Origin of the sequence: Oceanobacillus iheyensis HTE831, assembly GCF_000011245.1 — a bacterium.
GTDB classification, from domain to species: Bacteria; Bacillota; Bacilli; order Bacillales; family Amphibacillaceae; genus Oceanobacillus; species Oceanobacillus iheyensis.
Map to the genome: position 1 here is coordinate 2,582,372 of NC_004193.1, position 57,671 is coordinate 2,640,042.

55 protein-coding genes (2 of these 55 running past the window's edge) are annotated in these 57,671 nt (G+C 34.9%); 10 read left to right on the forward strand and 45 right to left on the reverse strand.

What is annotated here, in order from left to right; translation table 11 throughout:
- The 3 genes from tapA to OB_RS12970 form a co-directional block, all read right to left on the reverse strand.
- Nucleotides 1-143, reverse strand: the beginning of a protein-coding gene (gene tapA / locus OB_RS12960; RefSeq protein ID WP_231847034.1) for an amyloid fiber anchoring/assembly protein TapA. Its footprint begins 649 nt before the window's first position; 143 of the gene's 792 nt are visible here — the first part of the coding sequence; the start codon lies at nt 141-143; its stop codon lies off the left edge, out of view.
- Between the two features lie 332 nt (nt 144-475).
- Nucleotides 476-1,036, reverse strand: a complete 561-nt coding sequence (locus OB_RS12965; RefSeq protein WP_011066921.1) for a TasA family protein — start codon at nt 1,034-1,036, stop codon at nt 476-478.
- A gap of 59 nt (nt 1,037-1,095) precedes the next feature.
- A complete protein-coding gene (locus tag OB_RS12970; protein ID WP_011066922.1) occupies nt 1,096-1,725 on the reverse strand; it encodes a CalY family protein in 630 nt (209 codons plus the stop codon).
- A 526-nt stretch (nt 1,726-2,251) separates the two neighbouring features.
- Here OB_RS12970 and OB_RS12975 point away from each other — a divergent pair.
- Together OB_RS12975 and OB_RS12980 are read left to right on the forward strand one after the other, a co-directional pair.
- The gene (locus tag OB_RS12975; protein WP_011066923.1) at nt 2,252-3,214 is read left to right on the forward strand and encodes an LCP family protein; all 963 of its coding nucleotides are present in this window, start codon (nt 2,252-2,254) and stop codon (nt 3,212-3,214) included.
- A gap of 130 nt (nt 3,215-3,344) precedes the next feature.
- A complete protein-coding gene (locus tag OB_RS12980; RefSeq protein ID WP_011066924.1) occupies nt 3,345-5,357 on the forward strand; it encodes a penicillin-binding transpeptidase domain-containing protein in 2,013 nt (670 codons plus the stop codon).
- A 397-nt stretch (nt 5,358-5,754) separates the two neighbouring features.
- Here the strand turns inward: OB_RS12980 and OB_RS12990 are convergent, their stop codons facing one another.
- The 8 genes from OB_RS12990 to OB_RS13025 form a co-directional block, all read right to left on the reverse strand.
- The gene (locus tag OB_RS12990) at nt 5,755-6,198 is read right to left on the reverse strand and encodes an IDEAL domain-containing protein (protein WP_011066925.1); all 444 of its coding nucleotides are present in this window, start codon (nt 6,196-6,198) and stop codon (nt 5,755-5,757) included.
- A 149-nt stretch (nt 6,199-6,347) separates the two neighbouring features.
- Nucleotides 6,348-6,707, reverse strand: a complete 360-nt coding sequence (locus OB_RS12995) for a DUF779 domain-containing protein (RefSeq protein ID WP_011066926.1) — start codon at nt 6,705-6,707, stop codon at nt 6,348-6,350.
- 14 nt (nt 6,708-6,721) lie between these two features.
- The gene (adh, locus tag OB_RS13000; RefSeq protein WP_011066927.1) at nt 6,722-8,242 is read right to left on the reverse strand and encodes an aldehyde dehydrogenase; all 1,521 of its coding nucleotides are present in this window, start codon (nt 8,240-8,242) and stop codon (nt 6,722-6,724) included.
- 316 nt (nt 8,243-8,558) lie between these two features.
- Complete coding sequence (locus OB_RS13005; RefSeq protein WP_011066928.1) at nt 8,559-8,744, reverse strand: cold-shock protein; 186 nt, start codon at nt 8,742-8,744, stop codon at nt 8,559-8,561.
- A 374-nt stretch (nt 8,745-9,118) separates the two neighbouring features.
- The gene (locus tag OB_RS13010; RefSeq protein WP_011066929.1) at nt 9,119-9,859 is read right to left on the reverse strand and encodes a Cof-type HAD-IIB family hydrolase; all 741 of its coding nucleotides are present in this window, start codon (nt 9,857-9,859) and stop codon (nt 9,119-9,121) included.
- Between the two features lie 292 nt (nt 9,860-10,151).
- The gene (locus OB_RS13015) at nt 10,152-10,529 is read right to left on the reverse strand and encodes a DUF1648 domain-containing protein (RefSeq protein WP_011066930.1); all 378 of its coding nucleotides are present in this window, start codon (nt 10,527-10,529) and stop codon (nt 10,152-10,154) included.
- A 36-nt stretch (nt 10,530-10,565) separates the two neighbouring features.
- Nucleotides 10,566-11,069: a DUF1648 domain-containing protein gene (locus OB_RS13020; RefSeq protein ID WP_011066931.1), complete on the reverse strand. Its 504-nt coding sequence runs from the start codon at nt 11,067-11,069 to the stop codon at nt 10,566-10,568.
- Nucleotides 11,069-11,668 carry a pyroglutamyl-peptidase I gene (locus tag OB_RS13025; RefSeq protein ID WP_011066932.1) on the reverse strand — a complete coding sequence of 200 codons (600 nt, stop codon included), beginning with the start codon at nt 11,666-11,668 and terminating at the stop codon, nt 11,069-11,071. The genes OB_RS13020 and OB_RS13025 overlap by 1 nt, the downstream gene beginning before the upstream one ends.
- A 182-nt stretch (nt 11,669-11,850) precedes the next feature.
- On the opposite strand from OB_RS13025, the gene OB_RS13030 reads away from it, so the two are divergent.
- Nucleotides 11,851-13,509, forward strand: coding sequence for an SLC13 family permease (locus tag OB_RS13030; RefSeq protein WP_011066933.1), 1,659 nt, complete (start codon nt 11,851-11,853; stop codon nt 13,507-13,509).
- Between the two features lie 40 nt (nt 13,510-13,549).
- Here the strand turns inward: OB_RS13030 and OB_RS13035 are convergent, their stop codons facing one another.
- The 5 genes from OB_RS13035 to motA all read right to left on the reverse strand — a co-directional run bounded on the left by OB_RS13035 (nt 13,550) and on the right by motA (nt 19,444).
- The gene (locus tag OB_RS13035) at nt 13,550-14,767 is read right to left on the reverse strand and encodes an MFS transporter (protein ID WP_011066934.1); all 1,218 of its coding nucleotides are present in this window, start codon (nt 14,765-14,767) and stop codon (nt 13,550-13,552) included.
- Nucleotides 14,768-15,065: 298 nt separating this feature from the next.
- Complete coding sequence (locus tag OB_RS13040) at nt 15,066-15,533, reverse strand: chemotaxis protein CheW (RefSeq protein WP_011066935.1); 468 nt, start codon at nt 15,531-15,533, stop codon at nt 15,066-15,068.
- Between the two features lie 11 nt (nt 15,534-15,544).
- Complete coding sequence (locus tag OB_RS13045) at nt 15,545-17,581, reverse strand: chemotaxis protein CheA (protein ID WP_011066936.1); 2,037 nt, start codon at nt 17,579-17,581, stop codon at nt 15,545-15,547.
- Nucleotides 17,582-17,892: 311 nt separating this feature from the next.
- Complete coding sequence (gene motB / locus OB_RS13050) at nt 17,893-18,666, reverse strand: flagellar motor protein MotB (RefSeq protein WP_011066937.1); 774 nt, start codon at nt 18,664-18,666, stop codon at nt 17,893-17,895.
- Nucleotides 18,659-19,444, reverse strand: a complete 786-nt coding sequence (gene motA / locus OB_RS13055) for a flagellar motor stator protein MotA (RefSeq protein ID WP_011066938.1) — start codon at nt 19,442-19,444, stop codon at nt 18,659-18,661. Before motA ends, motB begins: the two co-directional genes overlap by 8 nt.
- A 493-nt stretch (nt 19,445-19,937) precedes the next feature.
- Between motA and OB_RS13060 the strand changes: the two genes are divergently transcribed.
- The 4 genes from OB_RS13060 to OB_RS13070 all read left to right on the forward strand — a co-directional run bounded on the left by OB_RS13060 (nt 19,938) and on the right by OB_RS13070 (nt 22,533).
- Nucleotides 19,938-20,558: a sigma-70 family RNA polymerase sigma factor gene (locus tag OB_RS13060; RefSeq protein ID WP_011066939.1), complete on the forward strand. Its 621-nt coding sequence runs from the start codon at nt 19,938-19,940 to the stop codon at nt 20,556-20,558.
- Nucleotides 20,558-20,731: a YvrJ family protein gene (locus tag OB_RS18220; protein ID WP_081427520.1), complete on the forward strand. Its 174-nt coding sequence runs from the start codon at nt 20,558-20,560 to the stop codon at nt 20,729-20,731. Before OB_RS13060 ends, OB_RS18220 begins: the two co-directional genes overlap by 1 nt.
- On the forward strand, nt 20,728-20,994 hold the full coding sequence (locus OB_RS13065) for a helix-turn-helix domain-containing protein (RefSeq protein ID WP_011066941.1): 267 nt from the start codon (nt 20,728-20,730) through the stop codon (nt 20,992-20,994). The genes OB_RS18220 and OB_RS13065 overlap by 4 nt, the downstream gene beginning before the upstream one ends.
- 213 nt (nt 20,995-21,207) lie before the next feature.
- The gene (locus tag OB_RS13070) at nt 21,208-22,533 is read left to right on the forward strand and encodes a short-chain fatty acid transporter (protein WP_011066942.1); all 1,326 of its coding nucleotides are present in this window, start codon (nt 21,208-21,210) and stop codon (nt 22,531-22,533) included.
- Between the two features lie 46 nt (nt 22,534-22,579).
- On the opposite strand, the gene OB_RS13075 is transcribed toward OB_RS13070, so the two are convergent.
- The 11 genes from OB_RS13075 to OB_RS13125 all read right to left on the reverse strand — a co-directional run bounded on the left by OB_RS13075 (nt 22,580) and on the right by OB_RS13125 (nt 35,766).
- Nucleotides 22,580-22,819 (reverse strand): hypothetical protein, encoded by a 240-nt coding sequence (locus OB_RS13075; RefSeq protein ID WP_011066943.1) that lies wholly within the window; start codon nt 22,817-22,819, stop codon nt 22,580-22,582.
- A 278-nt stretch (nt 22,820-23,097) separates the two neighbouring features.
- Nucleotides 23,098-24,060, reverse strand: coding sequence for an agmatinase family protein (locus OB_RS13080; protein ID WP_011066944.1), 963 nt, complete (start codon nt 24,058-24,060; stop codon nt 23,098-23,100).
- A 144-nt stretch (nt 24,061-24,204) separates the two neighbouring features.
- Nucleotides 24,205-25,047, reverse strand: a complete 843-nt coding sequence (locus tag OB_RS13085) for a carbohydrate ABC transporter permease (RefSeq protein WP_011066945.1) — start codon at nt 25,045-25,047, stop codon at nt 24,205-24,207.
- A gap of 30 nt (nt 25,048-25,077) precedes the next feature.
- Entirely contained in the window at nt 25,078-25,971 is an 894-nt protein-coding gene (locus OB_RS13090; protein WP_011066946.1) for a carbohydrate ABC transporter permease, read from the reverse strand.
- A 72-nt stretch (nt 25,972-26,043) separates the two neighbouring features.
- On the reverse strand, nt 26,044-27,372 hold the full coding sequence (locus tag OB_RS13095) for an ABC transporter substrate-binding protein (RefSeq protein WP_011066947.1): 1,329 nt from the start codon (nt 27,370-27,372) through the stop codon (nt 26,044-26,046).
- Between the two features lie 169 nt (nt 27,373-27,541).
- Nucleotides 27,542-28,528 carry an N-acetylglucosamine kinase gene (locus OB_RS13100; protein ID WP_011066948.1) on the reverse strand — a complete coding sequence of 329 codons (987 nt, stop codon included), beginning with the start codon at nt 28,526-28,528 and terminating at the stop codon, nt 27,542-27,544.
- A gap of 291 nt (nt 28,529-28,819) precedes the next feature.
- The gene (locus OB_RS13105) at nt 28,820-30,478 is read right to left on the reverse strand and encodes a glycoside hydrolase family 13 protein (protein ID WP_011066949.1); all 1,659 of its coding nucleotides are present in this window, start codon (nt 30,476-30,478) and stop codon (nt 28,820-28,822) included.
- Nucleotides 30,479-30,757: 279 nt separating this feature from the next.
- On the reverse strand, nt 30,758-31,774 hold the full coding sequence (locus OB_RS13110; protein ID WP_011066950.1) for a LacI family DNA-binding transcriptional regulator: 1,017 nt from the start codon (nt 31,772-31,774) through the stop codon (nt 30,758-30,760).
- 53 nt (nt 31,775-31,827) lie between these two features.
- Nucleotides 31,828-32,667, reverse strand: a complete 840-nt coding sequence (locus OB_RS13115; RefSeq protein WP_011066951.1) for a sugar ABC transporter permease — start codon at nt 32,665-32,667, stop codon at nt 31,828-31,830.
- Nucleotides 32,667-33,989: a carbohydrate ABC transporter permease gene (locus OB_RS13120; protein ID WP_011066952.1), complete on the reverse strand. Its 1,323-nt coding sequence runs from the start codon at nt 33,987-33,989 to the stop codon at nt 32,667-32,669. The genes OB_RS13115 and OB_RS13120 overlap by 1 nt, the downstream gene beginning before the upstream one ends.
- Nucleotides 33,990-34,488: 499 nt before the next feature.
- On the reverse strand, nt 34,489-35,766 hold the full coding sequence (locus tag OB_RS13125) for a sugar ABC transporter substrate-binding protein (protein ID WP_011066953.1): 1,278 nt from the start codon (nt 35,764-35,766) through the stop codon (nt 34,489-34,491).
- Between the two features lie 282 nt (nt 35,767-36,048).
- Here OB_RS13125 and OB_RS13130 point away from each other — a divergent pair, with 282 nt between their 5' ends.
- Complete coding sequence (locus tag OB_RS13130; protein ID WP_011066954.1) at nt 36,049-37,800, forward strand: glycoside hydrolase family 13 protein; 1,752 nt, start codon at nt 36,049-36,051, stop codon at nt 37,798-37,800.
- 153 nt (nt 37,801-37,953) lie between these two features.
- On the opposite strand, the gene OB_RS13135 is transcribed toward OB_RS13130, so the two are convergent.
- The 16 genes from OB_RS13135 to OB_RS13210 all read right to left on the reverse strand — a co-directional run bounded on the left by OB_RS13135 (nt 37,954) and on the right by OB_RS13210 (nt 53,943).
- The gene (locus tag OB_RS13135) at nt 37,954-38,640 is read right to left on the reverse strand and encodes a YesL family protein (RefSeq protein ID WP_011066955.1); all 687 of its coding nucleotides are present in this window, start codon (nt 38,638-38,640) and stop codon (nt 37,954-37,956) included.
- Between the two features lie 199 nt (nt 38,641-38,839).
- Entirely contained in the window at nt 38,840-39,808 is a 969-nt protein-coding gene (locus OB_RS13140) for a sugar phosphate isomerase/epimerase family protein (protein ID WP_011066956.1), read from the reverse strand.
- A 144-nt stretch (nt 39,809-39,952) separates the two neighbouring features.
- Nucleotides 39,953-40,987, reverse strand: a complete 1,035-nt coding sequence (locus OB_RS13145; protein WP_011066957.1) for a Gfo/Idh/MocA family protein — start codon at nt 40,985-40,987, stop codon at nt 39,953-39,955.
- A gap of 5 nt (nt 40,988-40,992) precedes the next feature.
- Nucleotides 40,993-42,024, reverse strand: a complete 1,032-nt coding sequence (locus OB_RS13150) for a Gfo/Idh/MocA family protein (protein WP_011066958.1) — start codon at nt 42,022-42,024, stop codon at nt 40,993-40,995.
- Between the two features lie 16 nt (nt 42,025-42,040).
- A complete protein-coding gene (locus OB_RS13155; RefSeq protein WP_011066959.1) occupies nt 42,041-42,757 on the reverse strand; it encodes a ThuA domain-containing protein in 717 nt (238 codons plus the stop codon).
- 56 nt (nt 42,758-42,813) lie between these two features.
- A complete protein-coding gene (locus tag OB_RS13160; protein WP_011066960.1) occupies nt 42,814-43,836 on the reverse strand; it encodes a LacI family DNA-binding transcriptional regulator in 1,023 nt (340 codons plus the stop codon).
- A gap of 16 nt (nt 43,837-43,852) precedes the next feature.
- Nucleotides 43,853-44,689 (reverse strand): carbohydrate ABC transporter permease, encoded by an 837-nt coding sequence (locus OB_RS13165; protein WP_011066961.1) that lies wholly within the window; start codon nt 44,687-44,689, stop codon nt 43,853-43,855.
- Nucleotides 44,689-45,549, reverse strand: a complete 861-nt coding sequence (locus OB_RS13170) for a carbohydrate ABC transporter permease (protein ID WP_011066962.1) — start codon at nt 45,547-45,549, stop codon at nt 44,689-44,691. Before OB_RS13170 ends, OB_RS13165 begins: the two co-directional genes overlap by 1 nt.
- A gap of 297 nt (nt 45,550-45,846) precedes the next feature.
- On the reverse strand, nt 45,847-47,145 hold the full coding sequence (locus OB_RS13175) for an ABC transporter substrate-binding protein (RefSeq protein ID WP_011066963.1): 1,299 nt from the start codon (nt 47,143-47,145) through the stop codon (nt 45,847-45,849).
- Between the two features lie 510 nt (nt 47,146-47,655).
- Complete coding sequence (tnpA, locus tag OB_RS13180) at nt 47,656-48,126, reverse strand: IS200/IS605-like element ISOih2 family transposase (protein WP_011066964.1); 471 nt, start codon at nt 48,124-48,126, stop codon at nt 47,656-47,658.
- Nucleotides 48,127-48,321: 195 nt separating this feature from the next.
- Nucleotides 48,322-49,233 (reverse strand): D-ribose ABC transporter substrate-binding protein, encoded by a 912-nt coding sequence (locus OB_RS13185; RefSeq protein WP_011066965.1) that lies wholly within the window; start codon nt 49,231-49,233, stop codon nt 48,322-48,324.
- Between the two features lie 13 nt (nt 49,234-49,246).
- Nucleotides 49,247-50,170: an ABC transporter permease subunit gene (locus OB_RS13190; RefSeq protein WP_379604690.1), complete on the reverse strand. Its 924-nt coding sequence runs from the start codon at nt 50,168-50,170 to the stop codon at nt 49,247-49,249.
- A gap of 7 nt (nt 50,171-50,177) precedes the next feature.
- On the reverse strand, nt 50,178-51,668 hold the full coding sequence (locus OB_RS13195; protein WP_011066967.1) for a sugar ABC transporter ATP-binding protein: 1,491 nt from the start codon (nt 51,666-51,668) through the stop codon (nt 50,178-50,180).
- Nucleotides 51,669-51,685: 17 nt separating this feature from the next.
- The gene (gene rbsD, locus OB_RS13200; protein ID WP_011066968.1) at nt 51,686-52,081 is read right to left on the reverse strand and encodes a D-ribose pyranase; all 396 of its coding nucleotides are present in this window, start codon (nt 52,079-52,081) and stop codon (nt 51,686-51,688) included.
- A gap of 5 nt (nt 52,082-52,086) precedes the next feature.
- Entirely contained in the window at nt 52,087-52,959 is an 873-nt protein-coding gene (gene rbsK / locus OB_RS13205) for a ribokinase (RefSeq protein ID WP_011066969.1), read from the reverse strand.
- Complete coding sequence (locus tag OB_RS13210) at nt 52,960-53,943, reverse strand: LacI family DNA-binding transcriptional regulator (RefSeq protein WP_011066970.1); 984 nt, start codon at nt 53,941-53,943, stop codon at nt 52,960-52,962. It lies immediately after the preceding gene.
- A gap of 165 nt (nt 53,944-54,108) precedes the next feature.
- Between OB_RS13210 and OB_RS13215 the strand changes: the two genes are divergently transcribed.
- Both OB_RS13215 and OB_RS18445 read left to right on the forward strand, forming a co-directional pair.
- Complete coding sequence (locus OB_RS13215) at nt 54,109-56,184, forward strand: thioredoxin domain-containing protein (RefSeq protein ID WP_011066971.1); 2,076 nt, start codon at nt 54,109-54,111, stop codon at nt 56,182-56,184.
- Complete coding sequence (locus tag OB_RS18445) at nt 56,181-56,318, forward strand: hypothetical protein (protein ID WP_011066972.1); 138 nt, start codon at nt 56,181-56,183, stop codon at nt 56,316-56,318. The genes OB_RS13215 and OB_RS18445 overlap by 4 nt, the downstream gene beginning before the upstream one ends.
- Before the next feature lie 53 nt (nt 56,319-56,371).
- Here OB_RS18445 and OB_RS13220 read toward each other — a convergent pair whose 3' ends face one another.
- Both OB_RS13220 and OB_RS13225 read right to left on the reverse strand, forming a co-directional pair.
- A complete protein-coding gene (locus tag OB_RS13220; RefSeq protein WP_011066973.1) occupies nt 56,372-56,611 on the reverse strand; it encodes an indolepyruvate ferredoxin oxidoreductase subunit alpha in 240 nt (79 codons plus the stop codon).
- A gap of 90 nt (nt 56,612-56,701) precedes the next feature.
- Nucleotides 56,702-57,671: the 3' portion of an AbgT family transporter gene (locus tag OB_RS13225; RefSeq protein ID WP_011066974.1), read on the reverse strand. 521 nt of this gene lie beyond the right edge of the window; 970 of the gene's 1,491 nt are visible here — the last part of the coding sequence; its start codon lies beyond the right edge, outside the window; the stop codon is at nt 56,702-56,704.

Genomic DNA, 57,671 nt, shown 5'->3' on the forward strand with positions numbered 1-57,671 from the left:
TCTTGATCCTTCTCTGAAAAATACGAAGCTGTACCCGTTGTAGTAATCAAAGACACACAGGCAATTGCTACATATAATACGCCAACTAATTTAAGGATAAATATACTTTTCTTCTTTGATTTAAACTTACGAACTCGCTTCATACGCAAATCAATCCCTCCCTGGTTAGCTATACTTTGGTTTAATAATTATTAGCTGGAATGATTAGTAAACCAAAATATACTAAATAACAAATATCTGTTAAAAACTGATATATGCATCAATTTAATAATAAGTATTTTGTGTACTTCCTAAATATTGGCTGTTTTTGATTTCCATTGCAGATTGGGCTATCCACAGGCACGGCCTCAGCTAACTTGAAAAGAAGAACACTCTTCAAGTGAAACTTCAGCTCGTGCTATTCCTGCAGGAGTCGCCGTCTTCCATCACAATTAAAGCCAAGATACTTCTATAAATCTTTCAAATAAGTACTTCTTTACTCTGCTTTTTCTTGACTTGCATGGAAGATTAGATCGAATTTCAGTTCATCACCTTGGAACATATTTTGATCTCCTTCATTGTCTTTAAACCAGAAATCAAATTGTAGCTTTGTTGTCGATTCAGACACTTGACCTTCAGCAAGGGTCACATCTTTTAACTCACTAATTGGGATGTAGTCAGATATAACGTCATCTGAGTCTTTATTCGTTATTTTGACGAAAATATGATCTGCGAAGTCAGCTTTCTTATTATCATTATGTTTATCTTTAATAGAATAAGTAGAAGTTAGTAGCACATCTTTAAACGTGAGCGATCCTGCATTATGCAGATTTATAGAATAAGTTTTCTTATCCCCAGGTTTTATATCTTTTAAAGCTATATCCAATTCGCCAGATTCATTTGGAGATTGTAATTCTAAATCCAATGTTCCAGAGACAAATGAATTTTGGGTAGTTTCCGTATCACTAAAAAACGCAAACGTTCCTCCACCTACAAACCCCATTCCTATCATTCCAGCTGCAACACCAATTAAAATTTTCTGCTTGTATTGCTTCATTGCCAAACCTCCCTTATCTATAAATTAAAAGAGAAGGGAGGTTAGCCCTCCCTTAAATACTATTTTGCTTCGCCTTCAGTTTGATGACCAGTAAATGTCCAAGTTAGGTTCAATGAGTCTTTTTGATACTCATTTTGGTCCGCTCCATTTTCTACAAATTCAAAGGATACTAGCATTTCATCTGATGTCCCAGCTTCCAATCCACTAGCTTCTCCTTTAAATATCGTCCACCACTTGTTTAAATTTTCTACCGCATCAGGCGTCATATTTTTAAGGTCATAAAGTGTGGTATAACTTATTACATCATTATGATCATAGTCCCAAAAAATTGGATCAAATCCTGTTTTATCAACATTTTCTAAAAAGTTAACCCGGATATGCTTTCCGAAATCCTCCGAATTATTTCCTCCAACATCATCTACAACATAACTAGTAGAAATATCCACTTTAGAAATATCGAGCGTTCCATCATTTAATAATTCAAAGCTACGAATCATAGTATCTCCTGGCTTTAAATTATTTACATCAATAACAACCGACGGTTCTGCTGATAAACTTAATTCTCCTGCAGTAAATTCTCCTGTTGCTTGTGCTGTATCACTAAAATATGCAAAAGTTCCTCCACCAATAAGTCCTAAACCTAATACTGCAGTTGCAACACCCATACCTAATTTTTTCTTTAATTTCATGTTTTTCTCCTCCAATTCATTATTTAATTTCGCTGTTTAGTTTTTTCCTTTTACTACGATTACTACAATAAAAATAAGTCCTTTTTATCGGGTCCATGCTAACATGACCACAGCGATTTTCCCCCTCCCTATGTAATTTTACCTAATTCGTTCGCAATAAGAATCTATAAGTTCTTTATAAAGAACGATTAACCTAAGTATAGTTACTTTCCCTCAATAAGAAAAGGGGTAAATTCTTCCTTTCATTCTATATTAAGAACGTTTTTCTTCTAAATTCTCATTTTTACTTCTGTTTATACAGTTTTTCATTATTTTTATTCTTTATAAAGAACATCACTTAAACACTACTTTAATCTACATTAGATGCATAATAAAATAGCTAATATTAAAATAAATTGTCTTTCCCTATAGACGCTTCCTTTTATTTCCGATATAATTTATGCAAGATTTGATATTTTTTTAGGTTTAACATCATACAAAAGTCTCAAATTGTCGAAATATACGATAAAGATAGCGGGGAATAAAAGTGGTTTCTAGAACTGAGCGCAAGCAACATAAAAAACGTAGAAAATGGCCATTCTGGCTTGGGGGAATTTTATTAGTTCTTCTGTTATTAATTAGTGGCGGAATCTTTCTAATATATAATCAAGTCGGTGCAGTGGTCGACACAATGCATAGTCCATTAAGTCGAGACAGTGATCCTGATAGACAAAAAGAAATTAATCAATTATATAAAGAAAAAGACGCAGTGAATATCCTGTTATTAGGTGTAGATGAAAGAGATGGAGATTTAGGCAGATCAGACACAATGATACTACTCTCCATTAATCCGAATACCGATAAAATGATAATGTTAAGTATACCGCGCGATACTTATGTGAACATTCCAGGAAGAGGAATGGATAAAATCAATCATGCATACCCGTTCGGTATTGTAGATGGTGTCGGTGGGCCTGACTTATCTGTTCAAACAGTTGAAGAAACTTTTAATCTATCGATTCATTCCTATATCCGTGTTAATATGGAAGGTTTTCAACAGGGAATTGATGCTGTTGGCGGTGTAACTGTTAATAATGCTCAAGCATTCAGTACCGGCGGTTATAACTTTGATCAAGGGCAAATTACACTTGACGGTAAACAGGCATTAGAATTTATCCGTATGAGAAAGCAGGATAGTCGTGGAGATTTAGGTAGGAATGATCGTCAACGTCAAGTAATACAAGCTGCTATGAATGAAGCTGCCAGCTTCTCCAGTATTACCAAAGCAGGAGAGATCTTAGATATATTGGGAAACAATGTACAAACAGATTTGGATATGGATAAATTACAAACGCTATTAACCAATTATGCAGGAGCACGTAATAATATTACTACAATGGAAATAGAAGGACATGGTGAAACTATAAACGGTATCTGGTATTATATCGTCAGTGATGAAGAGATTAATCGAGTTAATTCTGAAATCACTGGACATATGCAAGAACAATAACATAAAAGGTCACCTGTTTTAGCGAGCAGTGTGACTTTTTCTTTTATGCTCATCAGAGGGAGTTTGATACATCTATTGACGTAGAAAAAATGCTATACTTAAAATGAGTAGATTTTATGGGGGTCTAATTATGTTTAAAAGATTATTAATGTTTGGAGTAATGATTTTTATATTATCGGCTTGCTCCGATGATCAAGTTACACCAAATGAAAGGTTAGAAGATTTTACAAGTAAGATGCAAGAACAAACGTATGAAGGCTTGTATGATTATCTAACTCCAGAAGCTCAGGATACATATTCAGAAGAGGATTCAACGTTACGTACAGAAAATATTTATACAGATTTAAATGTAACCGATTTAACATTCGAAATTGAATCATTAGGTGAGGATGCCTTAAATAAAGCTTTTGAAGAAAAATCAGCATCTGTACCTTTTAAGGTTTCAATGGAAACAATGGCTGGGCCGGTTGAATTTGATTATGAAGCAAATTTAAAACTTCTTGGTGAAGAAGACGAAGAAAATTGGTATATCGATTGGAATCCTGGTTTTATTTTCCCAGAACTAGCAGATGGCGGGGATTTAGGGATTTCTTCAACTCTTCCTAAGCGCGGCGAGATATTAGACCGTAATAATATTCCCTTAGCGATGAATGGAGAACTATATGAAATCGGTTTGGTTCCAGGTGAACTTGGGGAAAGTGCAGAAGAGAACAAGGAAAACGTAGCTGATTTACTTGGTCTTTCAGTTGAACATATTAATGAAACATTAAATGCCTCTTGGGTTACCGATGATGTGTTCGTCCCATTAGCAACCATTATGACAGACAAAGAAGAGCTTTTTCAAGATTTAATGGCAATTGATGGAGTAACTTACCGAGAAATCACTGGAAGAATTTATCCAGGAGAAGAAGCTAGTGCACATTTAGTTGGTTATATACGGGATGTAACTGCAGAAGACCTAGAAGAATTAGATCCGGGTGAATACAGTGCCAATGATAAAATTGGATCACGCGGTTTGGAAAGTCTATACGAAGAAAAATTGCGTGGTAAGAAAGGTACTACTATATATGTAGAACAAGATGGGCAGGACAACACTATAATTGCAGAAAAACCTGTTGAGAATGGAGAAAATGTTCAAGTCACGATTGATATAAATGTACAAGAAAAAATATTTGATCAATTTAATGGCAATCCAGGTAATGCTACAGCAATAAATCCCTCCACTGGAGAGACAATGGCATTAGTTAGCAGTCCATCTTTTGATCCAAATGAAGCACTATATGGAACTTCTGAAAATTTCTGGGGTGATCTAGAAGAAAACGAGCTTAATCCTGTATTAAATCGATTTTCTGCGACTTTCGCTCCTGGGTCTGTGATAAAGCCTGTAACTGCAGCAATAGGGTTAGACAACGGATCGATTTCCTATGGTGATGGAATTGAAATAAACGGATTGAAATGGAGTAATGGCGAAAATTGGGGTGACTATGAAGTTACTCGTGTATCCACTTCTAACGTTCCTGTAGATGTCGACGATGCATTAATAAGGTCTGATAATATTTTCTTTGCGATGAAAGCAGTAGAAATGGGTGCAGATGCTTATGTTGATGGTCTTCATTCTTTTGGAATAGGTGAAGAATTTCCTTATGAGTATCCCGTTCCTGATTCAACAGTATCATCGAGTGGAGATTTAAACGATGAAGTTTTATTAGCCAACTCAAGTTATGGTCAGGGCGAACTTGAAATGAGTGCTATTCATCTTGCATCTACGTATACAACTTTTCTTAACAATGGTAACATGCTAAAACCAACTTTATTAATCGATGAAGAAAATAGTCAAGTATGGAAAGAAAACTTAGTAACAGAAGAACAAGCAAATGACATAAAAGATTCGCTTCGTAAAGTAGTCACAGAAGGCACAGGTAAAGCTGCCCAAGAAGCTAACTTACCTATCTCTGGTAAAACAGGTACAGCGGAATTAAAGCTCACAAGTGAAGATAGCGGTGACGAAAATAGTTGGTTTGTTGGATATCCAACCGAAGAACAAGATGTTTTACTATCTTTAATGATAGAAGGAACTAAAAATCATGACAGACCATCTGCTGTAGAAGTAGCTACCGAAATATTTATAAAGCTATATGAATAAGAACAAAAGCGCAAGCGCTCGTTTATCACCGTATGTCCTGCGCCCCTGTTTTTGAAGGGGTGGTTCGACTGGTCGAGCTTCTTTATTTCTTTGAGATAAAGGAAACACGATAAGCGTATGCGAATCGATGTTGACTTTCACCGCACAGGTATAAGTGCGACTATGCCTCATAAAGAACATTCGGCAGTCTTCTTTTCACCATGGCATAAGTGCGACTATGCCTCATAAAGAACATTCGGCAGTCTTCTTTATCGTAAGGAGGTTTCCGGAAGGACAATAGGTGATGGGAGCTGGAACTGGACGTGGATAAATAACTTAGTTGTTTTTCCACAGCCCCAAAATTTTATAATTTCCTAGATAATCATAAAAGAACTCCACCATTTTGGTGGAGTTCTTTTTACAATAAACTAGATAATTTTATAAACATATAATAATCATGTTGATCTAATGCTTTGTCGATCAATCGTTTAATATTATTTATTTCTAATTCTTTTATAATCCGATGTACTTCTTTTTGTTGATCGGTAATAGAAGTTGATTCTTCCGTTAAGTAATAAGATTCCGCAATTCCGTGTAACTGCTCTAAAAATTCAGGAATAGATATCAATTGAGACATAGATATAGTAATAATATCTTTTCCATTTTGGAAGGCAAAGACAGCATCCGTATTGACGATCCGCTTTGTTTTCCGGTCAATTCTAATCTCATTCGCCTCAACAGGAATGAATTGATACACTTTCTTATTCATCATTACCGAGAAATATTGATACGCCAAGATAATTCGGACAAACTTTTCTTCTGTCTTTACATAGTATGGCTTTAACATTTTAACTGTAACCACCTGTTCCACCTCCCAATAATATCTAACATGAATCTAAATTTTCAGTTAATTTATTTTACACGACTTTTTATAGAATTACAAGGGTATTTCTATCTAGCATTTTTCTGGAAGTCGTCAAATTCTTCATCGATGAATTTGACGACTCTTTATTATATTTGCAGTTCCGCTTTTTCTTCTTCTGTGAAAACCCTGGATCTTGTTAAAAATCGTTTTCCTTCTGGTCCCTCTAAGGAAAACATTCCTCCCCTCCCGTCAACTGCATCTATAATTAACTGTGTATGCTTCCAATATTCATATTGATCTTTGGAAATATAAAAAGGAATATCTCCTGGTAAATTTCCTAATAAAATATCCGATTCACCCGTTCTTAATTCATCTTTTGGGTAACACATTGGAGAACTTCCATCACAGCATCCTCCAGATTGATGAAACATTAATGGTCCATGAATATCGATCAGTTTTTTCATTAACTGCTCCGCTTCTTTTGTCGCAGTTACACGTTCAACCATTATGCACACTCCTTCTAGAATAATCCGGCTGTTCCTTCACCATAGCTAATAAGTAGATTTTTTGTTTGTTGATAATGACCAAGCATCATGAGATGATTTTCACGACCAATTCCTGATTTTTTATATCCGCCAAAAGCAGCGTGTGCAGGATATTGGTGATAACAATTGGTCCAAACACGACCAGCTTCAATACCTCTGCCGAACCTATAAGCAGTATTTATATCTCTTGTCCATATTCCTGCACCTAATCCGTATAAAGTATCGTTAGCAACTTCCATTGCCTCATCTTTATCTTTAAACGTAGTAACAGATAAAACTGGACCAAATATCTCCTCTTGGAAAATACGCATCTTATTATTTCCCTTAAATATGGTTGGCTCTACATAGTAACCCGCAGCTAATTCTCCTTCTAGTGCATTAACATTTCCACCAGTAAGAACTTCTGCCCCTTCTTGTTTTCCGATATCAAGATATGATTTTATTTTTTCCATTTGTTCTTGTGATGCTTGTGCACCCATCATCGTATCCGTATCTAATGGATGACCTATTTTTATTTGATTTACGCGTTGAATTACTTTTTCCATAAATCGATCATAGATAGATTCATGTACTAAAGCACGAGATGGACAAGTACATACTTCTCCTTGATTTAGGGCAAACATAACCATGCCCTCAATTGCTTTATCTACAAATGCATCATCTTTATCCATTACATCTTCAAAGAAAATATTTGGTGATTTACCACCTAATTCTAAAGTTACAGGAATTATATTTTCAGAGGCATATTGCATGATTAATCTTCCTGTGGTTGTTTCACCAGTAAATGCGATTTTTGCAATACGACTATTTGATGCTAATGGTTTACCAGCCTCTACACCAAATCCGTTTACCACATTTAATACACCATCCGGTAGTAAATCCTTAATTAAATCAAGTAAAACATGGATGGAAGCAGGTGTTTGCTCTGCTGGTTTAAGTACTACGCAATTTCCAGCTGCTAGTGCCGGCGCTAATTTCCATGTTGCCATTAAGATTGGAAAATTCCACGGTATAATCTGACCTACAACGCCTAAAGGTTCATGAAAATGATAAGCGACTGTATCTTCATCAATCTGACTTAACGTACCTTCCTGTGCTCTTATAACACCTGCAAAATATCTAAAATGATCAACAGCTAAAGGAATATCTGCAGCAAGTGTTTCACGTACCGCCTTCCCATTATCCCATGTTTCTGCAACTGCAAGTTTCTCTAAATTCTCTTCGATTCTGTCTGCAATCTTATTTAGGATTACCGCTCTTTCTGCAACAGATGTCTTTCCCCAAGCGTCTTTAGCAGCATGAGCTGCATCAATTGCTGCATCCACATCTTCTTTCGTTGAACGTGCTATTTCACAGAATACTTCACCAGTTACAGGACTAACATTTTCGAAGTAATTTCCGTTTATTGGAGGCTGATACTTTCCACCAATAAAGTTATCATACCTTTTTTCAAAATTTACGATTGCATCTTGTTTATTTGGATTTGCGTACCTCAAAATAGTTTCCTCCTTTTAGTGTAAGCGATTACATTTAGCTGTTGGTATCTAAGCTACTTTTATATGTGAATTATATCAGATATCCACACACTTTTCCAATAATTCAATTTATTAGCAATAATGATCTCGACAAATTAATGAATAGCTTTTTTGCATTTTATTTCTCAGGCTTAAAAGTATTGAAGTATATGGTATTGCTACCGATTACATACAAAACCTACCTAAATAAATGCAACGTAAAAAAGACCCTTCTCTTTTTGTGGAGGGGTCTTTTACAAAAAAATCATAAAGATTTGTGTGCTTAATAGAGATACTACTACTTTTTCATTTCAGGAATTACACGAACTTCTTTTTCCATTGATGAGTCACACAGCGGACATGTCGGTTCTTCTTCAAAGCTAAACGACTCTCTCATCCAACCCTGGCAGTCTCCACTCGTACATGACCACACATTCGTTTCAACCTCTTGTACCGGTTCTTTCGGTCCTCTTGAAAAAGACATTAAAGCATCTCCTTTCTTCTACATCTTCTATTATACGCTTTATTTGGCAGAAAGGTAAGGGCATTAATGAGAAGAAAAATTTTATTACTAAGATTCAAAACTATAGCAATGCAGATAGTAGAAGGTCTTTATTAAAGTCTATGTAAAAATGGTAATAATATACATAACTAGATACATTTATGCTTACGTACTTTCTAATCACTATAATATCGAACTCAATCAACTAAAGTAGATAAATTAGTTTCAATAAGTATAGCCTGTTAAGAGATTTAACATGGTTGAAATTGACTTACTTATTAAATTATATAAAAAAAGGAATTCCACTCTAACAATGAGGCGAAAATTCCCTTTCATTTATCGTAATTCATCTTTTGCTATAATGCATATTTTTCAATTGCTATTCCTACACCATCTTCTTCATTCGTATCAGTTGTATAGTTAGCAACTTTTTTTATAGCTACTTGGGCGTTCCCCATAGCTACTCCGACTCCTGCTTCTTGTATCATTTTAATATCATTTAAACTATCGCCTACTGCCATCACATTATCCATTGTAATCCCTATCTTCTCACATAAGAATTGTAATGCTTGTGCTTTACTAACACCTTTTGGATTTATCTCTATATTTGTAGGTAATGAGTTAGTTAATTCCAATTCATCATTATAAGATAATTCCTTTATCATTTGATCCAATTTATTTTTATCTTCAGAGGCACAACCGAATTTTAACCATTGGTGGTCATACAAGTTATCTGGAGCATGCCCTCTAAAAACCTTTTCCGTGGAAATCATCCAACAATGCATATTTTTTTCTTTAGCAAGCAAATACATTTTTTCCACCGTTTCTGTCTTAAGTAAATGCTGTTGTAATAGTTCTTTTTCAACGGTCCAAATCTGTCCCCCATTAGCAGTAATAAGGTAAGAAGTCAAACTTAATTCTTCTGCAAATGGGAAGCAAGTATCCCAGCTTCTTCCTGTGCTTAAGATTACATCAATTCCTTGCTCTAAAGCAGTCTGAATTGCCTTTTTATTTCGCTCAGAAACTTCATGTTCCGGGGTTAATAATGTTCCATCCATATCTAATGCAATTAATTTCACTTGTTGTTTATCCGACATTTATATATACTCCTTTATGCTTCAACTATATTCTATAGTATACGGTAATTGATATATAGAATTCCAATACAACACTCTAATCTAGTTTATGCTTACGAATTCTTAGAACAAAAGTGCAAGCGTCCGTTTAGAAACGTAGCGAGTGGAACGAATCAACTGAGATAAAGGAATCACGGTGAGGTGACGAACCGATGATGACTTATCGTAGGGCGATTTCGTGAAGTCGCCTAGTTTCTGGACGCTAGAGCTGGATGTGGATAAATCAGTTATTTTTTACCACAGCATACATATTTTATAATTTTTCAGAACCCATAAAGAGAACTAAAAATAAACCTAATGAAGCTAGCATTAATCTTCCTTCTTTATAAACAGGTTCTGCATTTTCCTCTGTTACTTTTAGTGGATAATTACTCACGTATGGAACCTTACCCAAAAAAGAAAAAACGAAAGCAAAGATAGTAGTGATTATTGGAAATATCCATATTCCTCCCTTTGACATTGTTCTTGTTATCTCACCAGAAAAATTATAATGTGCTGGAATCTGCTCTGGTAGGGAATTATATTGTAACGCAACAAATAGATATAGTAGACCTAGCAATGTATAAGTTATGATATGTATACTTTTTTCTAATCGTGTTGAAGGTACATTTATCATAGGATTTGCTTTCATTTAACTCTCTCCTATAATCTCAGTATAGTTTAATCCCTATTCTAATTTATGTCTTCTTAACCGGATAATAAAATAGAAAAGATGGATGAATATAGAAATTAGAAGTATGTTAATCCACAAATTAGACATTTGATTATCTGGATTGTTAGCATCATAAATTATATTTAACTCCAATACAGAAAACAAAATTACGATAAGCACATTCATAGAGGCCATCATTAATCTACCATCTTTATATACCTTCACTGCATTCTTTTCTGTAACCTTAAGTGGATAATTAAACATATAAGGCACTTTACATATGAAAGAAATAGGGACAATTATAAGGACAGAAATTACTGGTAAAATCCATACTACTATTTTTGAATCCATTCTTGTAATCTCACCACTAAAATTATAATGAGCAGGTATTTCTGCAGGGAGTTTAGAATATTGTGTACCAATATAAATACACATTACAATTATTCCAAAATAAGTTAGAATGTGCATGATTACTTCTAATCTCGTGGGAGGAACTTTAATAATTGGATTAGTTTGCATTAATCTAGACATCCAATGCAAATTTCTATAGCGCGCTGAAGATCCTTTTGCGCAAAACTCGGGATATTATTTGTTAGTGCTAGCTTGTGGGATGCTGGAATGTGAATAAACCCAGAAAAAATATCTAACTTTTGTTGTTCTATTTCATGCAGTGCACGATACATCACATGATTACATAAATAAGCTCCGGCAGTATTAGATATTTTTGCAGGTATACCGTTATTTTCTAATTCTTTCACCATTTTTTTAATCGGTAACGAACTAAAATAACCATCTGGCCCATCACTTATGATTTTTTCGCCATCAGGTTTATAACCTTGATTATCTACAGGGCCGTCATTACAATTAATTGCTATTCTCTCTGGAGTTATTCGATTACGCCCAGCTGCTAAACCTAATGATATTATTGCGCTAGGTTGTACTTTATGTATCAATTCTACTAAATGATCTCCGGTTACGTGAAAATCTACAGGAAGTACTTCTCCTACAACTTCCCATCCATTCACACTTTTTTTATGTAGTCCTTGAACAATCTCTTCAGTTGGGTTAATTGGGTTATCTAAAAAAGGTACAAACCCAGTTAACAATATTTTTTTCATGACATTGCCCCTCTCTTCATTTACTTTAATTCTATCAAAATAATGAATTAATTTCGACGATTTAAATTTTAATTATGACGGTATTTTGAACGAGTCTGATATGTAAACGCAACCAAATTTTGTTGTGTGATTTTTTATATGCATGTATAATTTGAATAAGTCTGAAAAAAGGGGGAGTTTTTATGTTACATGCAACGTGGTATTGGATGTGGGAGAAACATGATCAAGTCAAGGACCTGTTTCGTTTATTTGTGAACCCAAATGAAATTATCGAAAAGAATAAAAAAGATAGTACTCCATCATCCACAACGAGTAATAGTAATAACGGGGATGATGGTGGAAATAATCGTCAATATAACAAAGCTCAACTAATCGGATTATTTCTTGGACCAATTTCATTTATATTAACGCTGTTATTCTTTTCCCCAGAAGGATTAAGCAGTGAAGGTCAAGCAGTACTCGCGAGTACCATCTGGATAGCTATTTGGTGGATGACAGAAGCCATTCCAATTCCTGCTACTGCATTATTACCAATAATCCTTTTTCCACTCACAAATGGATTAGACATTGGAGCAACAACATCTGCCTATGGCAGCGATACCATTTTCCTATTCATGGGAGGATTTGTCATAGCGCTTGCGATGGAACGATGGAATTTACATAGAAGAATTGCTATTAGCATTATATCCGTAATTGGCACCAATACCGATCGAATTATATTAGGATTTATGGTAGCTACTGGGTTTCTATCCATGTTTATTTCTAATACAGCTACTGCAATGATGATGGTACCTATTGGATTAGCAATCATTTATCAAGTTTCTGATACGCTAAAGGAACAAGGGGGATTTGATACCAGCCCAGAAAACTTTTCATTTGGGAAGTCATTAATGCTGGGGATCGCCTATTCAGCTTCAATCGGTGGAATGGCAACATTAATTGGAACTCCACCAAACGTAATTTTTGCAGGTACAATTAATACTATGTATGGTATTGAAGTTTCTTTTGCATCTTGGATGATGTTCGGTGTACCTTTTGCATGGATATTTATATTCCTGACATGGTTCTATCTATCGAAAATAGCATTCAAACTAGAAGTTAGCCATATTCCTGGTGGCGCAAAGATAATCAAAGAAGAAAAGAAAAAGCTTGGGAATGCTTCTTATGAAGAAAAAGCTGTATTTGTCGTATTTATCTTAGCTGCGATCGCTTGGATTTCTCGTGAATTTTTATTAGGCCCTTATGTAAGCGAGAATATCAATGATGCAATTATTGCCATTACAGCTGCTTTAGTACTATTCTTAATACCTGCCAAGAATAAAAAAGGTGATTTTCTTATGAATTGGGAAAGTGCTATAAAACTACCATGGGGAATCCTGTTACTATTTGGCGGAGGTTTAGCTATTGCTGCAGGTTTTACCGATTCAGGACTATCAGATTGGATTGGGGAACAACTTACTGGCTTAGAAAATGTCGCACCTATTATTATTATTCTATCTATTGCAGCACTTGTAATCTTCTTAACTGAAATCACATCTAATACAGCAACAGCTACGATGATGTTTCCGATTATGGCAGCATTAGCAGTCGCAGTGGGAGTTCATCCGTTTATTCTAATGATTGCTGCAGCATTAGCAGCCTCCTGTGCATTTATGTTACCAGTTGCAACACCCCCAAATGCTGTTGTATTTGGATCTGGGTATTTAAGAATACCAGATATGGCAAAGGCTGGTTTTTTCCTTAATATTGTTGGGATTATACTAGTAACATTAACCGTATATTTCCTTGTACCAATGGCACTAGGGATAGATATTAACGAAATCCCTGCCTATGTAGAATAATATATATAAAAGGTGATCGAGAGTTACTCCCGATCACCTTTTATATAGCAGTTTTTTTATTTTCGCGCTTTTGATCAACACGAAATTGTACATATTGTTTCACTATAATATAGATAAGAGGTAACAATAATGCTGTCGTCACAATTCCGCCCCATCCAAATATATTCCACACAGGGCCTGCAGAACTGCCCAATGTTACGCCAATATAATAAGATACTAAGTATAAACTAGACGCACTTCCTTTATGATGCGTAGCTCTTTCTGTTACAGAAGCTGCTGTCAATGAATGAGTAGTAAAGAAACCTAAACAAATCACACATAGTCCTATTACAATAATTGATACTGAACTACTAAACGTAAGGGCAATTCCAAGGCATAAAACCACAATTCCACCTACTTGAACATTCGATATTCCAAGTCTACTAGCTAACCATCCTGCAATTGGTGCTCCAATAATTCCTAATCCGTATGCGTAGAATGTGTTAGAAATTCCTTGTAATGACATAGAGAAACCATCTGATTCAAGGTGAAAGGGTAAAAATGTCCAAATAGACGTAAAAGCATATTGTAGTATTACTCCCAACCCAAAAACGACAATCATCGATGGGTCCTTTAAATGATAAGCCATTCCTTGTAAATCTTTACCTATACTAACTTTACTAGATTGAAAGAATTTTGACCTCGGTAATAATAGAGTCATAATAATAAAAATAATAACACCTAATCCTGCCAATACATAAAACCCTATTTCCCATGAAAATTCAGCAGCTAGCGATCCTGTTAATACTCTTCCAACCATTCCTCCTAATGCGTTACTAGATATATAGAGAGCAGTTGCAATACTAGCACTTCGCTGATCTATTTCTTCGCTAATATAAGCAAGTGCTGCAGCCGGCAATCCAGCAAGCAGCAATCCCTGTACAAAACGAAGCATAATAATTAATATAAAATGATCTACCATTGGTATTAATAAGAAGGGAATAGCAGCACCGATTAAGGATAACTTTATAAATATTGTTCTGCCGATTCGATCTGAAATAAAACCAAAAATAATTAAACCAATAATCAATCCAACAATATTCATAGAAATAGTTAAAGTAGATTGAGAGACTGAAACTTGAAACTCTCGTACAAACACACTTGATAAAGGTTGTACGGCATAGAGACTAGCAAAGATAAAGAACGATCCTAACGCTAAAGCAAATGATATTCTCCAAAAATAGATGTCCTTTACACCGTACTTATTGTCTTCTTTCATATGAATGACCTTCTTTGTATAGAATATTCGGTTCCTTCCAATAATTACTATAACACAAAAATATAAGTTCACTTAATGAAGATTTAAACTACTCATATTTATACTCCTCCGTTATACTTAACTGTCTTTGAAAATTAGGATTCTTACAAACAGGATTCAACTAACTTTTGGAAAGAACTACAAAAATTGTTGCTTCTACATATATGGACAATATAATCATTTAATCTACATATTTCCTGGGAAATAAAAAAGCTTCTAGCAGATTATCGAATCCTTCTAGAAGCTACTTTAAATTCAATTAAATTTCTTTTTCCAATACTTCCTTTAGTTCATTAGATTCTTCAAAGTTAATAATTTGTTCTAATTGAAGAATTAATAACAATCGTTCATCAACCTTTGCTACACCTTTTAAGAATGTATCACGAACTTTCCCAACTAACTTCGGTGGCTCTTCAATCATTTCTTGATCAATATCAATTACTTCTGTCGCAGCATCCACTACCATCCCAATTTGCATCCCATTAACATGTACAACTAGTATTCTTGTGTTATCTGTCTCTTCTAATTTAGTTAGCAGTAATCGTTCTCTTAGATCAATAACAGGAGTCGTTTCTTCACGTAGCTTAGTTACACCTTTTATAAACTCAGAAGTACGTGGTACTTCAGTGATTGTCTGCATTCTTTCAATTGATATAATTTGTTGAACATTTACTGCAAATATTTGCTCATGTAGTTTAAAAAGTATATATTTCTTAGACTCTACCATCTTGCTCCTCCTTATTTGACTAATGCATTGGAATCAATAATCAACGCTACTTCTCCATCACCTAATATAGTTGCTCCTGAGATTGCAAACACTTCTCCCAGATAGTTCCCTAATGATTTTAGAACAACTTCTTTTTGTCCAATGAACCCGTCAACGATTAGTCCTGTTAATTTTTCTCCTTTTTTCACAACAACGATGGAGTAATCTTGATGGTCTTGATTATCCATTGATGGAACTTTAAATATGGAAGCTAATGAAACAATCGGAATTACTTTCCCTCTGAAATCCATTACTTCTTTTCCATGTGCAAGCATTACCTTGTTCTTAGGTAATACAACCGTTTCTATTATTGAAGAAAGTGGTATGGCATATGTTTCCTTTTGAACAGACACAAGTAAAGTAGCAATTATTGATAACGTTAAAGGTAGCTGGATGGAAAAAATACTACCTTTTCCCGCACTTGTTTCAATAGAAACTTGACCTCCAAGTGATTCAATTTTACTTTTTACGACATCTAAGCCTACTCCGCGTCCTGAAATATCTGAGACAGCATCAGCAGTACTAAAACCAGAGGACATAATAAAGCTAGCTATTTGGTCATCTGTTAATAATTCTGCTTCTTGCTCCGTAATTAAGCCATTATCAATCGCCTTAGACTGTACTTTATCTCGATTAATACCAGCACCATCATCTTCTATTTCTATAAAAACATGATTCCCGCTATGGAAAGCACGAAGAATAAGTTTCCCCTCTTCCGGTTTACCATTTTTTCTGCGTTCTTCTGGTATCTCAATCCCGTGATCGACTGAATTTCGAATAAGATGTACTAAAGGATCACCAATTTCATCAATAACTGTACGATCCAATTCCGTATCTGCACCGATAATTTCAAGTGAAATTTGTTTATTCAAATCTTTGGACAACCCTCGAATCATACGTGGAAAACGATTAAATACTTGCTCAATCGGAACCATTCGCATTGCCAAAATAAGAGACTGCATATCTGAGGAAACTCTACTCATATGTTCTACAGTTTCCTTAAGATCTGTATCTTCGATTGTTTCAGATATTACTTCTAAACGGCTGCGATCTATTACCACTTCTTCGAATAAGTTTAATAAATCATCAATCTTTTCTAAATTGACACGAATTGTTCTTGATGAGGATGTTCTTTTTTCCGATCTGTTTTTATCTTTTGGTTCGTCTTCTTTCTTTGAAACAACTTCTTCCCTTTTTTCCAATTGATTATCTTCTATAATTTCTTTTTCACTAACAATTGGATTCAACGTTTTTGAAAACAGTTGTATATTTGCTTCTTTTACTTCAGATACCTTTTCAATAATTTCTTTAATGGTATTTGGAGTACCTCCTGTTAGTAGCGTTAATTGGAATGATTGCCCAAAGTTGCCATCTTCAATTTCCTCCACTGTTGGTGCTGTTTGAATTATTTCTCCATGACTTTCTAAAGCTTCAAACACCATATAGGCTCTTGCACCCTTAAGTATACATTCATCAGTTAATTCCACTGTTATTTGATATGGGTCAAATCCTTGTTCTTTCGCTTGTTTTAAAATTGTTAATTGAAATTCATCTAAATCTAAATTTTCTACATCTACTGTGCTTACTTGCTGCTCTTGATTAACTATTGTTTCAGTTGCAGCTGCTACCTCACCTTTTTCGATTTGTTCTAGACGTACCAGAAGAGTATAAACATCTTTCTTACCATCATTACCTTCACTAATAGACTGAACCATTTCTTCCAAATACTCTATTCCTAAAATAATGCTATCAATTATTTCAGAATTAACCGTTAACTGTTGGTTACGAATTAAATCTAATACATTCTCCATTTTATGTGTTAATGAAGCGATATCTTCAAATCCCATTGTAGCTGCCATTCCTTTTAACGTATGTGCAGATCGAAATATTTCATTGACGATATGAATATCTTCCGGTTCTTTTTCTAATCGTAAGATATTATCATTAACTATTTGAAGGTGTTCTTTACTTTCATCTAAAAACATATCTAAGTACTGCTCTGTCTCCATAGGTCATATATCCTTTCCTTGTTTCATCCTATTCTTTTTTATATGAATCAATTTCAAACTTGGTAATTATGAAATTGACTTTGTTATGTATTGAATTTATTAGAACTATTTCCCTAGTATTTATATCGGCACTTCTTTGTATATATAAAGTGTTATTGGTAGATAAAGAAATAGTTTTACTATAAAAAAAGAGGTCGCACAAACGTTTTATTAAAGAAGGAATGAAGCCAACAGTACTAGTCGATAAGTTACTTAGTATATTGTTCATCCCCTTTAATTTAACTTTGTCCAAACCTCAACAACCACAAATATTATTCTGGCACTTGAATATCATAGTTAGGTAAAATTAATACCTCTACACGTCTGTTTTTTGCTCTGTTTTCTGCACTCGTATTCGGTACAATTGGTTGAAATTCTCCGTATCCTTTTGCACTAAACAAAGTAGGATCTAACTCTTCGTTCTCTAAGATTAATGTCATAAAGTTAATTGCTCGTGAGACACTTAATTCCCAGTTTGAATTATATTCTTCTGTTTCAATTGGTACATCATCTGCATGTCCACTAATCACTACTTGATGTGGTGGCTCTGTGTATAATAAATTGGATACGTCATTTGCTATTTCTTTGCTAGTTTCTTTTACTTCTGCACTTCCCGAATCAAAAAATACTTCATTAACCAACGTTATCATTAATCCTTCATCCGTTAATTCCGTACCTAGTTGTTCTGTCAGCTCATGCTCTTGTATAAAATGATTAATTTGTGTCTGTAATGCTTGTAAGTCTCTTAATTCACTCTCACTTTTACTTAACTGTTCATCCTGTTCTTCACTATCCTCGTTTTCATCTACTTCTTCTTGTTCTGGAGGGGGTACAGGAATTTCTTGATGATCAAGGACTCCAGAACCTGCATTAGAAAATTCACTTCTAAATACACTAGCTAATTGTTCGTATTTTTGTATATTAATATCACTCATTGCAAACAAAACGATAAACAAAGCAACTAGTAGCGTAAGTAAATCTGCATAAGGAAGTAACCAGGATTCATCCATATGTGACTGGCTTTTCTTCTTCCCTCTTCTACTCATTCGTATATCCCTCTTTTATTGAAGCAATATCTTTTGAAGGAAGTAAAGAACCAAGTTTCTCTTGCACGATCAATCGAGAATCTCCAGTAGTAATGGATAATATTCCTTCAACTATTATTTCCTTTTGAAGAACTTCTCTTTTAGATTTTTCACGTAATTTATTCGCAAATGGATGCCATAGAACATATCCAGTAAATATACCTAATAATGTCGCAATAAATGCAGCTGAGATTGCAGCACCCAGTGCATCAATGTCTGACATGTCTCCCAATGCAGCTATCAATCCAATAACTGCTCCAAGAACCCCTAATGTAGGAGCATATGTACCAGCTTGGGTAAAGATAGCTGCACCTTCCTCATGACGCTGTTCCATAGCCTCTATCTTTTCCAGCATAATATCTTTAATAAAATCTGGAGACTGTCCATCTATAGCAAGTTGTAAACCTGATGATAGAAATGAATCATCCACTTCGCTAATTTGTTGCTCTAATGACAATATCCCTTCTTTTCTTGTTTGATCCGCCCAATCGCTAAACATTTCAATTATTTCTTTCGTGTTTGCTTGCTTCGATTCAGTAAATATAATCTTAAAAAGTGCAGGTATCTTCTTTAAGGCACTTCCAGGAAATGCTATGGTAACTGCAGCTGCAGTCCCTAATAAAATAATTAAAATCGCTGCTGGGTTAATAAGAGCTTCCAGTCCAACCCCTTTTAATACCATTCCGATTCCAACGGCAATGAGGCCTAATATTAATCCAATAATTGATGTCTTATCCATTGATATCCTCCTATTAACAAAAGTTGCTAATCTTTTTATCGGTAATTTTTATAACTTTTGTAGAAATAGAGATATACTTTTTTCATTTATAAGAAGGAAATCTAAATTTTCGTAATGAGTATAATTTAATTGTTGTTTTTTTGTAAACCTGTATTATTTCTGAAATTTTTTGTTATAAAAAAACAGTCCTAAGTTACCGCAACTTATGTCTCATCTCAAGAAAATCACCTGTTTTATCCGTGATTAATCCTATATTATGTTATCAATTTTCTCTACACGGAGTATAACTATTAGTTAATATAGCCTAATTTATTTCTGATGTTTATTTCACCAGTAAAATAATCATACTAAATACCTATTAATAGACTAGGTAAAATGCAATTAGTAAAAATTGTAAATTTTCAATATAATATACAAAATTAACCATATATTGGTTGTGAACAGGTCCTTTATTTTGCCTTTATCACAATATAGAAGGGAGGAGAGAATTAGGATGAGTAATCAAGGAGTATCACCTGAAGAAATTCGCCACTTTCATTGTGCACAGAAATTTGTCAAAGATAATGAGCTAATTTTTCGTAATGCTTTACTTCAGTCATTTATGCAGTCTCCGGAACATTGGGCGTTATTAGAAGAATCTCTAAATTGTCCGAGCTCTGATGCCACAAGATTGTTAGATAAAAAGTTTAAAGAACACTTCTCAGAAATATCACTAATTAGTCTTTTATCGAATGAAATTCGCAGGTTTGCTATCCGCTATGATCAACGCTATCGTCGTAATACAAAAAGACAGATGCTCATTCTCGACCGGCCACGATATCACGACTCCCAAGTAACCACTTGGATGGAATTAATTCCATCTAAACAAACATTAGAACAAGAAGCTTTTCAAACGGAAGGACGTTTAGAAAATAGAGTGGAAAACCCGATTATTCATAAAGCAATAAACCAATTAACAGCCAGACAGAAATTCATTCTAGAAGCAGCATATATTCATGAGTGTACCGATACAGAAATTGCCCAAATAGATGGTGTCTCACAACAAACAATTAGCAAAACAAGGAAAAAAGCGTTGCAAAACATTTACTCGTTTTTGCAAAGGGAGGGAGAATGATGAGCGATATTTCAATCATGACCTATCTTACATCCTTGTTAGAAAATGTTGGATTCCCTGTTATGGTCACCTTATTCTTATTAATTCGATATGAAATCCGAATTAAACAACTTGAAGAACATTCAAAGGATCTATCCGATCTTATTAGAGATTTAAGGAGGGATATGACATGACTAAACTAATTGAGTTAACCAAACGTGTTCAACTTGATAATGACCTAGATTCCTTAGAAACCATCCTTCATTTATTCGAACCAAAAATGAAACAATCGCTTCTACAAACAAATTATCAGGAACGAGAAGACTTATTACAAGAATTACAAATTAAAACGATTGATATTATAAGGAATTATGATTGGACAAAGGGATACACCTTTTGGGAATATACGGAAAAAATACAGTCTGAGTTCTATTCAACCTATCAAGAAGCAAATTAAAGTTAGATTCCCAATTCCAACACCATCTTATTCTGATGGGGTTGGCTTACATAGAATTATCCACTAACCATCTCAAAACTCCTTCACTTTAATATATCCTCTAACTAATATTATTCTTTCTCTATTTATTTGCTATTCGTATTTATTAGAATTATAGTATGGTATACGTGTGTATAAATTGTAATATGGCATTTTTAAAGGGGGAGAAATAAATTGAAAACGGTAACTTCTTTTTTTGACAGAATGGTTCAACGGTATCTGCCAGATGCTTTTTTATTCGCCATCATCTTAACCATTATCGTATTTTTTATTGGGTTGTTATTTCCTGATAACGGACCACTTGAAATGGTTCAATTTTGGGGTAATGGATTTTGGGGATTATTAGAATTTGCAATGCAGATGTCACTTGTCGTAATTACTGGATACATCCTAGCAAGCACCAATGTGGTCAAAAGATTTTTATCTAGGCTGAGTAAACTAGCAAACACACCTGCTCAAGCAATTATTTTAGTTACTTTTATTGCATTAATCGCATGTTTTATCAATTATGGTTTTGGACTCGTAGTAGGGGCTTTATTTGCCACTCATGTTGCAAAACAAGTTCCTTCCGTTGATTATCGGTTATTAATCGCCAGCGCTTATAGTGGTTTTCTAATTTGGCATGGTGGATTTTCCGGATCTGTACCATTAACTATCGCTACAGCTGGTCATTTTCTGGAAGGACAAGTAGGTATCATTCCTATTACAGAAACATTATTTAGTCCTTATAATTTGTTTATTGTTATCACTTTATTAGTGGCACTACCATTATTTAATCGCTACCTTTTAAATGGAATTGCAGATAATAATACTTACTTTGCAGAAAAAATTCAACAAACAGAGCAAAAACCAAATGTTGATGCTAATAGTATACCAACAACACCTGCTGAAAAATTAGAAAATAGCCCAATCGTCTCGATGATAATTGGAATTTTAGGCTTAAGTTTTATCGTGTATTATTTTGTAACTAACGGATTTAATTTAAATATTAATATTGTTAATTTTATATTTTTGTTTCTGGGAATAATTTTACACCGGACACCGAGACAATTTCTTGATAATGTCAGTCAAGGAGTTAAAAATGCTGGCGCGATCATTATCCAATTTCCATTTTATGCCGGAATTATGGGAATGATGGTTGATTCAGGTATTTCAGAGGCATTGTCTTTGTGGTTTGTAAATATTTCTACTGAGTATACACTCCCATTTCTATCTTTTATTAGTGCGGGTATCGTAAATTTCTTCATTCCATCTGGTGGTGGTCAGTGGGCAATACAGGGTCCAATTATGATTGAATCTGCACTTGAATTAGGGGCAGACACAGCTAAAACAGCCATGGGGATTGCATGGGGAGATGCATGGACAAATATGATTCAGCCTTTTTGGGCACTTCCAGCACTTGCTATTGCAGGCTTAAAAGTGAGAGATATTATGGGATTCTGTGTCATGATTTTAATATTTAGCTTTATCCCCATATCAATTGGACTGTTATTCTTTTAAAAATATTAAAAAAGGCTTTCTTCTATGAAGAAGGCCTATAAAAGAATTACCCAACATGTCGAGTGTTTATAGTCTCCTTCGCCTTATCTATTACTGAGAAAAATCGGTCGTTTAATTGATTCGCATTTTTTTCAAGATCATCTATATTTGTTTCCATATTTTCTATTTTTGATTCTAATTCTTTCACTAATTCATCCATTTGATAGCTATTTTCCTGAATGTTTTCGACTTCGTTTAAAAGTTCTGTAATATTCAATAGTAATCGATCTATCATTTCGGGTGTCATCGATTTCCTCCTTTTCTGTTTCATCATACTTGTGAACGTATTTACAAACAAGTGCATATCGTATGAATTTAAAATAAAAGTCAGGACTATATATGCAGGAATTCCTCATCAATGATGGATTAGTTGGATATTTTTTACAGATAAACGTAGACAAAGAGATTGTAATTTAACAGATGTATCGGTGTCAGCCCCCGAAACCTAATCATTCGGAGACTCACTAGCCGCTACTGGGTTAACAGAGTTTCTTTCTAAGACGGATTTAAAATAATTATCCGTATTTATAGGTTTTCTTTTTTATCATGAATTAACTTACCAGCTAATGCATATAAAACAGCATAAGTAACAAAATGAGATGAGTTATCGTTAGCATCTTGTTGTGGATAGACTTCTACATAATCCATTCCATTTATCCCCATCTGGGAAAATTCCAGAATAAGTTCCAACAACTCATATGAAGTTAATCCATTACCATCTACTGGTCCACCAGGGTTGAATGCGAAATCCAAGACATCACTACAAATACTTAAGTAAACAGCTTCTGTACCTTCACTTGCAATTTCATATGCTTTTTTTGCCAGATCATGCAGCTGATTGTTCGCTTGTTTAATTTCACGAACTGAAATGGTAGTTGCTCCTACTTCATTTGCATACTTTCCTGTTTCTGGTTTATTTCGTGGGCCATGTATTCCCATATGAACAATACTTTGATTACGAACGCTTTCACTCTCATAAATGCGATGAAAAGGTGTACTTCTTGCATAAAGATCACCATGATAATCCGGATGATTATCATAATGTGCATCTAGATGAATAATACCTACTTTCCCTTCTACTTCATTACTTAATGCTTGTACAATTGGATACGTAATACCATGGTCACCGCCAAATGCAATAGGGAATTTCCCTGTCTTCCAAACTTCCTTAGCAAATTGCTCAATTCTCCGCATTGTTTCAGGAGAATCTGCAGGTACCACATCTACATCACCCAAATCCCCGAATGAGTAGTGCTGTAATACATCGATATCATTTAGTTCTGGTAAATAACCGGAATATCGCTCTGAATTTAATCTAATTGCTTTGGGGCCTAATTCACACCCAGTATAATCTCCCCATGTAACTGCCCCTTCCCATGGAACACCGTAAATAAGAACATCCTTATTCTTATAGGAGTTATCTTGCAAGGATACTTTTTCTCCGTCTAAAAAACATGGAGTATTACCATAAATATAATTTTTAGCCAATTCTATTCTCCTCCAATAATAAAACATGTTCTAATACGTATTCCTTTAATGTGAGAAAAACAAACCTATTATAAAGGGAAACTTTATTTAGGAATGGATCAATACAAGTTAATCTGAACCCTTATTTATAAATAATTAATTGAGTTACCCTTTAATTGCACCTTCCGTCATTCCTTTAGCAATCCTTCTTTGAAAAATTGCATATAAAACAATTACGGGAATAATAGCAATTATAAGACTTGCAAATAAGGTTCCCCATGCATTAGTATACTGTGCTTCATTACTTATAAAATCTATCGCTAATGCAAGTGTGTAGTTTTCACTAGAATTCAAGAAAATTAACGCCATAAAATATTCATTCCAGAATTGAATAGCATTCATAATTGTTACCGTTATGATTCCGGACATACTTAGTGGTGTAATTATTTTCCATAACATACCGTAAGGAGACATTCCATCAATAGAAGCAGCTTCTTCTAATGATTTTGGAATGGTACTCATAAAGCTCGTCAATACAAATATGGTAAAAGGAAGCTGACTTACACTATAAACAATTGCTAATCCAAAAACATTGTCTAGCAGTCCTATATTTGATAATAGAAAGAACAAAGGAATCCAACCTAATACCATTGGAATCATCATCGCTGATACATAGAGTGTAAATAGGAGTTTACTTCCCTTAAAATTAATTCGTTCAATTGCATAGGCTGTAGGTATCGCCATTAATAGTGTCAATAAGGTACCGACCAGTGTAACGATAAGGCTATTCCATACACTCGTATCAATATTATAATTTGACCACGCATTCACGTAATTTTGCCAATTCAAGATTTCAGGGAATCCCCAAGGGTTTCGGTAAATTTCTGCATTAGACTTTAATGAACCAATAAACATCCAAATAATTGGATATAGAACTGCTATACTCCAAAGAATTAAAGGGATACGTATTCCTGCTCTACCCAATATTTGTCCTACACTTCGCTTCAAAATAATACCTCCTCTACTCACCCAGCTAAGCTAGTATTCTACTTTATCTCTTCGTAAGACAAACTGTAAAAGCAATACAGTAATCAACGATAATACTAAAATCATTACGCCAATTGTAGCTCCGTAACCAAAATTAAATTGTACAAATGCTTGCTGATATAAATAGGATCCCATTACATGGGTAGAGTTATTTGGTCCCCCACCTGTCATTACCTGAACAATAACAAATGAACCATTTAGCGTCGTAATCACAATATACAAAATGGATATCTTCACTTGTGGCCACACTAATGGAAGGGTTACTTTCCAAAATTTTGTCCATTCACTTGCTCCATCCATATCAGCTGCTTCATAGTAGCTTTTTGATATATTGGATATACCACCCATTAACATCAACATAAATAAGCCAATACCAGCCCAAATAGATGGTAAAACTAAGCTTGGCAATGCCCATGTTTCACTTCCTAACCATGGTTTCGCCCAATCACCTAACCCTAGCATTTCTAATCCAGAATTGACTAACCCCATGGTTGGATTATAGATAAACATCCACAGTATACCTATTACAACTACTGACATAATATTCGGAAAAAAGAACACGATACGATAAAAAGGTGCTTCTTTAATTTTTAATTGTGTAAGTGCAACTGCAAAGAACATTGCCATTATCATAATTCCAATCACTTTTGTAACAACTAAAAAATAATCATGAACGATTGTATCCGGGACAATCACATCATTAAATAATTGGATATAATTATCTAGTCCAATAAAAGTCTTGACTTGAGAAGAACCCGACCATTCAAAAAATGAATAATACAATCCACTAAACAATGGATAGAGTGTAAAAATGCAAAACATGATGAATGTTGGGAGAAGACAAACAGCTAGAAATGTATATTTTTGCTTTTTGGACTGAACCATCAAACCACTCTCTTCTTAAAAATATACTGAATGAGGCTGGACAATAATGTCCGAGCCTCATTCACACATATGCTATCGGTAAGCTTCAGCCGCTTTCTCTGCTTCCTCTACAAATTGTTCAGCCGTAGCATTTCCAAGCATTAATGACATTAACGCATTACCTATCGGCGTCTCTAAATCTGCACTCATAGGGTGTGGCTTATTGTAAATTTGTACAATAGAAGGATCATTAATCATTTCATTTGCTTCTGTCAGATAGACAGGAACTTTATCACTTTGCGTTAAATCTACCTCTGTCAAATTCATGATCGCTCCAGTATGTTCCGAGAAGGATACCGCATACTCTCTTGTAAATACAAACTCGACGAATGCTTTTGCTGCTTCCGGATTCTCTGCATTCTCAGCTATTGCTAAAGGTCGTAAATCTGGAACAATCGCATATGGCTCTCCTGCCTCTTGCATTGGTGATGGGATAAATCCAAAATCAAATCCTTCCGGTATATCATTAGCCATCTCATTTGGTAGCCAGAATCCTACTGGTATAAATGCATTATCATGTAATAAGAAATTCATTTGTGATTGTGTATGATTTAACGCTCCCAAACCAGCATCAATCATCCCTTCATCAACCATCTGTTCCACGTTCTTCATAATTTCTAACGTTTCTTCACTACTCCAGGCTCCTGCTTCACCTTTTATTAAGTCAGATAGATATTCTTCTCCACCAGCAGCAGCAAATGCAGGGAATAACATCCCACGAATAAAATAATACGGATGCTGACCGCTCGTTACAAAAGGCTCTATACCTTCACCATCTTTAATCTCTCTCATCGACTCCATAAATGATTCAAAATCTGTAGGAACTGCATACCCTTTTTCTTCAAATAATGCACGATCATACCAAGTTCCCCACGTGTCGAACACAAGAGGTAATGTATAAATTTCTCCATCATAATCAGACGGATTTACAATAAAACTCTCCTGTAACTTATCTCCACCTTCCAGTTCAATTCCATCTAACCATTCTGTAAGATTCATTAATTGACCATCTTCCACCATTTGCGTTTCATTCGATCCTGCTCCATCAATATAAACAACATCTGGTGGATCATTAGAAACCCAACGTGATCGCATCTCTTCATTAATATTTGGACCGGCATGCTCAACTATTTTCACATCGGGATATTCTTCTTGGAAATCTCCTATTACTTCTTTCCACCAAGCGTCCCCATATCCACCAACAAAATATTGTATTTCTAACTCTCCAGCAATCTCACCAGTTTGAGCTTCCCCTGTATTTCCATTATCTCCATCTTCTTCACTTTCTTCATCTGAGTTACAAGCTGCCAGTAAAAGCGAAATTACTAGTATTAAAATTAGTAAATACCAGCTTTTCTTCATCTGAAACTTCCCCCTTTTAATAAATAATCTATGAAACACATGGACCAACCCATGTAATTTCCAATAATTTACAAAAATAGCTACTCAGGTTTTTATGTAAATCTAATAAAGTATACTTAGCTTATCTAATATTTATACTAAAAAAAGCTAGCAAATTATTTCTAATTTGCTAGCTTTTCTCCTTTAATTGATCAAAGGACTGCTGTATGTGTTGTCGAAATTCTTCTGTCAATTCATTATCAACTAATATTTGGGCACCGATAATTGCTCCACCTACAGGAGGAAGACTTGGCTTTATCAATTCAATGGAAGAATTAGCAGCCAGCATTTCTTTTAAGTAAGTTTGGAGTAATTCTGCTTGAAATAACCCTCCACTTAAGATTACAGGAATGGGATTATCTTCACCTGAGTATAATTGATTAACGACAGTTTCAATCGACAGCGCAAGTTCATTTGCAGCTTCATATATTAATTGTTTTGCTAGTTGATCTTCCCTTATGGCTGCTTGGAATACCAATGGCGCAATCTTTGCTACTTCTTGTTTTACCTGATTAGTTTGATAGATAGTCGAAATAATTTCTTGTGGATCATCTGTTTTATAATGTTCTTGGAGCAACTCCAAAAGAATAGTAGGTTCTCCTCTACCATCAAAATAACGTAGTGACACTTGTAGTGCTTTCATTCCTAATGCAGCACCACTACCTTCATCTCCAAATAAATATCCCCATCCACCTACACGTACTTCTTTTCCAGTCGGATTAATTCCATAAGTTACCGAACCTGTTCCTGCTATTTGCACAATTCCTGATTCACCTAAAGTACCTGAATATAATGCATTTATCATATCAGGCAACACTAATTTTTTTTCAACGTGTGGTAATAATTCAAGTAACAAATTTTCCATCCAATACCTATTTTTCTCATATCCTGTTCCAGCAATTCCTGCAAAAACGGAGATGATTTGGCTTACCTTTCCTCCACCCTGCATTTCTAATTTTTGGATTAACTGTTCAAATCGATCCTTAATTTCATCAGGTGAAGTAGCTTGTAAGTTAGAAGGTCCACCTTGAACGTGAGCAACAATATTCCCTCTATTATCAGATATTGCCATCGTGGTTGTTGAACCACCTCCATCAATTCCCAAACAATAGCTCATTCGAACTCCTCCTTTGCTTGGTTAATCTTATGCTTATCCCTGTTCAAATTATGTCAGTAACATAGGATGCTACAGTTAACTTAATAAGAAGAGCACTGTCAAGCACTGTTATTCTAAGAAGAACCCGCCGTTTTCTACTACAATCAACTCTATGTTTTACTACAACCCAAATATTTTTTCATAAATTAGCATTAAGCTAAAATACTTCGTTTTTGGAGGAACCAGCCAAATATGAATTTGACTCAAATAAAAAAATTGCCGAAAAAGTTATACTCGACAATTTTGATTTGTTCATTTTTTAGTTATTTGATAGACTCTTGCTTCATATGGCTGTAATTCTCCATTAACTGCTGCTTCATAATTACTTAATAGTAATGACCTTTCCATCTTAGCTAAAGAAGATGGTAGTTCAAAACTACATTTTTCAGGAAATAAGTTAATAAAAACAACGAATTGTTTCTCATCCAATGTTCTCGTATAAGCGTAAATTTGCGAATGATTCTCTAAAATTAAATCATAACCACCATAAATTAGCGTTTCATGTTGTTTTCGTAGTTCAATCAATTTACGATAATAATGATATATTGAATCTAAATCATTCAATTGCTGTTCAACATTTATACTAGTATAATTATCATTCACTTTTAACCAGGGATTCCCACTGGTAAACCCAGCATTTTTGGAATTATTCCACTGCATTGGAGTACGAGAATTATCTCTCCCCGTCTTCCATATAATCTCAAGTACTTCTTTGGAAGACGCTCCCTCTTGCATCATTTCTTCATAAAGATTTTTAGCATCTATATCATCATAATCTTCGATGGAAGGATAGTGGACATTTGTCATACCAATTTCTTGTCCCTGGTAAATAAACGGTGTACCTTGCATAAGAAAATAAAGAGTAGCCAATGCTTTCGCAGATTCTATATGATATGTCTTTGGGTCACCCCAACTAGAAATTGATCTTGGTTGATCATGATTTTCTAAAAATAATGCATTCCAACCGACAGATTCTAGACCTTTTTGCCATTTGGTTAACGTTTCTTTTAAAGCTTTCAAGTCTAATCCATTATCCGTATTTTTTCCCCATAAGTCCAAATGTTCAAATTGAAATATCATATTGAATACACCATTATCCTCGCCAACCCATTCATCCGCCTGTGAAATAGATACCCCATTTGCTTCCCCAACAGTCATAATATCATAGTTATCTAATGTCTTTTCTTTAAATTCTTGCAAGAATATCTGTATTCCATCACGATTCATATGGCCTTCAAAGGAAGGAACATACTTTTTATTTTCTGGATTAGGAAGATTTGGAAAGTCAGCTGTCTTTTTAATATGAGAAATAGCGTCTACTCGGAAGCCATCGATTCCTTTGTCTAACCACCAATTTACCATATCGTATAACTCTTCTCTCACCTTTGGGTTTTCCCAATTAAGGTCAGGCTGTTTTTTGGAGAAAATATGCATAAAATATTCATCTGTCTTTTTATCATATTTCCAAGCAGAACCTCCAAATATAGAAGCCCAATTATTCGGTTCCAGATTGTTTTCACTTGAACGCCAAATATAATAATCACGATATGGATTATCTTTAGATGATCGAGATTCTATAAACCAAGGATGCTCATCAGATGTATGGTTAATCACTAAATCCATTATCAGACGCATGCCACGATGATGAACTTGTTCTAATAGTTCATCAAAATCCTCCATGGTGCCAAACTCATCCATAATGTCTTGATAATCACTGATATCATATCCATTATCATCATTAGGTGATTCATAAATAGGACTAACCCAAATAACATCAATACCAAGGCCCTTAATATAATCTAACTTTGAAATAATTCCTTGTATATCACCAATACCGTCACCGTTTGAATCCATAAAGCTCCTTGGATATATTTGATAGGTAACTGCTTCTTTCCACCATATTTTATTCATATAATTGATCCTCCTTGGATATGAAATAGTAAAATTAATTCGAAGTTGAAGGAATGGTGTTACGTACATGTTATCACGAAGTCAAATCAATCCATCAATTATAGTAAAACTTTATCAACGGGAGTTTTCGTTCTTGCCCTGAATGTTCATAACTTGCAGTTACTAGTGTTCTAACTTTTCTTCTTTCCTTAATACGCATTGTCTTAAAATGGGATATTACTCCCCAGTACTGCGAAAAAAATGGAGAGTGCATACACCCCCCTTCTTTCAACTATTCTTTTATGAATTTCTTTTTACAGAATCTCGATAGATAATATAATGCGGAATAATGATTCGTTTCGGATCATCTATCCCAATTTTTTTTTCGATAATAGCCTTTGCTGATTCTACGCCAAGTTTATAGATTTGAATATCTATCGTTGTTAAAGCAGGATGAATTATTTCTGAAAGATAAGCGTTATTAAAACTTACTAAGGAAATATCCTCTGGTACACTTAATCCCGACTCTTCTAACATTCCAATTACACCAATACTAATTAAATCATCACTTACTACGACTGCATCAGGTCTCTCAGGTAAACGAAGAATTTTTTCCACTGCTTCTTTTCCACCAGATTTTAAAAACTCTGTATGAATTAGATACTCTTCTAATATTGGTATATCCGCTTTTTTAAGTGCATTAGTATAACCTTGCATACGATCTATAGTAACGACTAAATCTTTTGCGCCACCAATAAAAGCGATTCGATTGTGACCAGTCTCAATTAAATGGGAAGTGATATCTTCTCCAGCCTGAATGTTATCATTATCTACATATGTGATTCTATCATTAAGCTCTTGAGGTTTACCTACAATTACAAATGGGAAGCCTTTTTCCACTAGGAATTGAGTTACCCGATCATTCAAACGAGAATATAACAATATAATTCCGTCTACATAACTCCCTAATACAATTCTTTGTACTTCAGCATAAATCTCTTCTTCTGTTTGACCAGAGGAAAGCATCATAGAATATTGAAGTTTATGTGTAACAGATCCAATTCCTCGTAATATTTCTGAGAAAAATGGGTTTTGTAATGATTTATCTGCAGAAGAAGGTAATATCACCCCAATTGTTTTTGTTGATTTAACTGCTAAATTACGTGCAGTCATATTAGGAAAATAACCTAAATCCTCCATCGCTTTTCTTACCTTTGCCTTTGTTTCTTCACTAATACGTGAATTATCAGCAATTACTCTTGAAACTGTTGATGGGGATACACCTGTCGCTTTGGCAATATCTTTTATCGTAACCATTCTTTCACCTTCTAGCTGTTATTTACAACATATACTTCGTATATTACTCTATTCTACCCTTTTGTTCCACCTGCTGCTAACCCTGATATGAGATAACGTTGCAAAAATAAATAAATTACTGCTATTGGAACTGCTACCAAGACAGAACCAGCCGCAAAACGTGTAAAGTTATTCGAGAATTGGTCATTAATGAAGTTATATAGACCAACTGCTAATGTGTAATTTTCTTCACTCGAAAGTACGATAGATGGGAGTAAAAAGTCAAATAGCGGTGCCATGAAATTAAATAAAGCTACTACTGCCAAGATTGGTTTTGCTAAAGGTAGCATGATACTCCAAAATACTTTCAGGTGACCTGCTCCATCAATTCTTGCTGCCTCATCTAATTCTCTTGGAATTGTATCAAAATACCCTTTCACTAACCAAGCATTGAATGGTATTTGTCCTCCTAAATAGATAAGAATTAGTCCAAATAAAGAATCTAATAAACCAATCATATTTAAAAAGATATATAATGCCACCATTGCCATCATTACAGGAAACATTTGCAATAACAGAAATACATACAAACCATTTTTCCTACCTACAAATTGATATCTTGAAAAAGCATATGCAACCAATGCTGTTAAAACAACACTACCGATTGCGTTAGCAATAGACACAATAAGAGAATTTTTATACCATAATAAATAATCACTCTCGGGGCTAAATAGCCATTTATAATGATCTAAAGAGAAATTTTCTGGAATAATACTAGATGAGTATAGACTCGTACTTTGGTTAAATGACATTCCAATTGTCCAAACTAAGGGATAAAAGATAATTGCTGCTACAATAGCGATAATCAAGTAAATACCGGTTACCTCTAATTTTGATTTTCGACTTGAGTTCATTATATTTCACCCTCTTCTTTAAACGATCTTGTCTTCCTAAACTGGTAAAAAGCAAAGGCAGATACAATTAACCCCATGATGATAGATATCACAGCTGCCATCGAGTAATTATTTGTATCAAATGTTAGTTTATATACCCAAGAAATAAGTATATCGGTCCCACCTGCATTTTGTCCTCTTACTGGAGGACCTCCTTCATTAAATAGATAAATAATGTTAAAGTTATTAAAGTTCTGCGCATATTGCATAATTAATAGCGGTGCAACAGCAAACATTACATGCGGAAATGTGATGTTTTTAAATTTTTGGAAACGAGAAGCTCCGTCAATGTCAGCAGCCTCATACCAATCTTTTGATACACTTTGCAGAATTCCTGTAATTAAGGCAAAGATAAACGGAAATCCTAGCCATGTTTGGATCATTATAATCGCAATCCTACTGTAGAATGGATCACTTAACCAAGCAATGCCTTCTCCACCAAATAACGGAATAATTATGTCTCTGTTAATTGCTCCAAAATCATCATTGAACATAGCTGCAAATACTAATATTGTTACAAAAGCCGGAACCGCCCATGGTAAAATCAATATTGTTCTAATTAATTTTTTAAATTTGACACGAGGATCATTTACTAATACAGCTAAGAAGAATCCTAGAGCAATCTGTAATGTAGTTGCAACTACTGTCCAAACAATTGTCCATGAAAAAACACTTAAGAATGTATCCTGCCAAATTGGTACAGTAAATAAATTTTTAAAATTATCTAACCCTACCCAATCTACTAAATTACGTGGAGGTGAATTATATAAATCATAATTTGTAAAAGCTAATAAAATCGAAAATAACAAAGGAAAAATAACGACAAAAATCATTAATATTAATCCGGGGAAAGTCATTAAATATGGAAAAGAATAATCATAGATTTCTTTGATAGATTGACGGAACTTGAGTGGCTTCCATCCTGATCTAACTTTTTTAGCTTGTTTTCTTGCATCTATAACATTAAATACATACAAGGTTATTACGATAATTGTTACAATTAATGATAAAACCCCTAATACTAACAAACGAATAGAGTGATCCGTTCCTGGTATAGTTCCTAATGTTCGTAATCCCCATAACCCAAAGTTAATTGTTTCCAACGATGTAATGATAAAGGCAATTTCTATCACCATAAAAGAGATACCTTTTAAAAATCGACGATTATATAATTGACCTAGACCAGCAAAGAGAATAGATAATATCATCGCTACGGTAGGATTATGTTTATTATATTTTTTTTCCTTTTTCTCGTGATTCTGAGGTTCTGATGGATCAAACATTCAATTTCCCTCCTTATAGACTAAATTTCTATGTGAATGAATCAATTTCATAATAAGATTTTGATGTGAAATCCATCTCTTGTTATGCTTGCTGGAGTCGCCATCTTTCATTACAATCAAAGCCAAAGAATTGCTAAAACTAATACTAATATATAAAGAACACTGAAATGTTCGTTTTTTAAATAAAACTTAGCAGTTATGAATTAATTCAAGTAACATTAAATAATGTATTTTATTCCACTGAATTCACTCAATATTTCATTTTTTATGCTTGCATCTATGAGGTTGGAACATAACAAAAAGTTTTAGTCAAAAGTCCAATGAAAGCTAGAATAAGCGTAAGAAATATACGGAGACTACTATGGAAAAAAAACTAGGCGAGCCCCCGGAATTCGGAGCATCCGGAGGCTCACCAGCCGCCTTAGAATAAGAGCAGTATATTTCTGAAGCGGGATTTTCAATACCTATTCACCTATAAGTAAATACTTTTTCTCAACCTCTAGTTACTGCCACCACTTGCATCAATATTTGTTTGAACCTGTTCTAGTGCTTCTTCCAGTACTGTTTTAGGATCTTCTCCTTCAGCCAGGAATTGTAAAGCATTATTCATCGGCTCCCAAACTTGTGCCATCTCTGGAGCACTTGGCATAGGAAACCCATGTTCAATCTGCTCAGCAAATGCAGCATAAATCGGGTCTTCTATATTACTTAAAGCTTTTGCATTTGGCGGTAATTCCCCTGCAATCTCAAAATACTCACCTTGATTTTCTTCATTCGTCATAAATACCGCTAATTCTTTTGCCCACTCTTTATTCTCAGAGTAATAAGATACCATCCAAGATTTCACACCAACAAACGTTTCTGTTGGTTGATCATTAATCATAGGAAATGGTGCGAATCCTAAATCTTCACCTAACGCTTCCTTATAGCCAGGAACGCTCCATGGACCACTAATTACTGAACCAACTTTTCCTTCTGTAAATAATCCATCGATTACATCACCAGTAGTTGAGGTCGGAATCTTACCTTCTCCAAAGAAGGATTGATACAATTCTGCTCCCTCAATTGCACCATCATTTGCTAACCCAATGTCTTCTATATCATAGTTCCCAGTATCTCCTCCAAAGATATAAGCGCCATAATTTTTAAAGAATGGAAAATTAAAATATAAGTCATTTGGACGCATTAAAAATCCAAATTGATCTTCTGAAGGATTTGAATTTTCTTCTAGAACTGTAAGTAAATCTTCAATTGTTTCAGGAGCTTCTTCTTGTAATGCTTTATTGTAAAAAATCCCATAAGTCTCAATTACTGCAGGTATTCCATAAATGTTTGTATTTCCATCATACGTATACGTAACTGCTTCTACTGCAGTATCTACATACTCATTTAATTGTTCATCTGTCAGGTCTACAGGCTCTGCTAAACCTTGAGCAACAATATTTCCAATACGGTCATGAGGCTGAAAAAATAGGTCTGGACCATTTCCTTCTGGACCAGCTAATGATAATTCTTGCATTTGATCAAGCATTGATTTTGTTTCTAATTTAACTTGAATTCCTTCTTGTTCTTCAAACTTCTGAGTAATATTCTCTATCGCTTCAATTTGTTCTTCTTGATCATTTACCCAGATTACTAATTCATCTGGTTTTTCAGCAGCTTTTCCACTGCTATCTCCTTCACTACCTGCTTCTTCGTCTCGTTCAGGTGCACAAGCAACCAACAAAATAGATAAGCCTAGAATTGCAATTAATAAAAACCTCAAGTTTTTCTTCATTCGTACTCCCCCTATTATTGTTTAATCCAATGTACGACTCCGTATTATACGTTTGCGCAACCGGTTGCACATTGTTTACAATTTAATTTTATACGAAACCAAATTTTTACGCAAGCGCTTTCACAAAATATTTTTGAATTTATTGACTTTTAACAAATTTTATGTACTAATAGATATAGTACAATTTAAGGGCAATGCTTTGTAATTACACAACAACCCCGGTTTCCAGCAGTACCACGTTGGAAGTCGGGGTTATTTTATTTTTATAGGAGGAGAAAACTGATGCTAAAAGAAGCAGTATTTCATCGACCAAAGAATAATTATGCTTACCTTTACAAAGAGAATACGTTACACATTCGTTTACAAACAAAGAAAGATGATGTAGTAAAAGCCACACTTATCTATGCAGATCCTTATAATTGGGATGATTCAGGATGGATTTATAACAAGGCAGACATGCGTCTCATAGCTTCCGATCAGCTATTCGATTATTGGCAAATTGAAATTTATTGTAAAACACGTCGAATAAGATATGGATTTCAATTATCTGATACTAAAGAAACTCTTATTTATACAGAGAAAGGATTTTATAAAGAAATTCCAAATGATGACACTGCTTATTACTTCTGCTTCCCTTTTTTAAACCCAATAGATCAATTTCAAGCACCAGAATGGGTAAAGGAAACTGTATGGTATCAAATTTTTCCTGAACGATTTGCGAACGGAAATGAAACAATTAATCCTCCTGGAACTTTACCTTGGGGAAGCACTACCCCTACACCTACAGATTTTTTTGGTGGTGACTTTCAAGGTATAATCAATCACTTGGATTATCTTGTAGATTTAGGTATTTCCGGTATTTATTTTACGCCTATATTTAAAGCATTTTCTAACCATAAATACGATACGATTGACTATATGGAAATCGATCCTCAATTTGGGGATAAACAGACATTTCGAAAGTTAGTTAAAGCTTGTCATCAACGAGGAATTCGCATTATGCTTGATGCTGTATTTAATCATAGTGGCTATTTCTTTGAACCATTTCAGGATGTGTTAAAAAACCAAGAGAAGTCTATTTATAAGGAATGGTTTCATATCGAGAGTTTTCCTTTGAGAACAGACCCAGCACCAAACTATGACACCTTTGCATATGTAGGTTCAATGCCAAAACTAAATACAGAGCACCCGGAAGTGAAATCATATTTACTTAAAGTAGCATCATATTGGATTGAAGAGTTTGATATCGATGGGTGGCGATTAGACGTAGCTAATGAAGTGGATCACCAATTTTGGAGAGATTTCCGTAGACAAGTGAAATCCATAAAGCCAGATGTCTATATTCTCGGAGAAATATGGCATGATTCGATGCCCTGGTTACAAGGAGATCAATTTGACGCAGTAATGAACTATCCACTTACCAGTGCTGCACTTGATTTTATTGCAAAGGAAAAAATAGATGTTAAAGAATTTGTCCAACAAATTTCTAATGTTCTACTTTCTTATCCACAGAACGTGAATGAAGTAGCATTTAATCTATTAGGCAGTCATGATACTCCCAGAGTTTTAACACATTGCAACAATCAAGTCGAAAAAGCAAAACTTCTATATATATTATTATTAACGATGCCAGGTTCTCCTTGTATTTATTATGGAGATGAAATTGGAATGACTGGAGAAGGGGATCCTGGTTGCAGAGAATGTATGGTTTGGGACGAGAATGAACAAAATGTAGAATTAAAATCTTTCCTTAAAAAATTAATTCATGTGCGGAAAACGGAAAAGGCTGTTGCAAATCAAGGAGAATTTTCATTTGTAAAAACTAGTGATAATTATTTCATTTATAAACTTTTTCAACAGCATATGGAAATTTATATTATTATAAACCCAAGTAATCAGGCTCTCGAAGTATCACTTCCGGTAACCAAGTGGAACAGTGCCTTCGATTTATGGGAGGAAGATGATTTCAATATTAACACTCCAATAAAATGTGAGGAAAATAGTTTCAAAATAATCAAAGTAAATTATTCATAACCGGTATATTTTTTTCAAAGAGGCTGGGAATTTAAAGATAAGTTTTAACTTTACCATAGGCGGCGACTTCAGCGGGGATGGGAGCTTTTTATATTGACGGATTGTGGCCATTCCCTTGGAAAACGCCTCCTTTTATAAGGTAGTAATAACGTTTTATTTTCCCTCTTCCTTTACACGTAAAAACAATCGATAAAAAGCAGAAAATGTAATAAAAGCAATTAGACTTCCCGTAAAGAAAGGTATAATTATAGGCAACGTTTGTATACTTACAAGCAGTATTATTCCTGTCACTATCATGATCGAGAAAAATAACGCCGGACTTCCAACAGTTAAAATAAATGCCTTTTTTAATAATGTTTTCCAACCTAAATCATAATGTACAATTACACTAAAAAATAATAGTGTAAACACATATAAAATTAACCCCATAATGAGAAAAGCAAACATGAGTACCGTATTCTCTTTTTGAAAATAATAATAATCCACAGCCCAAACAATCCATATAAGGCCGAAAATCCAACCTGCTTGCATACTTTGCTTATAGTTATCTCGATAATATATCCAATACGAACCTATTATTGATGATTTCTCCTGATCAATTATCCAATCTCTTACAAGGGCAAACATAGCTGATGTTGCTGGAAACAAGCAAAATGGAAAACATAGAAGTAGAAAAGGTATTAATATAATTGCATCTTGAATACTATTCATAAATAATATGCTTAGCCCAATAAATATTAACGGAATATTAAATAGAACCCATAATAAATTCGTTACAGAAAAGCGCATTATCCATTCGCATATAGTATAAATATTTCCCATTAATCCCGACTCCCGCAAGTAAAATACCTCCTGATGAATAACATTCTGATTCGATTCAATTCAATTCATAATAAGATAAGTTGTGTAGAAACCGAATTTAATTGCAGACGAACGCTTTCTGCAGTCACAGCACTTTAACTAATTAAAAAAGAAGAACACTTTTCAAGTCAATCTTTAGCTCGTGCTGTTCCTGCAGGAGTCGCCGTCTCAAATCTTATTATGCCCACCACATTGTAGCTGGAGATTCTTCGATATTTACTGCTTTTAAATTCTTAACAGCTGCTTGAAACCCTTCGTCAATCGACATAATTGGATCTTCATGTTCAATACTAATTACATAGTCATAACCATAAGTTCTTAATGCACTTACAATATTAGACCACTCTTGAATACTATGACCATAACCTACAGAACGAAAACTCCATGCTCTCGTTTGCACATCACCATAAGGTTGCATATCCGTTAAACCATACATATTTACATTATCTTGATCGATGTAGGTGTCCTTTGCATGAAAATGATGGATTGCTCCTGCTTTGCCTAATATTTTTATCGCAGCAACTGGGTCAATTCCTTGCCACCAGAGGTGACTTGGGTCTAAGTTCGCACCAATTGCATCATTCGTAGCTTCTCGCAACTTCAATAAGGTGTAAGGTGTATGAACCAAAAATCCTGCATGTAATTCTAGACCAATTTTTACTCCATGATTTTTAGCAAATTCTGCTTGTTCTTTCCAGTATGGAATAAGTTTTTCTTCCCACTGCCACTTTAATATATCAGAGTACTCTGTTGGCCAAGGTGTTACTGGCCAATTTGGATATTTCGAACCCTCATGTGAACCTGGAGTCCCTGAAAAAGTATTAACTACTGGCACTTCTAATAATTCTGCTAGACGTACCGTTTTTCTAAAATCATCATGAGCTTTTTGAGCATGTTCTTTATTTGGAGAAATTGGATTATCGTGACAGCTTAATGCACTGATGGTTAATCCTCTTGCATCAATTTTTTCTTTAAACTGTTTACGTTTTTCTTCATTGTCCAATAATTCATCCACATTACAATGTGCTGTTCCAGGATTTCCACCAGTCCCAATCTCTACTGCCTTCAAGCCCGACTCTTGCACATAATCTAGCATTTCATCGAATGATTTTTCTCCAAATAGAACAGTAAAAACACCTAGTTTCATTAAAAATCCCTCCAAAATTATTTCCCTCTATCTCGGGAGTAATATATCCACTTTAAGAATCAAAATTAATCAACAAGGATAATGTCGTACATGTCCGTCTCTAAAAACAGCAAAAACGAAAACTCCGCTGAATGAAGTTTCATATTATTGTATGTTTACGCTTCTCCCAGATGTACTAGATTCATAAATGGCATCAATTAATTGTGTTACTTGTAAAGACTCTTTGGGTGTACTGATCAGTTCAGCATGTCCTAAACAACTTTCTATGAAGTTCTTTGCTTGTAATATTCCTGCTTGATGTTGATCATTTTGCACATAAGCACTACTAGTTGTGAATGCCCCATTTTTTGAAGTGTAGAATTCAAATGGAAATACTTGAAGTCCTCCATCTACACCAGAAATGCTGATTTGGGTAATATCATCCTTAATATTTGCTGCCCAAGAGCATTCAAACAACATGGTACTATGGTCATCAAATCGTATGTATGCGGTAACATGATCATCTACATCGAACGTATCATGATCAAATGCTCCCCATTCATTAATTTGATTTGGTGTTTTTGATAATTGATTGTATATCTGTCCATTTACTTCAATTGGCTTTCGTTTATCTAGCATCCATAAAGCTGCATCTAACAAATGACAACCCCAATCAATTAAACTTCCTCCGCCTTGCAAGTCTTTATTTGTAAAAACTCCCCAACCAGGTACTTTTCGACGACGCATCGCTTGTACCCTTGTAACTAGAGGATCTCCTACCTCATCCATTGTTTTCTTAGATAATTGTACAGATTCCACAAATCGATAATGATAAGCAATCGATAGTTTCTTACCATTTCTTTTAGAAGCTTCTAACATCAACTTCGCCTCTTTAGCATTCATTGCCATCGGCTTTTCACAAAGAACGTGAAGTCCAGCATCTAATGCTGATATAGCAATTTCAGCATGAAACTTATTCGGTGTACAGATCGTTACGGCATCTACATTAGAAAACATAGCATGGTAATCATCATAAACTTGTGCTATCTCAAATTTATTAGCCACTTCTTTTGCTCGGACTGGATTCACATCACATACAGCCGTAACTTCAACTATTTCATTAAGATAAAGATAAGCAGGTATGTGTCTACTCTCTGCAATGCCTCCAACACCAATAATCCCCATTTTTAACCTAGTCATCGTTTTCACTTCTCCATTTGAAAAATTTGCTTCGTCTCTACAGAAGACAATGCTGCTAAAATTACGTTAAGCGACTTCATTCCTTCGTATCCATCAATAAGAGGTTGTTGATTAGTAGTAACTGACTCAATAAAGTGATCAATTACATGCGTAGTCGTTTGTCCGCCTTCTTCATTCGATTGAATCCCACCAAGTTCATACTTTACTACTTCACCATTTGTGTACTGTACAATCATCGAATAGTTTGGATCATCTTCTAAGCGAACTATTGCATTTTCAGCAAATATAACAGTTGAATTATCCTCTGCAGCATTATAAGCCCAACTAGCTGCCAATGTACCGATAATGCCACTTTCTGATTTCATGACTAACGTGGCATTGTCATCCACGGTTGCTGTTTGTTTTGCGCTTGTTTCAACAAAAGCTGCTACCTCTACAAACTCTTCATTCAATAAATAACGCATTAAATCTGCTTTGTGCACACCTAAATCACCCATTGCACCCACAAAAGCTTTCTCTTTCTTAAAAAACCAACTATCAGCTCCATCTGCACTCCAGCCTTCAGGGCCACCATGACCGAAAGTTGTCCGGAAACTATAGATTTTTCCTAGTTCTCCACTTTCAATAAGCTGTTTGGCTTTCTGATGAGATGCAACAAAGCGTTGGTTATGACCAATCATTAGTTTGCGATTATTTTTCTCCGCTGCCTGGATCATTTCTTCCGCTTCTTCTTTTGAAGTGGCCATCGGTTTTTCACATAAAACGTGACAACCTGCTTCTAGAGCAGCAATACTTACAGGAGCGTGTAAATAGTTTGGTAAACATACACTCACTGCATCAACTTCTTCTTCTTTTAATAACTGTTTATAATCCGTATAGGCTTTGGCATTATGTAATTCTGCTGCTTGTCTTGCCCTACCTTCAACAATGTCACAAACTGCTACAATATCTACTTGATGATTAGCGCTATATTCTTTTAAATGACGATTTTTTGCAATGCTCCCACACCCAATTACTGCTACACGTACTTTCACCATTTTATCCCCTCCATTACTACTTTTTAATATCTTCTAAAGGTTGTGCATTTCCATATTGATGAACTGGTGTATCTGTATTTTTCGCCCATTTAACAGCATTCACAATTACTTGTTGCACTTCTTTTTGATAGTACGTAGGATAAGTTTCATGTCCAGGTCGGAAATAAAAGATTTTTCCTCTTCCTCGCTTAAATGTTGCTCCACTACGAAATACTTCCCCACCTTCAAACCAACTGATAAACAATAGCTCATCTGGAGTTGGTATATCAAAGTGTTCTCCATACATTTCTTCTTGAGGAATTTCAAAATACTGACCAATCCCTTGAGTAATTGGATGCGTTGGGTCTACATTCCATACACGTTCTTTCTCACCCGCTTCTCTCCATTTCAAATCACAGCCAGTACCCATTAGACTCTTAAACACTTTTGAAAAATGGCCAGAGTGTAACACTATTAATCCCATTCCATCTAACACTCGTTGTTTTACTTTCTCCACAATTTCTTCATTTACTTCTTCGTGAGCTTTGTGTCCCCACCAGATAAGCACATCTGTCTCTTTTAGTAAATCATCAGAAAGACCGTGATTTGGTTCATCAAGCGTTGCTGTTTTCACTTGAAATTCTGCATTCTTTAAAAAGTCTGCAATCGTACCATGAATTCCTTCTGGATAAATTTTAGCTACATTTTCATTTTGTTTTTCATGTCGATTTTCATTCCAAACAACTACGTTCATTTCTAACCTCTCCTTATTGATAATTAATGCATGCGCTATCAAAATAAAAAATATTATTACACTTTTAATACCTTCTGATGTGAATCATTTACCTCTATGACTGTAGGTATAATCACGCTTCGTTTAAACATTTCGGGTTCATTGATTAGCTCTATTAAACATCTGGATGATTCATAACCTAATTGATATGTTTGCGTATTGACCGTTGTTAATGATGGTATCGATAATTCCGTAATAAACGTTTTATTGAATGTCACGATACTAATATCATCAGGAACACGATAACCTATTTCATGCAATAATTTTAATATACCAATAGCTTGAATATCAGAAGAAATAACAAGTGCAGTTGGAGTAATCTCTTGATTAAATAATTCCGTAACGATTTTCCGATTATTATTATCATCTACGTATTTAATGTATTCATCACGATAAAATAAATCGTTTGATAACAAAGCTTCTTTAAATCCATTCATTCTATCTTGAATAACTTGGAAATCTGGATTATCTCCAATAAAACCTATTTCTTCATGACCAAGATCGATAAGAAATTCAGCTGCTTCTTTTCCTGCTTGAACATTATCATTATCAACATACATAATTTCATTTGTATGCTCCATTGGCTTCCCAATGACAACAAAAGGTACTTGTTGTTCTATCAAAAACGGTACAACTTTATCATCTTTCTTTGAATAAAGTACGATGATGCCGTCTATTCGTTTTCCGTGTACCATCTTCACTACCTCTTTATAGATAGATTCCTCTGATTCTCCGGTAGTTAAAGAAATACTATAATCTAGTTTGTGACAATAGGTACTAATCCCCCTTAACACTTCAGGAAAAAATGGATTATGCCAAGAATGAGTAGCTGAGTGTTTCATCACAATTCCTATTGTTTTGGTAGATTTTTGAACAAGTACTCTCGCATTGTAATTAATATGATAACCTAATTCATTCATAACTTTTCTTACTTTTCTTTTCGTCTTTTCACTTATCTTATCACTATCAGAAAGAACTCGAGAAACGGTAGAAGGCGATACATTTGCTTCCTTTGCGACGTCTTTTATAGTAACCGACACGGTAATCAGCCTCCTTTCATTTATTTCTAGGGATTACCTTAACAGCTCCATCTGATACTCCTTTAATAATATGTTTCTGTGCAATAAAGTAAATTATAATGACTGGAATTATTGCTATAGTAAGACCAGCTAATGCTAAATGCCATTGTTTCGTATATTGTCCAAAGAAGAAGAACATTTTCAATGGAATAGTTGCTTCATTCGCACTTAATACGAGAGATGGCAAAAGATAGTCATTCCAAATCCAAATTAAGTTCAAGATCATTACAGTAACAGATATTGGCTTTAACATTGGGAAAATAATCTTCCAAAATAATTGCCACTTGTTCGCTCCATCAATGGTAGCTGCTTCATCTAATGATTTAGAGATTCCCGTCATCGCACCATGATATAAGAAAATGGACAGACTAGAACCAAATCCAAGATACATAAATATTAATCCCCAACGATTTAGCATTTCAACTTGACCAAAGATAGATACAAGTGGAATCATAACAGACTGGAATGGAATTAACATTGCAGCTACAAAAATCATAAACAAGAACGCACTTAATTTACTTGTATTCCTAGCAAGTGCGTAACCAGCCATTGAAGAAAAGATTATTATAATTCCGACACTTAATAAACTAATAAGTATGGAGTTAAATAGTGAGTTTGCAAAATCTAAATCTATAAAAGCTTGAATAAAATTGTCAAATGTCCATTCTGTAGGAAACCCTAAGATATTCGTAAAAATATCATTCTTCGTTTTAAATGCATTAACAAACATTAAGTAGAATGGAGATAACCACAATAACATGAGGATTAGACCTAGAATCAGTAATAATATTCTATTTCTTTTTTTCGCTTTCATTATAGGTCAACCTCCCTCTTCTTATTATAATACACTTGTGTCAAAGCTACAGCTGCCACTAGTATAAAAAATATAACAGCTTTTGCTTGAGCAAATGCCATATCATAATCACTAAAAGCAGTATTATAAATATCCATTGCAATCATTTCCGTTGATTTGAAGGGTCCTCCTCCGGTTAATGCGAGGTTTTGATCGTACATTTTGAATGCGTTAGACAATGTTAAAAACATACTGATCGTAAATGCAGGTGCCACTAATGGAAATGTAACCTTCCAAAATCGTTGAAAAGGATTTGCTCCATCAATTTCAGATGCTTCCATTAATTCTTGTGGAACTGCTTCAAGATAGGCAATGTATATAATCATAATATAGCCGCCATATTGCCACGCATTTAAAATAACTAACCCCCAGAAACCAGTGGTAGCATCAGAAAGCCATCCTTGCAAAAATTCCAGTCCTAGTAATTGTCCAGCACTATTGAATGCACTTACAAAAATAAACTGCCAGATAAAACCTAAAATCAAGCCACCTATTAAATTAGGCATAAAGAATACTGTTCTAAATAAATTACTCGTCTTTAACTTTTGTGTAACTAATAATGCAAGCCCTAAACCGATGACATTTACAAGAACAATAGATACAACTGCGAACTTAATTGTAAACCAAATTGCATTTAAAAAGTGTTCTTCCTGAAATAGACGGATATAGTTTTCAAAGCCTAGAAAACTATTTGCTTGTAATCCGTTCCAATCGGTAAAGGAGTAAACAAATCCATAAATAAATGGTACAAACACTACCAACCCTAGAGCAACTAATGTCGGAGTCATAAATAACCAGAAAGATAGACTTCTATTTTTCATGACGTAATCCCCTCCTTTGTAATACTTCTAATAAAATAAGACTTCATTGTATTTTGGTCTTCATTCTTGCTCACCGAGGTTACTACCTCAAAAGCATGACCACAGGTTTTTGAATAGAATCTGCGGGATAAATAAGTATGAGGCTGGGAGATAACAGTTCACTCAAAATCTGAACGATAATTGGTTAAACCTAGGATGAGTTGTCTTAGCAAAGCATCTCTGTGAAACAGGCTCTCATCACCAATTCATTCTAATTTGTTTTTTGAGTAACTATTTTTGTCCCAACCTCACTATAAGTTACTGTCTAGCGTTTTCCCAATCTGCAGCTGATTGCTCAATTACTTCTTCCCATGAAATGTCGCCACTTAAATAACGTTGCATATTTACTGCCATCGTATCTTCTTGCCAACCTACAGGCGATGCCATAAAGACCCACCCAATAGTGTCACCTTCTTGAGAATAACGATAAACTTCTTGAGAAAGAGGATCTGCAATACGTTCTGTATCATAACCTTCATATGCTGGGATAAATTTAAATTCATCTAGTACGAAGTCTTTACCAGCGTCAGATGTATATAACCAGTCCAGAAAATCTTTTGCAGCTTGTTGTACTTCTTCACCTTTTTGACTATTTACTACCCAATACTGAGGAACACCTACTGGTAATTGGCCTTCCATGCCATCAACAGGAATTGGAATCATTCCGATATTGTTTTCGGCAAATTCTGCATCCATTTGCTCGACAGTTGGATAAATCCAATTACCTTGTTGAATAACAGCTACTTTACCTGTAGAGAATAATTGTTCTACTTGTTGAGAATAATCTAAGCTCAGTACAGGTTGTACTGAATATTCATTCTGTAAATCTAGCATACGTTGTAATTCATCCGCTTTAGAGAAAGGAATTGTTGAAGCTTCATATGCTTCCATGATGTCATTATTAAAATCTGGAGCAATATACGTATTTGCTAAGTGATTCCCCATTACCCACAACTCTTTGGCAGGTAATGCCATTACTGCTTCAAGTCCTAGATCTTCTTTTTGGCTATCAATTGTAGCAAATGCTTCCTCTAAAGCTTCATAAGTAGTAAGTTCTTCTGGATTAATACCAGCTTGTTCAAAAATTTCTTTATTATAAATATATCCATAACCTTCTTGGCTATATGGTAATCCTAATACTTTATCATCTTCCATTACACCTGTTAATGTGCCTTCTAATGCTGCTTCGGCCGCTTTTGTATCAGAAAGATCTGTTAAATAGTCACGATATTCTTCTACTTCCGTTGGTCCCCCAACATTGAAAATGGCAGGTTCGTTACCCGCAGCAAATGAAGATTTAAGTGAAGCAGCATAATCATTACCTCCACCTACTGTTTGTACATCAATTTTCACGTCTGGGTTTTCTTCTTCATATTGTTTAACAATTTCTTCAAATTGTTCTTTAAATTCTACTTTAAACTGGAAAATATCTACTACCGTTTTTCCATCTGCTGATTCTTCATTTTCATCACCAGAAGAACAACCAGCAATAATAAGTACAGCAACTAACATAATTGCAATAAACCCTTTTGTAAGAAACAATTTGTTTCTTTTCATGAACCCCACCCCTATTAATATTTTTTAGAAGACTATGAAAAATCTATAGCGCTTTCATAGTTTTCTATTAATATAGGACATATAATTTATGTCCTAGCATGCAAACAAGGAAAACGTTTGCATTAATATATCTGAATAATATCATAAGCATGTAAAATCAACAACCCTTTTTTTATTTTTAGATTATTAAAGTTAACGAATCATGAGATTAAAACTTGCTATTTCAACATTTAAGCAATAAAAACTCAATATCTAAATTATTTATTTATTTTATTAAATCGTTTGCATAAATTATGCATATTGGACTGATAATTCGTTAAAATAGTGTTAGACAACCATCAGCAGTACTAGATTCGAGATCGAGCTTTCTTTCAAAGAATCAAAACCACCAGTGTGAACTGGTGGTTTGCTCTGCGGCTGGAAGCCTCTGTTGCCGGCCTCGGCCTAAAAGGCCCACTGAATGGTTTCCCCTTCTGCACCACACTCACTCACTGATTCTAAAAGAATCTCTTATTTCTTTTTATTTTTCTTTCCGGTGAACGGATCAAATTCTTCAAATAAAGTTAACTGATCACTCATATAATCCTCTTTAAGCTGATTTCGTATATATTCTTGGATTTGATTTTTATTCCTTCCCACCGTATCTACAAAGTAGCCTCGACACCAGAACTTTCGATTGCCATATCTATACTTTAAGTTAGCGTGACGGTCAAAGATCATTAAACTACTTTTTCCTTTTAAGTAACCCATAAATTGAGATACACTCAGTTTTGGTGGTATACTCACCAACATATGGACGTGGTCTCTGCATGCATTTGCTTCGTGTATTTCAACATCTTTTCTTTCGCAGAGTTCTCTAATAATTTCTCCTATACTCTTTTTATATTTTCCATAGATAATTTGTCTTCTATATTTTGGGGCAAAAACTAAATGATACTTACATCTCCATTGCGTGTGTGCTAAACTATTCTTGTCCTTCATTGGACACGCCTCCTTCTATGGTGAGATTTGGTGGTCGGGAAACCAACCTTACCTTACCATGAAGAGAGGCTTTTTTTTACCCCACGCTAGAAGCTTTCTGGAACCCCTGGCATAGCCAGGGGTTTTCTAAGACCATAAAAATAGTGGGCAAAGTCATCCGTCGATGACCTTACCCACTAAACTTTTGTTTAAAAATTATTCCTTTGTTTTTAGCTCTAATGGAACAGGAATTACTTCGTCCACTTCGTTGCCATTCAATACGGCTTTAACTGTAGCTATTGCTTCTTCTCCCATTAGGTTTGGTTGTTGTGCAATCGTTGCAGTTAGTTCTCCTGCCTCAACAGCTGCAATAGCATCATCTACTCCATCAAAACCAACAACAACAATATCCTCACCAGAAGCTTTAATAGCTTCAATAGCTCCTAAAGCCATTTCATCGTTATGCGCAAATACAGCATCAATACCACTATAACCTTGTAATGTATTCTCCATCACGGTTAATCCCTCTGTCCGATCAAAATTTGCTGGTTGAGATACTAATACATTCAGACGTTCTTCAGCAATATTATGGAATCCTTCACCGCGTTCCCTTGTAGCTGAAGCTCCCGCAATACCTTGCAGCTCTACTACATTCGCATTCTCTCCCACTGTGTCGGCGATAAATTCTGCTGCCATTTCTCCGCCTGATATATTATCCGAAGTAATTAATGTTTCTACTTCTCCTTCATCCGCTGAACGGTCAATAGTAATAACAGGAATACCTGCAGCATTAGCAGACTGTACCGCTGATGAAACAGCCGCAGAATCGGTTGGGTTTATAAGAAGTATATCTACCTGTTGTTGAATCAAGTCTTCTATCCCGCTGATTTCAACGGAAGCATCATCTTGCGCATTTACAGTTACTATATCCATATCTTGTTCCTTTGCTTCTTTCACAATAGTATCATGTAACGTTACAAAGAAAGGGTTTTCCATTGTGGAAATACTCAGACCAATTTTTATATTATCGTCGTCATCAGAATCATTATTTACAAACGGACTTTCCATTGAACATGCTGCTAAAAAAATAATAATTATAGCTATGAATACAATCTGGAATTTTTTCATTACATTCACCTCATTAGGATTTTTTACGATCTAGTAGCACTGCGATTAAGATAACAACACCTTTTACTACTTGTTGATAGAAAGAGGAAATTCCAAGTAAGTTCATTCCATTATTTAAAATACCGATAATTAATACTCCGATAAACGTACCTGCTATACGACCTTTCCCGCCAGCAAGGCTTGTACCACCTAGAACTACTGCCGCAATAGCATCCATTTCATAAGAAGTACCTGCAGTTGGTTGAGCAGAATTAAGGCGGGAAGTAAGAATCATTCCTGCTAGAGCTGCCATCATTCCACTAATAGAATAAATAAAGATTTTGACACGATCTACTTTTATACCTGAAATTTTTGCCGCCTTCTCATTTCCGCCGATTGCATATGTTTTACGCCCAAATGACATTTTATGAAGTAAAAACCAAAGAATTACAAATGCAATGATCATCGTTACTGCTGGTACTGGTATTCCTAAAAAGTATCCTTTACCAAATAATTGAAAAGCATAGGAGTCTCCTAATCCAGTTATCGGTTTTCCATCTGTAAATACTAATGTTAACCCTCTAAATATCGTCATTGTTGCTAATGTAACGATAAACGGTGCTAAGTTACCTTTTGAAACCAAAATACCATTCAATGCACCAAATACTGCACCTAATAATACACCTATAATTACTGCTAAAATTGGATCAATGCCCGATGTCATCATTATTGCAGCTAAAGCACTAGACAATGCAAGAATAGATCCTACCGATAAATCAATTCCACCTGTTAGAATTACAAAAGTCATACCAAAAGCAATTAATCCATTAATGGAAATTTGTCTTAGTAGATTCATAATATTAGCTGGATCTAAAAATGCCGGGTTCATGATCGTAACAGTGATTATTAGCAATACTAAAGCTATTAACGGGATTACTTTTTGCCACATCGAAGCCATTTTATTATTATTCATGTCCATTCCCTCCTGTAGCATATGTCATTATTTTTTCTTGCGTCGCCTCTTCTCTAACTAATTCTCCTGAAATCTCTCCTTCGTGGATAACCATTATTCGGTCACTCATTCCGAGTACTTCAGGCAAATCAGAAGAAATCATTATGATAGCTAAGCCTCTCTCTGTTAATTCATTCATTAACTGATAAATTTCTCGCTTTGCACCAACATCTATTCCTCTGGTAGGCTCGTCCATGATCAATACTCTAGGAGATGTGCCTACCCATTTTGCTATAACAACCTTTTGCTGATTTCCTCCAGATAAGTTTCCTACAGGCAGCTCTTGGGTCTGTGTTTTAATTTGTAACCGCTTTATCATAAGCTCAACAAAATCTTTTTCGTCTTTACCTTTGATAAATCCCTTATTAGAGAAACTGTTTAAATTCGACAATCCAATATTCTCTCTAATCGAAAAGTCTAAAACAAGTCCTTCATCTTTCCGATTTTCTGTAATAAATGCCAATCCTGCTTTCATCGCATCTGTCGGATCTTTAATGGTAAGTTTCTTTCCATCAAGCAGTATTTCTCCTTGATCTACTTCATCTATTCCAAATATGGCTCGCATAATCTCTGTACGGCCAGCACCCATCAGTCCGGATACACCAAGTATTTCTCCTTCTCTTACGGAGAATTTTATATCGTTAAAATAACCTTTACGACTAAAATTGTTTACTTGTAATACGGGCTTACCAAATGTTGGCGTTCGTTCTGGGTAACGTTCATCCAATTCTCTTCCTACCATTTGTTTTACAATCTCGTTATAATTTGTATCTTTAATCCACGAAGTCTTGACCGATATCCCATCTCGCATTACTGTAATTCGATCACAAATCGCAAAAATTTCTTCCATACGATGCGAAATATAAACCAATGCAACACCTTGTTGTGTAAGCTCTTTCATAATTTCAAATAACTTATCGATTTCTCTATCCGTTAGAGCAGCAGTTGGTTCATCCATGATAATAATTTTGGCATCTAACATCAGCGCTTTTGCAATTTCAATTAGTTGTTGTTCCCCAACAGAGCATTCGCCTGCTTCTTTGTCAAATGGAATTGAAAAGTCTAATCTACTAAATACCTCTTCAGCTTTTTCCTTCATTACTTTTTCTCGTAAAAATCCAAATGAATTAGTCATTTCTTTACCAATAAATAAATTCTCTAATACTGTCATCTGTGGCAAAATATTTAACTCTTGTCGAATAAATGCAATTCCTGCTTGCTCCGATTCCTTAGAATCTTTATATTGAGTTTTTACGCCATCTATCGTTATTGAACCTTGATTTGAAGGGAATAGACCAGTAAGAATATTCATTAATGTAGACTTTCCGGCACCGTTCTCCCCCATTAATGCATGAATCTCTCCTGGTTCAAGTGAAAAATCTACACCTTCAAGCACGTTATTGGAGCCAAAAGATTTATGAATATTTTCCATGACAATCTTCATTATTAATCACTCCTTTTTCAGAAAAAAACACCCGATTGTAATATGCAATTTGCGTAAGGAGTTATTTCTCCCGTACGTATAATTGCTTTTGCTTGTTTACTTAACGCTTTAAATTGTTCATGGGTTACATACGTTATTGGTATATCGTTGATCACTTCCTGTATTTGCTTGTGATTTTCTGTATTATCTACTTTTATCTCACGAGCTAATGTTACTCCTTCAATGACCATATCCGCTTTTACTGCCTTTAGTACGTCGAGAAAAGATGGAGTACCAGGGGTCAAAGCTACATCAATCTTTGTAACCCCTTCTGGAACAGGTAAGCCTGCATCGGCAATAACAATTTGATCGGTATGTCCCAAATCTGATAAAACTTTTGATATTTCGCTGTTTAACATACCTTTTTTCTTCATATACTTTATTCCTCCATCTCTGTTCGAGTTGGCATCCCGCCTTGTGCACCAAATTTTGTAATTGATATCGATGCAGCCTTATTCGCAAAACGAATTGCATCCTCTAAGGATCTTCCTTCTGCAATCGCTATTGCGAAAGAAGCATTGAAAGTATCTCCTGCACCTGTTGTATCTACTGGTACTACTTCATAAGAAGGAATAACTATTTCTGCTTCACCATCAAAGTAACGTACACCATTTTTCCCCTCGGTAATCAATAATTTATTGGGATAGCGTTTTAATACGTCGCTTCTATTCTCATTGCCAAACATAATCGAAAATTCATGTTCATTTGGAGTAAGATAAGTGGTACGTTCTATTACTTGATTGGACACTTCTCTTGCAGGAGCTGGATTTAATAAAATTGGAACTTCGTATGTATGACAAGTTTCAATTACAAACTCTACCGTCTCTTCAGGAATTTCTTGTTGAATTAATACAATGTCCGCATTTATCAACTTATCCAGCGATTTTTTTATATAGTCTGGTGTAACATAATCATTCGCACCTTTTACAAAAATAATGCTATTATCATCTTCTGCTAACGTAATATGTGCAGTTCCTGAAGCAACATCGGTAACCGGTTCCACATATTCCACAGAAACTTTATTTTCTTGTAAATTGCTTAAAATTTCTTCGCCAAACGTATCCTTTCCTACTCTACCAATCATAGATACATTCGCTCCTAATCGAGATGCAGCTACTGCTTGATTTGCACCTTTACCACCTGGCACCGTTTGAAAATCATCACCAATAATCGTTTCTCCGGCTTTAGGTCTTGTTGGAGCTGTTACGACTAAATCTATTGATGAGCTTCCCACTACAGTTATGTTTACCATCTATATTCCTCCATTTACTGTTGAATTTCTTTCTTTTATGAAAACAGGTAATTGTTCATGTATCGTATTTAGTTTTTCTTTGCTGATAAGTTTTATAATCATTTCTGCTGCTTTCATTCCCATCTCGTACGTTGGCTGATGAATGGTAGTAAGACTCGGATGAACAATCTCACTGATCGTTATATTATCGTACCCGATTACTTGTAAATCAGTTGGTACGCTAATTCCTCTTGTTACAGCCTCATGTAAAACTGCAGCAGCTACTAAATCATTACAAGCAATAATACCATCTGTATCAGGGAATTGATCAAATAGTTCTTTTGCTTTCTGTCTCCCATCTTCAAAAGATAGCTGACAATCTAAATAATGGAAGGAAACATTATTCTCACTTAAATATTGTGTCGCTGATTGAAATCGGTCATATAACGGTTTTGCGTCTTGAGGTCCTCTTAAAACAACTATTTTTTCACAAGCCGATCGTACTAATTTTTCTGCAGCTAATCGTCCTCCTGATTTATGGTCTGCATACACTGCAGGAAGCTCTTCGGTAGTACGATCGACTGTTACAACCGGCACACGTAAATTAGTTAGCACTTCATGATGTAAACGATCAACAGAAGCTATTAATCCAACCACGTTATGTTGTAAAAATGTATCAATATAGTCCATTTCCTTTGTAGCATCACCATCCGTATTCCCAAAAATAACGCGATAGCCTAGCTGTTGGAGCTTGTCTTCCACCCCTCTTGCTAATGCAGGAAAAAAAGGATTGGTAATATCAGGAAGTACAAGCCCAATTAACTTAGAAGTACGTTTATATAACGATCGCGCCACTTCATTAGGCTTATATTGCAAATGATTAATCGCTTCCATGACTGCCTTCCGAGTATCTTCATATACATACCCACTATTATTTAGTACTCTAGAGACTGTAGCAGCTGATACACCAGCTTCTTTAGCTACATCTTTGATGGTTACTGTCATTTTTATTCATTCCTTCAATAAAATATGGAACCGGTTTCAGATAAATATTATCATGAAAGCGTTTTGATAGCAATAGAAAATATCCCCTGTTATTGTGAAGTTTCTGGAAATCTTATTCTCTATTTCGTATGATAGAAGGTAGACGATTAAAAAGGTGGAGTCCACATGAAATTCTCAAGACACCATAATCATTTAATTAATGAAACTTCTCCCTATTTACTACAACATGTAAATAACCCAGTAGATTGGTATCCATGGGGAGAAAAAGCATTTAATAAAGCAAGAAAAGAACAAAAACCTATTTTTTTAAGTATCGGTTACAGTAGTTGTACATGGTGCCATAACATGAACCGGGAATCCTTTATGGATCAAGAAGTTGCTGCATTATTGAATCAGTATTATGTCTCTATCAAAGTAGATCGAGAAGAAAGACCTGATATCGATGGACTATATATGAAAGCATGCCAAATGATGACTGGACATGGTGGTTGGCCATTAACCATTATTATGACGGATGATCAAGTTCCTTTCTTTGCCGGAACTTATTTTCCAAAGCATCAAAATTATGGATTACCGGGATTAATGGATATATTACCTACAATCGCAAAAAAGTATGCTGAAGATCCACAACAAATAGCAGAATATATGAAAAAAGTTGAAGATGCATTACAAGATACGCTTAGTAAAAAAAGTAACGAGTCACTTACTAGCGAAGATTCAGTAAGAACGTATCAACAGTTGAACGAATTATTTGATTATCCGTATGGGGGTTTTTATAAAGAGCCTAAATTCCCTTCACCACATAATCTATCTTTTTTAATTCATTATTACTACAAAACCGGAGACAAAAATGCATTAAAAATGGTAGACATGACATTAAAGTCAATTTTTCAAAGTAGCACATGGGATCATGTAGGATTCGGGGTTTTCCGTTATGCTACTGATAGAAAATGGATGTTTCCTCATTTCGAGAAAATGCTTTATGACCAAGCATTTTTATTAGATGTTAGTGTGGATATGTTTCTCATCACAAAAGATCCATTTTATCAATTAAAGGTTAACGAAATTATCCAATTTGTAAAAAGAGAAATGACAGCTGAAAATGGTTGTTTTTATGCTTCATTAAGTGCCGATTCAAACGGAGAAGAAGGAGCATATTATCTCTGGTCACTGGAAGAAATATATTCCATATTGGGTGAGGATGAAGGAGATTTGTTCGCTGAAGCTTATGGAATTGTCCCTGTAGGTGTTCACCAAGGAAAGAATCTACCTTATCGTAGTGGTATTTCTTTAGAGTCACTTGCATCCACTTATGGAATTCAGGTAGAGAAAGTAAAAACAACATTGACTAAGAGTGTAGATAAATTACAAAAAGCAAGATTACTCCGCACAGCACCTGCAACAGATGATAAAATTCTTACGAGTTGGAATGGGTATATGATTGCTGCACTCGCTAAGGCAGGAAGCGTTTTCCAAGAAGAAAACTGGATTAATCATGCTATAAATACTATGAAGAATTTAAGCGATATATTAATAAAAGATAATCGATGGTTTGCAAATTATCGACAAGGAAAAACAAATACGAAAGGATTTCTTGATGACTATGCAGCTATCCTATGGGGCTATATCGAGTTACATCAAGCTACGATGGAAATAGATCACCTTAAAAAGGCAAAAACAATTGCTAACGATATGATCAAGCTTTTCTGGGATAGTAACGATGGTGGTTTCTTTTTTGTAGCGAATGATGCGGAGCAATTAATATCCAGGGAAAAGGAAATCTACGATAGTCCTATACCATCAGGCAATAGTCTTGCTAGCATTCAACTATCAAGATTAGCAAACCTAACTGGAGAGATGAGTTATTATTCGTATGTTGATACGATGATGTATACTTTCTATAGAGAACTTCAGGATGAACCTAGTGGAGCCTCTTTCTTTATGCGAAATCTATTTTTACAACAAGATCAAACAAAGCAAGTCATTATCATCGGGGAAAATACGGAAGCATTCTTTAATCATATTAGAAAGCGTTATCTACCAAATATCCATATTATCTCGGCAACAGAGTCTAGCTCTTTAGCCACGTTATTACCTAATGGGGAGAATTATAAAAAAGTTAATGGACAAACAACCTATTATGTATGCTCCAACTTTCACTGCAATCGACCTACTACTTCTATCCAAAAAGCTTTAGAAGAAGTAATCACAGAGTCAAAACAAAAAGGAGAGTTATTATGAAAGTAAAAATGAATGTACAGACTGCTTATCATGGAGAATTATTACGTGCGGGAAAAGTATACGATGTTGATGAGGAAACAGCAAAACGTTGGATTGCCAGTAAGCTAGCAATAGAAGAAGAGAATGAAACGTAACAAAAACCGCAAGCGCACGTTTTCCTATAAACTGCGCTTGCGGTTTTTATTATTTATCTATTGGCGAAAAATTCTTCTGCCTCTTCTAAATATTTTTCTTGATTAGGAGTTAGATCATATTCCTCTTCAATGGCAGATACAGGACATACTGCTTTACAAGCTCCACAATCAATACAAATATCCGGATCAATGTAAAACTGTTTTACGCCTTCTTCTATACAATCAACAGGGCATACACTAACGCATTCCCCTGCTTTTTCACCTCTACAAGGGTCAAGTATGACAAAAGCCATAGATGGATTTACCTCCTTACTCATTAAACAATGTTCACTTTAAATGATAAGGGTTTTCAAAAAAGAAGTAAACCATTTCATTACTTATCGTTAAACATTTACATCTACACCTGGTCCAAATGGAATACCAGCAAAGTAAAAAATTAGTAACATGATAGTAAATGTAATTAAGAAGAAAATAGTATATGGAAGCATCAATGCAATGATTGTTCCTAGTCCAGCTTTTTTATCATACTGTCGAACAAAACCTAATACGATAATCATATATGGATTCATTGGAGTGATTACGTTTGTAGAAGAATCAGCAATACGATAAGCTGCTTGCACGAATGCTGGACTGTATCCTAAATAATAGAACATCGGTACAAAAATTGGTGCTTCTAAAGCCCATTGTGCCGAACCACTAAATACAAACAAGTTAAGAATCGCAGTAAATAAAACAAATGCTAGTATTACTATAATTCCTGTCATTCCAATAGATTGTAAGAATTCAGCACCACTAATTGCTATCCAGGCACCCATATTCGTCCAACTAAAGTAAGCAATAAATTGAGAAGCTGCAAATACTAATACGATAAAACCAGACATATCTTTCATTGATTCTCCCATAAAAGAACCTACGTCTCTGGATGATTTTATTTTTCCAACCGTAACCCCATACGTAACACCTGCAACAACAAATAGTAATAATAGAATTGGTACGATTCCAGTTAAGAATGGCGAAGGAACAATACTTCCATCTTCACCAGTTAAAGGAGAATTTGGAATCAAAATTGCAATAACCAGTAATGCAACAAAGATCACACAAGCGATAATCGAATTTCTCAAACCTCTTATTTCTAAAGAAGTAGCTTCTTTTACTTCTTCTCCAGCACTTCCTTCATATTTTCCTAATCGTGGCTCGACAATTTTTTCTGTTATGAAACCACCAACAAACGTTAAAATAAATGTACATGCCATCATGAAGTACCAGTTATCAACTGGAGTTACAGATATATTCTCATTTACCGTTCGAATTGCTTCTGTCGAAATCCCAGCTAGCAACGCATCGGTTCCTGTT

Coding starts and splice junctions, on each gene's coding strand:
- OB_RS13100 (WP_011066948.1), bottom strand. CDS start 28,528: ATGAGCTATTGTTTGGGAATTGATGGAGGTGGTTCAACAACCACGATG.
- OB_RS13075 (WP_011066943.1), bottom strand. CDS start 22,819: ATGACACCCGAAATGATAGATCGATTACTATTGAATATTACAGAACTT.
- rbsD (WP_011066968.1), bottom strand. CDS start 52,081: ATGAAGAAAAAAGGTATGTTAAACAGCGAAATATCAAAAGTTTTATCA.
- OB_RS13185 (WP_011066965.1), bottom strand. CDS start 49,233: ATGAAAAAATTCCAGATTGTATTCATAGCTATAATTATTATTTTTTTA.
- OB_RS13060 (WP_011066939.1), top strand. CDS start 19,938: ATGAGTAATCAAGGAGTATCACCTGAAGAAATTCGCCACTTTCATTGT.
- OB_RS13210 (WP_011066970.1), bottom strand. CDS start 53,943: ATGACAGTAACCATCAAAGATGTAGCTAAAGAAGCTGGTGTATCAGCT.
- OB_RS13215 (WP_011066971.1), top strand. CDS start 54,109: ATGAAATTCTCAAGACACCATAATCATTTAATTAATGAAACTTCTCCC.
- motB (WP_011066937.1), bottom strand. CDS start 18,666: ATGAGTAGAAGAGGGAAGAAGAAAAGCCAGTCACATATGGATGAATCC.
- OB_RS13065 (WP_011066941.1), top strand. CDS start 20,728: ATGACTAAACTAATTGAGTTAACCAAACGTGTTCAACTTGATAATGAC.
- OB_RS13145 (WP_011066957.1), bottom strand. CDS start 40,987: ATGACTAGGTTAAAAATGGGGATTATTGGTGTTGGAGGCATTGCAGAG.
- OB_RS12965 (WP_011066921.1), bottom strand. CDS start 1,036: ATGAAGCAATACAAGCAGAAAATTTTAATTGGTGTTGCAGCTGGAATG.
- OB_RS13125 (WP_011066953.1), bottom strand. CDS start 35,766: ATGAAGAAAAACTTGAGGTTTTTATTAATTGCAATTCTAGGCTTATCT.
- OB_RS13175 (WP_011066963.1), bottom strand. CDS start 47,145: ATGAAAAGAAACAAATTGTTTCTTACAAAAGGGTTTATTGCAATTATG.
- OB_RS13120 (WP_011066952.1), bottom strand. CDS start 33,989: ATGTTTGATCCATCAGAACCTCAGAATCACGAGAAAAAGGAAAAAAAA.
- OB_RS13140 (WP_011066956.1), bottom strand. CDS start 39,808: ATGAAACTAGGTGTTTTTACTGTTCTATTTGGAGAAAAATCATTCGAT.
- OB_RS18220 (WP_081427520.1), top strand. CDS start 20,558: ATGAGCGATATTTCAATCATGACCTATCTTACATCCTTGTTAGAAAAT.
- OB_RS13015 (WP_011066930.1), bottom strand. CDS start 10,529: ATGAAAGCAAATCCTATGATAAATGTACCTTCAACACGATTAGAAAAA.
- OB_RS13030 (WP_011066933.1), top strand. CDS start 11,851: ATGTTACATGCAACGTGGTATTGGATGTGGGAGAAACATGATCAAGTC.
- rbsK (WP_011066969.1), bottom strand. CDS start 52,959: ATGGTAAACATAACTGTAGTGGGAAGCTCATCAATAGATTTAGTCGTA.
- OB_RS12980 (WP_011066924.1), top strand. CDS start 3,345: ATGTTTAAAAGATTATTAATGTTTGGAGTAATGATTTTTATATTATCG.
- motA (WP_011066938.1), bottom strand. CDS start 19,444: ATGGATAAGACATCAATTATTGGATTAATATTAGGCCTCATTGCCGTT.
- OB_RS13190 (WP_379604690.1), bottom strand. CDS start 50,170: ATGGCTTCGATGTGGCAAAAAGTAATCCCGTTAATAGCTTTAGTATTG.
- OB_RS13110 (WP_011066950.1), bottom strand. CDS start 31,774: ATGGTTACGATAAAAGATATTGCCAAAGCGACAGGTGTATCCCCATCA.
- OB_RS12970 (WP_011066922.1), bottom strand. CDS start 1,725: ATGAAATTAAAGAAAAAATTAGGTATGGGTGTTGCAACTGCAGTATTA.
- OB_RS13195 (WP_011066967.1), bottom strand. CDS start 51,668: ATGAAGATTGTCATGGAAAATATTCATAAATCTTTTGGCTCCAATAAC.
- OB_RS13045 (WP_011066936.1), bottom strand. CDS start 17,581: ATGGAGACAGAGCAGTACTTAGATATGTTTTTAGATGAAAGTAAAGAA.
- OB_RS13150 (WP_011066958.1), bottom strand. CDS start 42,024: ATGGTGAAAGTACGTGTAGCAGTAATTGGGTGTGGGAGCATTGCAAAA.
- tnpA (WP_011066964.1), bottom strand. CDS start 48,126: ATGAAGGACAAGAATAGTTTAGCACACACGCAATGGAGATGTAAGTAT.
- OB_RS13020 (WP_011066931.1), bottom strand. CDS start 11,069: ATGCAAACTAATCCAATTATTAAAGTTCCTCCCACGAGATTAGAAGTA.
- OB_RS13090 (WP_011066946.1), bottom strand. CDS start 25,971: ATGGTTCAGTCCAAAAAGCAAAAATATACATTTCTAGCTGTTTGTCTT.
- OB_RS13010 (WP_011066929.1), bottom strand. CDS start 9,859: ATGTCGGATAAACAACAAGTGAAATTAATTGCATTAGATATGGATGGA.
- OB_RS13035 (WP_011066934.1), bottom strand. CDS start 14,767: ATGAAAGAAGACAATAAGTACGGTGTAAAGGACATCTATTTTTGGAGA.
- OB_RS13220 (WP_011066973.1), bottom strand. CDS start 56,611: ATGGCTTTTGTCATACTTGACCCTTGTAGAGGTGAAAAAGCAGGGGAA.
- OB_RS13130 (WP_011066954.1), top strand. CDS start 36,049: ATGCTAAAAGAAGCAGTATTTCATCGACCAAAGAATAATTATGCTTAC.
- OB_RS13040 (WP_011066935.1), bottom strand. CDS start 15,533: ATGGTAGAGTCTAAGAAATATATACTTTTTAAACTACATGAGCAAATA.
- OB_RS13165 (WP_011066961.1), bottom strand. CDS start 44,689: ATGAAAGCGAAAAAAAGAAATAGAATATTATTACTGATTCTAGGTCTA.
- OB_RS12995 (WP_011066926.1), bottom strand. CDS start 6,707: ATGGTTGAACGTGTAACTGCGACAAAAGAAGCGGAGCAGTTAATGAAA.
- OB_RS13170 (WP_011066962.1), bottom strand. CDS start 45,549: ATGAAAAATAGAAGTCTATCTTTCTGGTTATTTATGACTCCGACATTA.
- OB_RS18445 (WP_011066972.1), top strand. CDS start 56,181: ATGAAAGTAAAAATGAATGTACAGACTGCTTATCATGGAGAATTATTA.
- OB_RS13025 (WP_011066932.1), bottom strand. CDS start 11,668: ATGAAAAAAATATTGTTAACTGGGTTTGTACCTTTTTTAGATAACCCA.
- OB_RS13005 (WP_011066928.1), bottom strand. CDS start 8,744: ATGTCTTTTTCAAGAGGACCGAAAGAACCGGTACAAGAGGTTGAAACG.
- OB_RS13115 (WP_011066951.1), bottom strand. CDS start 32,667: ATGAACTCAAGTCGAAAATCAAAATTAGAGGTAACCGGTATTTACTTG.
- OB_RS13095 (WP_011066947.1), bottom strand. CDS start 27,372: ATGAAGAAAAGCTGGTATTTACTAATTTTAATACTAGTAATTTCGCTT.
- OB_RS13155 (WP_011066959.1), bottom strand. CDS start 42,757: ATGAACGTAGTTGTTTGGAATGAAAATCGACATGAAAAACAAAATGAA.
- OB_RS13105 (WP_011066949.1), bottom strand. CDS start 30,478: ATGAATAAAATATGGTGGAAAGAAGCAGTTACCTATCAAATATATCCA.